We start from the raw sequence: 56,725 nt of genomic DNA on the forward strand, positions 1-56,725 counted from the left end.
CCACCAGCGCTGCTACCGGAATCATCTGGCCCTCACTGCTGTTCCCTGACGACGATCCGGCCACCGCCAAACCGGTGCCCTCCACCGGCGCCGAACTGACGACCGCCCTGAGTCCGGCTTTCCCCGACCAACAGCAGGACCTGACCACGATAGGCGCCTTGCTGGATCAAAAGCCGCAGGATCCGGTCAAGCTGAGCCAGTTCCACACGCTGGCTGGCGGTTTGGTGACGACCGAGTCGGACGCGGTCGAGGATCACGGCGAAACCGCTTTCCTCAAGGATTCCACGGCCACCGTGTTGTCATACGCCGGCGCAATGGCACCCAAGGCCGCCAGCGGCGCCATGGGCGGCGCCAATCTCTTCACGACGATGTGGTCGGGTGCCCGGGAGGTGTTGCGCACGCTGAGTTACTACGAGATGAAAAACCGGGCCGGAGTGGTGGGCCAGCAGGGGCTGGGCCCGCTGCTGGCTGACCTGGCACAGCGCGACGCCGCGCTGCGGATTCATTTGATGGGACACAGTTTTGGCGCACGGCTGGTGTCGTACGCGCTGGCCGGCCTCGGCGACGGGCATACCGGCGAAAATAGCCCGGTCAAGTCACTGACCCTGATCCAAGGCGCGTTCTCCCACTTCACTTTCGCCGACAGCCTGCCGTTCAACCCCGGTCGCTCCGGTGCCCTGTCCGGCTATGGTGACCGGGTCGACGGGCCGTTGCTGTCGACGTTCACCGCGGCCGACCGTGCCGTCGGATGGTGGTATCCGACGGCGAGCATGCTCAGCCGCCAAGACAGTGAGAACGCCGCCGACTTGACCTACCGGTGGGGAGCGATGGGCCATGACGGATATCAGCGCGACCCTGCCCCGGCGGTCGTGCCGTTGGCCCCGGTGGGCTCTCGCTACGAGTTTGCGTCCGGCCAGTTCTATGCGCTGGACAGCAACCGGATCATCTGTGCTAACCAGTCGGCATTCAGCGGTGCGCACAGTGACATCCGCCATCCCGAGGTGCTGTGGGCAGTCCTCGATGCAGCCGGTCTGGCCGGCTGAGACCCTTCGCCGGCGAAGTGAGTAGCGCACTACGCTATCGGCCGTAGGGCGGCTGCGGACAGCATCGAAGACGACCAGCATGGAAACGCTGGCGAATTGGAAGCCCGAAAGGCAGCAGCCGTGTCCGCAACCATCGTTTTCGACCAGCAGGTCACCTTTGTCACTGATCCGGTAAACCCCTGCGCTGGTGGCGATTTCACCGTTGTCTGGCAGGAGAAGAATATCGGTGCGGACGCCTCCACCGACTACCAGGACATCTTCGACCTCGATGATCGGGGCAGCGGGGACAGCCAATCACTTTCGTGTGATCCGCTGTTGCCCGGGCAGAGCGCGATGCGCTCGTTGACGTTCAACCTGCCCGCCGGCGACTATCGGATGAGCCTGGTTATCAATGGATCCGGCCCTATCGATCTGGGCAACGTGATCGTCGGCGAATGCTCCGCCGCCGCGCAGCAGTAGCTCGTCATGACGACATCCGACGAATCGAACCCAGCCGGCCGACCCAACCGGCCGCGGCCCCCATTCATTCATTTCAGCCGCCTGCAGGAGTACTCATGACCAGTTCTGAAACCACCGCCCCCGCAACACCGATCGACCAGATCCGGACGCTGGCATTCCACGACGAGTCGATCGGCATGGGATTCAATAGCCACACCGGCCAGGCCGTGGGTACCGCCCTGCAAGGTTTCACCGTCGGCGTCGATCCCGCCGCCTCCGGCCAGGAAGTGATCGCTGAGATCACCGTTGTCAATTCCCACGAAGAACTCATGGACAAGATGTCGATGTCCTTCTCGCTGCAGGGCCGCTATGAGTTCTTTTCGGGCTCAACCAAAGCCAGCTTCTCCGAGCAAACCAATATCAACTCGACGTCGACGTTTCTGCTGGCTCGATGCGTGGTGAAGAATCCGTTGACCCGCGGCCAGAACTTCGCCGTCAAACCGGATGCTTCAGAATTGCTGAAAACCAGTGACGGCGAAGATACTTTCACCCGCGCGTTCGGGGACAGCTGCGTGCGCGGCCTGCAGACCGGGGGCGAGTTCTACGCGGTCATCCGCATCACCTCCCAGTCGACTGTGACCCAGAAGGACCTGGCAACCTCGCTGAACGCCGCGGCCGACATGTTGGTCGCCTCGGCTGACTTCAAAGCACAGTTCAACACCGCCAACACCAGCTCGGCCACGCGGTCGGAATACACCGCGACGATGTATCAGCGTGCCGGCAGCGGCGAGACGATCTCCCCGACGGTCACCATCGACGACATCGCCGCTCGCTACCACCAATTCCCGCAGATCGCCAGGGACAACCCGGTCGCGTTCGAAACCGAGGTGGCCACCTACGACACGTTGCCGCTGCCCCTTCCCACCCCCGAGGAACGCGAGGACTTCCGGGCCGCGCTCGCCGATGCCCGCGACCGCAAGATGCGTTACATCCAATCCCGCAACGACGCCGACTTCGCCCGCGCGAACCCCCAATTTTTCACCGGTCTTCCTCCCGATGCCGTGCTGGGCGCCACGTCGGCGAGCTACACCGCGTTGATCAACGCCGTGATCGATCACGCGGTGCGCCTGTCGAAGGGCCAATTCGACTCACCCCAGTTTTTCGACCCGCAGAAATGCACGCCGCCGCTGACCGAGCCGCAGCCGATCATCTTCACACGTGCGCCGGCACCGCCCGCGCCGGTGACCCCGCCGGGACCCGGCTGGAAGACGACCACGATCGACACCCACGGTGCAATGTTCCCCGTCGACGCCTATGTCAGCCCCAACGGTGTCGTCGTGGACAACCTGGGCCGGATGACGGTGCTGCCGGGTGACGGTCGGGGCTTGTCGACGATCCCCGGGGCCAGCTTCCGGGCGGGCGGATTCGCCAACCAGATCACCGAACTCACCACCTCCGAGGACGGGTTGTTGGCCGTCGACGTGAACGGCGGGCTCACCGTCGTGTGGGCGCCACGCGGGCAGTCACCAAGCCAGATCGCCCAGATCGGCGGGGGCGGGTTCGCTCCCGGCGGTCACGTCACGCGCCCGTTCGTATCGGTGTGCCTGACCGTGGGCGCCGACGGCGTGCTCAAGGTGATCTGGTTGCCGGCTGCCCAGCCGTTCGGCCAGGCCGACATCCAGCAGGCCGGCGGGGCGAAATTCGTCGCCGGTCAGCCGCTGACCATGCCGATGGAGGTCGCGGCCGGCACCCTGTCAGCACTGGCCATCGACGCAAACGGCACTCTGATGGAGATTGTGGTCGGCGAAAGCCCGGCGCCCCCCGCTGTCCGCCCCGTTGCGGGCGCGCCGGCGTTCCCAGCGGGTGCCCGAATCAGCGACCCGACCGTCTTCGGTGTGCCGACCGCCTTCTGTGTAGACACTCAGGGACGATTGACCGGGATCTTCCGGGCGCCCAACCAGGGCTGGCAGACCCAGGCGGTGACCCCGCCGGGCGCCTATGCTCAGGGCACCTCCATCAGCCGCCTGTCGGGGGTGACGTTCCGGCCGCCCGGTGCCCCGCAGCCGGTCGCCGCGCCGCTGAGGAGCGCGTTCGCCGTCAATGCCGCCGGTGCGCTCACAGTGATCTCGATGCGGGCCAAGACGGAGTTCGACTCCCCGCGATTCGACGTTCTCGCTGGAGCGAGCTTCCCGACCACCGCTCGGCCCGTGCCCGGGCTGGCCAGCAACAACAGTGAGGTGGTCGGGTTCGCGGTCGACAACGATGGCCGCGTCATGCAGTACGCCTTCAGCGGTCAGACCCAATCCTGGGAACTGTCACCCATTTCGGAAGCCCTGTACCCGCCCGGCGCCGCCGTCAGCGACCACGCCAGCACCCCCAATCATTGCTTCCTCATCGACAAGGTCGGCCTAGCACACACCATCGCCTTCCAATGAACGGCCAAACCTGTCTTCGTGAAAGGTCCTCCAAGCCGGCATTGCCGGTCAAGGCCGAAAGCTCAGCCGCCTCGGCCCTGCCTGCCCGAAGTTTCGGGGTGCGACGAGCGGCCGGCCGAGCATTGCAGTTGGAACGCGATTCTGCGACAGCCTCATTCGCGTGGTAAGCCCGCAAAACACGAATGCGCGGTAGCCGTCGGACGGCTACTCGCGCTTTATTGGGGCGACGAGAATTCGCTACAGAATTCGGTGGTGTGCCCTGTCAACCTGGTACCCGGCCGGGAACGACTTCTCGATGACCTGCAGGTGGTGGTCCACCCTGGACTCCAGCTCGAGAACCACACAGCTATCGCCGAGCGCTTTTGATTCGAGAACTATGTACCGCTGACCACAATCGGTGATCGGGTCGCCCGAGTGCAATTTCTCGACCGGCACCGACTCCGGAGTTCCATCTGCCTCCATCCATGACACGTTAGGTCAATTCGATGGGGGAGGGAATAGTCAGCCGGCGGGCCGCTGCTTGAAGAACACGCTGACGTGAGAGATCAATCCGTCATCGTCTTGCTCGAACAGAATGCATTCGGGCCACGTGGTCGCGACGCCGTCGATCTCGAAGGTCTCGGACAGCTCGGCGTAGGACACCCGGCTGTCCACGTGCGAGACCCGCCGCACCTGCAACCGATGGCCCTCCAGCTCGGTGCACACCTTGCGCAGGAAGGCGACATAGCGCGCCTTGCCCTCGACCACGTCGCAGAACGGGCCCTCCCGGGTCAGGCCGTCCTCGGCGATGGTGTCGGCCAGTCCGTCCCAGTCGTGAGCGGCCAGGCATTCCAGGTAACGCTCGACCACTTGACCTTGCGTGCCCATGTCTTCTCCCTCGGTCGTGGGTCCACGGTAAGCGCGGCGCCCCCGTCGGGCTAGGTTCTTTCTCATGAGCTGGTGGACCGTCCACGCCGATCGGACGCTGAGCGAGCACGTGCCCGCGCCGCCCGACGCCGTCCGCGACTTCTACGTGGACCTGAACAACATCAGGCTCGTGCACCCGCTGATCGTGTCGGTGAAAACGGTGTCCCGCAGCGAAACCCCGGACGGCTACCAGCAGACGTACCGCGTGGTCGACCGAATTCCACTGGGGCCGTTGACTATACGCACCAGCTATCAGGCGCTGCTGCGGGTGCCCGCCCACGGTGACGTGCTGACCGAGGCCGATCAATCGCCCGGGGTGCGGTTGCGCGGCACGGTGAGTTTCGATCCGGTCGACGGCGGCACCCTTGTCACCGAGCGGATTTCGATCACCGCCCCGCGATTACTGGCCGGAGTGACCATCCGCGAAGGGGTCAAGGCGCACGTCAAGATGCTGGCCGGCATCCGGAGTCACTTCGAGTCCGGTTGACACCAATGCGCGGGCTGCGCCCCTGATCACACGGCGGCGAAATCGATCACGCCGCGAATGTTGCGGCCCTCCCGCAGGTCTGTCATCGCCTCGTTGATCTGGTCGAGTCGATAGTGGCGGGTGACCAACTCGTCGAGTTTCACCGCGCCGGCCTGGTACATCGACAACAGCATCGGCACGCTGGTACGCGGATTCATCCCGCCGTACAGCGCTCCCCGCAGTTGTTTGGCCGACAGCGTCATCTCCTGCAGCACCAGCGGAACCGGGGGCTCGGTGAACGGGGTGATGCCGGTGAGCACACAGACGCCGCCCTTGCGAAGCAGCGCCATCGCCAACGGCAGCAAGTCGACGTGCACCACGCCGGGGCAGATCACTACGCGGTCCGCCATCAGGCCGGCGGTGATCTCATTGACCAGCGGCGTCGCTTCCTGCGCGGAGGCGGCGGTGTGCGTGGCGCCGAAGACCTTGGCCGAATCCCGCTTGGACTCAACCGGATCCACCGCGACGACATACTTCGCACCGACGGCGCGCGCCCCTTGCAGGGCGTTCATCCCGACGCCACCGGCGCCGATGACGACGACGGTGTCACCGGGTTCGGTGCCCGCCGATATCGTCGCGGAACCCCACCCGGTGCTGACCCCGCACGAGACGAGCGAAGCGGCATGGAACGGGATCGCGTCATCGATCTTGATCACCGACCTCTCCGACAGCACCGCATATTCGGCGAATGTGCCGAGTTGCCCATAGGCCAGCAGGTCTTCGTCGCCCAGGTGCCGGCGGCACGTTCCGTCGGTGGGCATCTCCCGGACGAACAGGCTCGCGCCGATGTCGCAGATGTAGCTCTGCCCGTTCACGCAGAAGCGGCAACTGCCGCACGCCGGAATGAACGACAGCGCCACGTGGTCCCCGGGCTGTACCGATGTCACGCCTGGCCCGACCTCCTCGACGACACCGGCACCTTCGTGCCCGCCGAGCAGCGGGAACCAGTCCGGTGCCGGCTGGCCGCTGGCGGCGACCGCCTCGGCCGTCGGGACCACGTCGCCGGTGAACAGGTGGTCGTCGGAGTGGCAGATTCCGGCGACGGCCATCCGCACCATGACTTCGCCCGCGTGGGGCGGGTCCAGCTCGATCTCACGGATCTCCCACTCCTGGCCCACCCCGCGGATGACAGCGGCACGACATTTCATTTGCGACCTCCCTTGATTTCTTGTGGCATTGCGGCGCCGTCCCTGCGGGATTCAGTGCGCCAGGCTGGCACGCAGTTCGCGCTTGAGCACCTTGCCGTAGCTGTTTTTCGGTAGCTCATCGACGAATTCGTAACGCTTGGGCCGTTTGAACCGGGCGATGCGCTCCAGCAGATGCGCGTCCAGCGCTGCGGGCTCGACGGGATCGTCTGTGCCGACGATGAACGCGACCACGATCTCACCCCACTCGGCGTCAGGGGTGCCGACCACACACGCCTCGGCGACGCCGGGATGTTCGAGCAGCACCTCCTCCACCTCGCGGGGGTAGATGTTGCTCCCGCCGCTGATGACGACGTCCTTCGACCGGTCCCGCAGCGTGAGAAAACCGCGCGCGTCGAACGAGCCCATGTCGCCGGTGTAGAGCCAGCCGTCTTTGAGTGCGGCGCGGGTGGCTTCGGGGTTCTCCCAGTACCCCGACATGACCGCGTCTCCGCGACAGACGATTTCGCCGATCTCGCCCGGCGGTGCCGGGCGGCCGTCCGGGTCCAGCACCGCGACCTCCATCCCGGATCGCGCGTAACCGACCGAACCCAGGATCGCGTCGTCGCCGGATTCGTGGTCGGCGCAACGCAACCCGGTGATGGTCATCGGCGACTCGCCCTGCCCGTAGATCTGCGCGAAGATCGGGCCGAACGTCGTGATCGCCTTGCGTAGGCTTTCGACGTACATGGGCCCGCCGCCGTAGACGATGGTCTTCAGATTGGCCGGACGGCCGCGTCGCGTGTCGACCAGCCGTTGCACCATCGTCGGGGCCAGGAATGCGCTGGCGGTCGGGTGGTGCTCGCAGAGATCCAGGAATTCGCCGGGATCGAATGCACCCGACTCCGGAAGGACCTGGCGGGCGCCGCGCAGCACATACGGAAGGATGTAGAGGCCGGAACCGTGTGACATCGGTGCCGCGTGTATCAGGCTGCAGTTCTCGTCGGGTGCGTCGATGTCGGCGAGGTGTGCGACCGTCATCGCCGTGAGGTTTCGGTGGGTCAGCATTGCGCCTTTGGACCGGCCGGTGGTGCCGCTGGTGTAGAACAGCCATGCCAGCGCCGACGGATCGGGGCGCGGGGGCGCCGACGGGCCGGTGGCGAATTGTGCTGAATAGCCTTCGGAGTCAATGATTTCCGTCGGCGTTCGGGTCATCGGCGCGAGCTCGGCGCCGATGGTCGACGAGGTGAACACCCGTGCGGCGCCCGCGTCGTCGAGTATCTGCGCCATCTCGCGTGGATGCAGCTTGTAGTTGATCGGGACGACGACGCATTCGGCGGCCCACGCCGCGAACATCAACTCGATGATCTCGGGGCGATTGTGGGTCGCGATCGCGATGCGGGCACCGGCACCGTGCTGCTGCCGGATCGACGCGGCCAGGCGTAACGCCCGGTCGCGCAACTCGATCCAGGTGCACACGCGGCGATCCCCCTGATACACCGCACCGCGATCGGGAAATCGGCTCGCGGCCTGATCGAGCAGCGCGAACAGATTCATTGTTCGATCCACCGTGCCGCCAGCGCCGACTCCGAAAGATACTTGGTCGAACTCCATCCGCCGTCGACGACGATGGTCTGGCCGTTGATGAAACTTCCGCCCGGTGAGCACAGGAACGCGACGGTGCTGGCGATGTCGTCGATGCGTCCCAGCCGCTGATGCGGCGTCATCTCGGTGTTGATTTTACGGAATCGCTCATCCTCCAAGCGCTTTTCGACCATCGGGGTCACGGTCACCCCGGGCGCTACGGCGTTGCAGCGGATGCCGGACGCCCCGTACTGGCAGGCGATGTGAGTGGTCAGCGCGGTCAGCCCGCCCTTGGCGGCAGAGTAGGCGCCGCCGCGCAGACCGCCGACCACCGCGAAGGTGGATGTCACGTTGATGATCGCCGAGCCGGGCGCCATGTGCGGCAACACGTCGCGGGCGAGCCGAAACGGAGCCCGCAGCATCAGCCCCAGGAAGTAGTCCAGGGTCTCGTCGTCGGTTTCGTGCAGCGGCTTGGGGCTGCCCACTCCGGCGTTGTTGATCAAGAAGTCGATGTGGCCCCACCGGCCAACCGCGAGGTCCACGATGCGGCGCGGCGCGTCATCGTCGGTGAGATCGACGGCAATTGTCGCGACGCGATCCGGATCGCCGACCGCACTTGCCAGTTCGGCCAGCCGAGCCTCGTCGCGTCCGGTGCCGACGACGGCCATGCCCATCTCGGCGAGTTTTGTGGCGCACCCCAGGCCGATACCGCTGCTTGCCCCCGTGACGATTGCGACCTGCATCTCACCCATCCTTAGTCTCGCGCGGCGACCCGCCGCGCCCGGCTTCGCCGCGCTCGCGATCGCCACGCATCAGCGACGCCCGGATCTGATGCTTGAGTACCTTGCCCGCGTCGTTCTTCGGCAGCGCGTCCCGGAGCACGACCTGTTCCGGGGCTTTGAATTTGGCGACGCCCTTGCTCACTAGCAGGGCAAGCAGGCTTGCGACGTCCGGGGTCGCCGCGCCCGCGGGGACGATCACCGCACAGGCCCGCTCACCGGTGCGGTCATCGGGCAGCCCGACGACCGCGATCTCGGCGATGCCGGGGTGGTCGGCGAGCAGGTCCTCGACCTCCTTGGCCGAGATGTTCTCGCCGCTGCGGATGATGACGTCCTTGGCCCGGCCGGTCACGACGAGGTACTGGCCATCGATCCAGCGGCCGAGATCGCCGGTGCGGAAAAAGCCTGCGGCATCGAAGGGGTCGTCCTCGGGATGCCGGTAACCCAGCAGCATCTGCGGTCCCCGGACACAGATCTCCCCGTCGCCGGTGGGCGCGGCCTCGTGCGCGACCAACTTGATCTCGGCAATTCCCGGCCTGCCATCGGTGTCCGCCGCGCGATCCGCTTCGTCCGGCCGGGGGGCGCCGACGGTCGCGACCGGCACCTCCGTGCAGCCGTATACCCGGGTGACCACCGCGCGATCGAAATACTCCGCGGCGCGGCGGATCAACGACGGCGACACGGACGCGCCCCCGCAGATGAACACCTTGAGGTCGGGCAGGCGGGTGCCGGCCCGCTGCGCGGCGGCTAACAGCTGTTGCAGAAACGGTGTGGCGCCAGCCATGTGGGTGCACCGATGCGAGTCCATCAGTGTGACTGCCTCGGCCGCGTCCCAGCGGTCCATCAGCACCGCCGTCGTGCCCAGCAGCAGCGGGCATTCGAAGGCGTATATCGAACCGCCGATATGGGCAACCGGCGACGGCACCAGGAACGTGTCGCCCGGGGCGATCGTCCAGTGGTCACGGATCTGACAGATGAGCGCGTGCATCGAATTATGGGTGTGCAGGACACCTTTCGGCCGGCTGGTGGTGCCGGAGGTGTACAGGATCATCCGCACGGCGTCGGGATCCAGCGCAGGCAGGGCCGCGTTTTGCGGCGGCAGGTCCAGCAGGGCCGCATACGGTGTGTGCGGCTCCGCGTCGCCGCGTAGCACCACCACCTCCGGCGGCGGGTCCATCGCGGCGGTCACGCGTTCCAGCATGGCCGCGTAGTCGTGCCCGCCGTATTGCCGCGGAACGAAAAGCATTGCGGTATCGGCATCTTGAAGGATGTAACGCAGATCGTGGTCGCGCAGCGAAGGCAGGATCGGGTTCACCACCATGCCGGCCAGCGTCGCGGCCAGGTAAATGACGGCGCTCTCGTACCAGTTCGGCAACATGAACGACACCACACTGCCCGTGGGGATGCGCATCAACAGGGCGCCGGCCAGCGCGCCGGCCTGAGCATGCAGCGTGGCGCAATCCAGCCGAACATCCTTGTCTACCAGTATTGTCCGCTGCGGCGATTCCGCCGCGGCGGTGCGCAGCGCATCGGCCAGCGTCGTGTGCACCCATAACCCGCGGCCGTAGGCCTCAGCCGCGTGCGCCGCATCCTGGGCGGTCCGGGCGATCACCGCGACCTCATCTCGGGCGCCCTATTCGTCCACGCGACGCATGGTCATCGCGTACCGGAACCTGGACGACAGGTGGGTGTTGATCGTCACCTGGGCCACCTCACCGTCGGAGGTTGTGTAGGTGCGCCGCATCTGCAGCGCGGCCGTGCCCGCTTCGACTCCGAGGCCGTCGGCCAGCTCCGGGGACAGCAGGACGGCGGCGATCTCCTGGTGCAACTGGGCGACGCTCACGCCGAAGAGGTCCTCGATCAACGGGAATATCGGGCCGGCGTGGCGTTGCAGCAGCCTGCCCACCGCCGCGAAACTCCGGTTGATGTAGTACTCCGTGCGGCACAACGGGACCGAAGCGTCGTCGGCCTGCCGGTAGCCGCGCACTGACAGCCACTGACTGCCCACCTCGAGGCCGGTCCGGGCGGCGAGGTCGTCGTCGACCGTCACCATCGCGTTGGATTCGATGGTCAGCTGCGCCCCGGCCGCGAACGCCAGGAGGTCGTCGATCGACATCGCGTCCTGGGCATAGGAACTCGACGCCGGCCGGGGAACCACCCGGGTGCCGGCGCGCGGCCGGGAGGCCACCAGGTTGTCCTCGCGCAACCGGCGCAGCGCCTCACGGATGGTGTAGCGGCTCACCGCAAAGCGCTCGCAGAGCTGGTGTTCGGTGGGCAACTGCGAGCCCACCGGGTAAACGCCGTCGACGATCTCCTTACGCAGCGTGCGCGCAATCTGAAGATAGCGGTGGTCACCCGCGATCGCCTGGGGCATCAGGGTCCGTCCGGCGTCGGGCGCAATGCCAGCACGCTGCCGTCGCCGTCGGCCGAGACGTAGAGCGTCCCGTCGGCCGCGGCGGCGATGCCGGCGAAGGGGCCCTGCGGGCCGGAGAACGGTGGCATGCCGCGCAGCGGCTTGGGCGTCACACCGGGCGGCGGGCTGACCGGCAGCCCTGCGGCGATCGTCTGCCGCGCGTCGGTGCCCAGATCGACCGCGATCAGCTCCTTGGCTCCGGCGTCGACGACGTAGAGCACACCGCCCCGCACCAGAATGCCTTGCGGGCGTTGCAGGTCGGCGGCAACGGTGTCGATCCCCGAACCGCTCACCCTGATCACCCGGCCTGCTCCGGCATCGGCGACCAGACACGCCCCGTCCGCGTCGACGGCGACACCCACCGGCTCACGTAGCCCGGTCGCCAGCACCTGGACATCACCCGATTGCAGCGACAGCAACCGCCCCGTGCCCAGCTCCGCGAACACCACACCGCTCGCGCTCACCGCGACGCCGTAGAGCTGGTCGAAACCGTCTGCCAGCACCTCGGTTTCGCTCGCTTCCGGCCGGTAACGGGCGACCTGGCCGCCGGACGTGGTGACGACGAATTCCCCGGGCCCGCTCGCCGCGACACCGCGCAGGAATCCGGGATAGCCGGGGCTGAACAACATTCCCGCGGTGTGCAGGGACCCATCGGGCAGGGCGACGTAGAAGTACGTGCCGTCGGCGATGTAGAGCTGCCCGTCGTGGCCCACCGCCAGGTCCATCGGCCAGTTGAGGCCGCCCGCCAGCACGGATCGCGCTGTGCCGTCGGGGGATATCTCGGTGATTTCGCCGGTGAAATTGGATACGAACAGCCGGTCGCCGACGAAGGTGCAGTTGTCCAGGCCCGGGGTCAGTTGGGCGAGCACGCGTTGTTCGCCGCTGCGGGGATCGATGCGCAGCACCTGCCCGCTGGCCACCTGCGTCGAGACGATGTGACCCTGCGCGTCGAACTTGACCGAGTCGGGCACACCGAGATTGCCCGCCACGCGCTGCGGTTCGCCGCCGTTGGGGTCGATGCGCCAGATCTCGTTGGCGCCCATCACGGGGAAATACAACAGGCCGTCCGGGCCGACCTCCATCGCGTTCGGCGAGGGCACGTTCTCCAAGAGCACCCGCGGCGGTCCGCCCGCCAGGTCGAATTCCAGCAGCCGCCCACCCTCGCGGCATTCACCGATGAACAACCGGCCCTGGTGGAAGGTGATGCCGTTGGCGGACGGCACGTCGTCGCGCAGCACCCGCGTCCGGCCGCTGGTGTCGCGGACGCTCACCCGGCCGTCCATCACCTCGGTCGCGTACAGGTTGCCGTCGGCGTCGAAGGCGACGTCGTCGGGCGCGACGATGTCGCCGCCCTTGGGGCTGGCGGTCACCAGTTCGCCGGTGCGGTGATCCAGCGCGCTGATCTGACTGCCGGTCACCTGGGCGATGTAGATGCGGCCGTCCGGGCCGGTACGCAGACCGTTGGCGCCGAACAGCCGACTGGGCGCGGTGACCCGCTCCAACTCCCAGCCCTCGGCGACGCCGATCGGGTGCGACAGCGCATACCGCGAGGGCAGCGTTGAGGTGGCCCTTGAGGTGGACATGCTCGCCGAGGTCCTTCCGTCAGCCGTTTGGGCTGGACGCTATCAACTCCTCCTAGTCCAGACAATAGCCGCCGAAGGGTACCGAACCGACCTTGACAGCCAAGTCGACAGATCGGAATAGTGTTCTCCAATGGACAGAATGCGATATTTTGTCCGGACAAAATGAGTAGAGATCCCGCTGCGGACGCGTGACGCGAATGGCGGCAGGGGAAAGCAGGTCATGGCCGATCACGAGGAACTTCTAGGGCTCGGCGGCCGCGTCGTGGTGGTTTCCGGCGCGGGCGGGGGCGGCATCGGCACGACCGTCACCGCCATGACCGCGCGGGCCGGCGCCACCGTGATAGCGGTGAGCCGGTCGAAGGAAAACCTCGACGAACACGTCGCCCCGCTGGCCAAGCAGGGGCTGCCCGTGGTGCCTGTCGCGGCCGACGCGGCCACCGACGAGGGCATCGCAACGGTGATCGACCACGCGCGCCGCGCCGACGGCGACTTGTACGGATTGGTCAATGTGGCCGGCGGCGCGGAGCCGTCGACGTGGATGCCGTCGACCCGGGTGGCGCGCGACGACTGGCGCAAGATCTTCGCCGATAATCTCGAAACGGCATTCTTCATGAGCCAGGCCGTCGCCAGGGAACTCCTCGCGCAGCAACGACCGGGGTCGATCGTGTCGATCTCCTCGATCAGCGGCATGAACACCGCACCGTTTCACATCGCCTACGGGACGGCCAAGGCCGCGATCGCGGCGATGACCCGCACGATGGCCGTCGAGTTGGCGCAGGCGGGAATTCGGGTCAACGCCGTGGCGCCCGGGGTCACCGAGACCGCGGCTTCGCGCACCTATGTCGACGAGGACCCCGAGCGGGATCGGCAGGCGATCGCGATGGGTCGGCGTGGGCGGCCCGAGGAGCAGGCCGGCGCGATCCTTTTCCTGCTTTCGGAGCTGTCGAGCTACGTCACCGGCCAGACGCTGCTCGTCGACGGCGGCCTGGACCTCAAGTGGACCCACCTCGGCGCCGACAACACCTCGCTGTTCTTGCATGACGAATCCTTCCGTGCCGCGATTAGGAGAATGTGATGACCGATCTGGCCAAGGGCGCGAATCCCGAAGCGGCCGAGGAACTCTCGATGCCGATGACAATAGGGGTCGAGGCGTACATCTCCGAGGACTATGCCCGCGCCGAGCGCGACAAGCTGTGGCGCAAGGTCTGGCAGCAGGTCGGCCGCGTCGAGGAGTTGCCCGAGGTGGGCAGTTACCTGACCTACGACATTCTCGACGACTCGATCATCGTGGTGCGCACCGGCGACAACGAGTTTCACGCCCACCACAACGTCTGCATGCATCGCGGCCGCCGGCTGATCGACACCCCCGAGGGCGCCAAGAACGCCTGCGCGCGAACCCGAAAGTCGTTTGTCTGCGGCTTTCACGGCTGGACCTACGGCCTCGACGGCGCGTGCACCCACATCCGCGAGCAGCGGGACTGGCAGGACGCGCTCACGCCCGACAACACCCACCTGCGTCCGGTACGGGTCGACAGCTGGGGTGGCTGGTTGTGGATCAACATGGATCCCGACTGCGAGCCGCTGGCCGACTTCCTGTTTCCCGCCGCGAAGATCCTCGACCCGTTCGGCCTGGAGAACATGCGCTACAAATGGCGCAAGTGGCTGTCCTTCGACTGCAACTGGAAGGTCGCGCTGGAGGCCTTCAACGAGACCTACCACGTCTATACCACCCATCCGGAATTCAACAAGTTCGGCGAGTTCAAGGGCTGGGCGAAAGCGCAAGGCAAGCACAGCCATATCGGCTACGACGCGCCCGAGGACATGGAGGCCACCAAGTCCAAGATCCGCCTGGGCATCGGCGACGATCCTCGTGTCTCGACCGCGGAGATGCAGGTGTACACGATGGAGGAAACCAACGCCACCACCACCCAGACGCTGGTGAACGCCGCCAAGCGGCTGGTGGACGAGTTGCCCGAGGGGACACCGGCGGACAAGGTGCTCGAGCACTGGCTGGCGTCGGCGCGCCGCGACGACGAAGCCCGCGGGGTGATCTGGCCGACGATCCCCGCCGACATCCTCGGGCAGGCCGGCACCGCATGGCAGATCTTCCCGAACTTCCAGATCGGCCAGGGGCTGACCAGCGCGTTGTGCTACGGCGCGCGGCCGCACCCCAGCTACAACCCGGACAAGTGCCTCTTCGAGGTGTCCGTCTTCGAGCTGTATCCGAAAGGCCAAGAGCCGCAGACGGAGTGGGAGTACACACCGGTCGGCAACCCCGGGTGGCGCTCGGTGCTGCCGCAGGACTTCTCCAATATGGCCGCCGTGCAGCAGGGGATGAAGTCCCTGGGCTTCCCGGGCACCAAGCCCAATCCGTACCGCGAGCGCAGCACGGTCAACCTGCACTACCAATTGTCGAGGTATATGGGAGCCGGTGAGCCCCAGGAACTGTCAGGTAAGGAGCACCCCCGGGCATGACGATGTATCAAGACGGTTGCGGGCCCACGCAGACGCCCGACGACTTCGACATCGCCGCGCTGCGCGAGAAATACGCCCACGAACGCGAAAAGCGGCTGCGTAAAGAGGGTTCCAAGCAGTACATCGAGCTGGAGGACGATTTCGCCGGCTACTACGAAGTCGACCCGTACACGCCCGCGGCACCGCGTGAGCCGATACGCGAAGACATCGACGTCGCGGTCCTGGGCGGCGGCTTCGGTGGCCTGCTGTCGGCGGCCTACCTGAAGAAGGCCGGCGTCGACGACGTCCGCGTCATCGAACTGGGCGGCGACTTCGGCGGCGTCTGGTACTGGAACCGGTACCCCGGCATCCAATGCGACAACGAATCCTACTGTTACATACCGCTTCTCGAAGAGCTCGATTTCATGCCCTCGAAGAAGTTCGCCGACGGTGCCGAGATCTACCAGCACTGCCGCAACATCGGCAAGCATTTCGGCCTCTACGATTCGGCGATCTTCTCCACCCAGGTGCACGACCTGAGGTGGGACGAGGCGATCAAGCGGTGGCGGATCAGCACCAACCGCGGCGACGACATCCGCGCGCGGTTCGTCGTCCTGGCGTCCGGCCCGTTCCACCGCCCGAAACTCCCCGGCATTCCGGGGATCAAGGACTTCAAGGGCCACGCGTTCCACTCGTCCCGGTGGGATTACGACTACACCGGCGGCGACGTCAGCGGCAATCTGGACAAGCTGGCCGACAAGCGCGTCGCGGTGGTCGGCACCGGCGCCACCGGCATCCAGATCGTGCCCTTCCTCGCCCGCGACGCCGAGCATCTCTACGTCTTCCAGCGGACGCCGTCGACCGTCGACGCGCGCAACAACACCGCGACCGACCCGGAATGGGTCAAGACGCTGCGGCCCGGCTGGCAACGGGAGCGGCAGCGCAACTTCCACTCGTGGACGTTCGAGGGGATGGCGCTGGGCCAGCCGGATCTGGTGTGCGACTTCTGGACCGAGCTCGGGCGCAACACCGCCGCCCGGGTACTCGCACTGGACGATCCCGCGTCGCTGACCCCCGAGCAGTTCATGGCGATCCGGGAAGAAGAGGACTACAAGATCATGGAGCGGCTGCGGCGCCGCATCGACAGCCTGATCGACGACGGCGCGACCGCCGAAGCCCTCAAGCCCTATTACCGCTTCCTGTGTAAGCGCCCCTGCTCCAACGACGACTACCTGGCCAGCTTCAACCGGCCGAATGTGACGCTGGTCGACGTGTCGTCGAGCAAGGGCGTCGAACGCGCGACCGAAAAGGGTTTGGTCGCCAATGGTGTCGAGTACAAGGTCGACTGCATCATCTACGCCAGCGGCTTCGAAATCACCACCGAGATCAGCCGCCGCTACTCGATCGAAACGATCGAGGGACGCGACGGTCTGTCGCTGTTCGATTACTGGGGCGACGGCTACAAGACGCTGCACGGGATGACCAGCCGTGGCTTCCCAAATCAGTTCTATACCGGCTTCACCCAGGTCGGCATCTCCGCCAACATCGCCGCCAACTACGAGCTGCAGGGCGAGCACATCGCCTACGTCATCGCCGAGGCGCTGAAACGGGGCGCGACCACCGTGGAGCCCAGCCAAGCGGCGCAGGAGCAGTGGTGCGCGACCATCCGGGAAACCGCGGTCGACAACTCGGCCTTCGACGCCCAATGCACGCCTGGCTACTACAACAACGAAGGCGGCGGCGGGGGAGAAGGAATCCGGTCACACCTGGGCGAGCCGTACGGCCCCGGGTTCTACGCCTTCGAGGACCTGCTGCGGGTGTGGCGGGACAAGGGCGACCTGGACGGGTTGGTGCTCGGGACTTGAGCGAAACCCAGGGCCCGCAACTGCGATTCGACGACCGCGTCGCCGTGGTGACCGGAGCTGGTCGCGGGCTGGGCCGCGCCTACGCACACCTGCTCGCCTCGCGCGGGGCGAAGGTGATCGTGAACGACGCCGGCGGCAACATCGACGGCGATGGGGCCGATGACGGGCCGGCCGATCAGGTGGTCGCCGAGATCACCGCGGCCGGGGGAGAGGCCGTCGCATGCAGCGCGTCGGTGGCCACCAGCGACGGCGGGCAGGAAATCATCCAGACGGCGGTCGACACCTACGGCGGCATCGACATTCTGGTGCACAACGCCGGCAACGTCCGTCGTGGCTCGCTCAAGGAGATGAGCTACGAGGACTTCGACGCCGTGCTCGACGTGCACCTGCGCGGCGCCTTTCACGTGGTGCGGCCGGCCTTTCCGCTGATGTGCGAGGCGGGCTACGGCCGCGTCGTGCTGACGTCGTCGATCGGCGGTTTGTACGGAAACCACAACGTGGCGAACTACGCGGCCGCCAAGGCGGGCGTGATCGGGCTGTCCAATGTCGTCGCGCTCGAAGGCGCCGCCGAGGGCGTGCGGTGCAACACGATCGTGCCGGCCGCGGTGACGCGGATGGCCGAAGGCATCGACACCTCGGCGTATCCGCCGATGGGCGCGGAGCTCGTTGCGCCGGTGGTGGGCTGGCTCGCGCATGAATCGTGTTCGGTGACAGGCGAATTGTTCATCGCGCTGGCGGGTCGGGTGGCGCGGGCCGTCGTCGTGGAGAGCCCGGGCGTGAGCCGGCCGTCGTGGACCGTCGAGGACGTCGGCAGCCACCTGGATGCGATCAGGTACGTCGAGGCGCCGCTCATCTTTCCGGTCGTCCCGGACGGACACAACGAGCACATCCGCTACAGCTTCGAACTGGCTCAGAGGTCAAACGAACTACATGACTCAACCGACCAAGGAGCGCTCAATGGCTAGCCCGACGGGCCCGATGGCCGGTGTGCGCGTGATCGACCTCACCGCGATGGTGATGGGCCCGTACTGCACCCAGATCATGGCCGACATGGGCGCCGACGTGATCAAAGTCGAACCACCGCAAGGGGATAACACCCGCTACATCTCGGTGGGACCGGCGCCCGGCATGAGCGGGGTGTTCGTCAACGTCAACCGCGGCAAACGCAGCATCGTGCTGGACCTGCAGACCGACGCCGGAACGCGCGCGCTGCGCGCCCTGATTGAGACCGCCGACGTGTTCATTCACTCGATGCGCGCCAAGGCGATCGCCAAACTCGGCTTCGGCTACGACGACGTCGCCGCGATCAATCCCGCTGTCATCTACACCAATTGCTACGGATACGGGCGACGCGGGCCCGACCACGACCGTCCCGCCTACGACGACACGATCCAGGCCGAATGCGGCCTGCCTGCGGTGCAACAGCAACTGACCGGCGAGGCCGATTACGTCGGAACCATCATGGCCGACAAGATCGCCGGGCTGACGGCGCTGTACGCGACGACGATGGCGCTGTTCCACCGCGAGCGCACCGGCCAGGGGCAGGAAGTCGAGGTCGCCATGTTCGAGACCATGGCCTCGTTCATGCTCGTCGAACATGCCAACGGTGCTATGTTCGACCCCCCGCTGGGACCGGCGGTGTATCCACGCACCGTGGCACCCAACCGCCGCCCGTACCGCACCAGCGACGGCCACATCGCCGCGCTGATCTACAACGACAAGCACTGGAACGCCTTCATGAAAGCCGTTCAGCCCGCGTGGGCCAGCGATCTGTATTCGACGCTGGAACAGCGCGCCCGCGAGATCGACACCATCTACGGGCTGGTCGCCGAGACGATGAAAGAGCGGACCACCGCCGAGTGGCTGGCGCTGCTGCGTGAACTCGAGATACCGGCCGCACCGCTGAACACGCCCGGCGCGCTCTTCGACGATCGGCACCTCAACGCCGTCGGCATGTTCGAGACGGTGGACACCCCGCACGGGCCGGTGCGCTTCCCGGGTGTCCCCACCTGGTTCTCGCAAACACCGGGACGCGTCGCGGGACCGGCGCCCGAGCTCGGCGCCGATACCGCGGCGGTTCTCGACGAGCTGGGCCTGGCCGTCGACGCCAACCCTGGATAACACTTGCTCAACGAAACAGATTGTCAGTGAAGGAGTTTCCCACGATGGCCGTGCCCGTCTACAAACGCATCCTCGACCTGTTCGAGGCCGAGGGCGTCAATACCCTGTTCGGCATTCCTGACCCGAACTTCGTGCACATGTTCGCCGAGGCGGACGCGCGCGGCTGGTCGGTGGTCGCGCCGCATCACGAATTGAGCGCGGGATTCATGGCCGAGGCGGCGTCGCGGATGACGGGCAATCCCGGCCTGTGCATCGGCACGCTCGGCCCGGGCATGGCCAACATGGCCGGAGCGATCCAGTGCGCGCTGGTGGAGAACTCGCCGGTGATCTTCCTGGGCGGCCAGCGGGCCCGCGTCACCGAGCGCCGGGTGCGCCGTGGCCGCATTCAATTCGTCCAGCAGGAGCCCCTTTTCGCCGCCTCGGTGAAGTACAGCTCGTCCATCGAGTACGCCGACCAGACCGACGAGATCATCCACGAGGCGATCCGGAAGGCCATGTCCGGCACCCCTGGTCCGTCCTACGTCGAGTTCCCGTCGCACGTGATCCTCGAGGAGCTCGACGTCGACGCCGCGCCGCCACCGTCGGCCTATCGCCTGGTGAACCAGGGCGCGGGCACCCGCGAGGTGGCCGAGGCCGTCAAGCTGATCCGCGAGGCGAAGAGTCCGGTGCTGCTGGTCGGCCACGGCGTGCACACCTCCCGCACCCAACAGCAGGTCAAGGAGCTGGCCGAGCTGATGGCCTGCCCGGTGATCCAGACCTCCGGCGGCACCTCGTTCATCCCGGGACTGCAGGACCGGACGTTCCCGTACTTGTTCTCCCCGGCCGCCAACGAGGCCGTCGAGGAATCCGACCTGTGCCTCGCGCTGGGTACCGAACTCGGTGAGCCGATGCACTACGGCCGGACCCAGCATTGGGCCGGAAACAATGCGAACCGCAAGTGGGTGCTGGTCGAGCAGGATCCGACCGCCATCGGCGTCAACCGCCCCGTCGACGTGGCACTGGTCGGCGATCTGCGCGGCGTGGTACCGCAGCTGGTCTCCGCGCTCAAGGATTCCCCACGCAAACCCGCACCCGCGCTGGGGGTCCTGATCGAAAAGGACACGAAAGAGCTTGCGGATATGGCGGAGTCGGCGCCGTCTGGATGTTCGCCGATCCATCCGGCGCGCTACGTCGTCGAGGCCACCAAGGCGTTCAACGAACTCGAGGACGGCATTCTCGTGCGCGACGGCGGCGCGACCGTGATCTTCCAGTGGACCTACTCGCAGTCCAAACCGCGCGACGTGATCTGGAACCAGAACTTCGGCCACCTCGGCACTGGCTTGCCGTACGCGGTCGGGGCGTCGGTCGCCGAGGGTGGAAAGCGCCCGGTGATGCTGCTGACCAGCGATTCGGCGTTCCTCTTCCACATCGCCGAGTTGGAAACCGCTGCGCGGCAAAACCTTCCGCTTGTGTGCGTGGTGGGCGTCGACCACCAATGGGGCCTGGAAGTGGGCGTGTACAAGCGCACCTTCTCCCAGCCGTCGCCGCAGCCCGGTGTGCACTGGAGCAAGGACGTCCGGATGGACAAGGTTGCCGAGGGCTTCGGTTGCCACGGCGAGTACGTCGAGAAGGAAGAGGAGATCGGCCCGGCGATCGCTCGTGCCTACGCCAGTGGCAAAGTCGGTGTAGTGCACGTGTGCATCGATCCGAAGGCCAACTCCGAGGAGATGCCCAAGTACGACCGATTCCGGACCTGGTATGCCGAAGGCACTCAGTAAGGCCCCACAGTAAGAAAGAGGATCGATGTCATGCGCGAATACCTGAAATTCTACATCGACGGACAGTGGGTCGACCCGGTGCGCCCCAACTCCTTCGACGTCGAAAACCCGGCAACCGAGCGGGTTTCCGGAAAGATCTCGCTGGGATCGGCGGCCGATGTCGACGTGGCGGTCAACGCCGCCCGGCGAGCCTTCGCCGGCTGGTCGCAGAGCACCCGCGAGCAGCGCCTAGACCTGTTGCAGGCCATCCTCGCCGAATACCAGAAGCGCGCGGACGATCTCGCCGAGGCGGTCACCGAGGAGATCGGCGCGCCGCCCTCGCTGGCCGCGGGGCCGCAGGTGTTTCTCGGGATCGGTCACCTCACCACCGCGATCGATGCGCTGAAGAACTTTTCGTTCGAGGAACACAAGGGGGCGACGCTGATCGCCAAGGAGCCGATCGGCGTCTGCGGTTTGATCACGCCCTGGAACTGGCCGATCAACCAGGTCGCGGTCAAGGTCTACCCGGCGCTGGCGACCGGCTGCACCGTCATTCTGAAACCCTCTGAGGTGGCGCCGTATTCGCCCTACATCTTCGCCGAGATCCTGGATGCCGCAGGCGTGCCGGCCGGGGTGTTCAACCTGATCAACGGCGACGGCGCGGGCGTCGGCGCGGCCCTGGCGAGCCATCCCGACATCGACATGGTGTCGTTCACCGGGTCCACTCGCGCCGGTGTGGAGGTGGCCGCCAACGCCGCCGCGACCGTGAAACGAGTGACCCAGGAACTCGGCGGCAAGAGCCCCAACATCGTCCTCGACGACAGTGGCTTCGCCGCGGGCGTCAGCGCCGGCGTGGCCAACATGATGCCCAATTCCGGCCAGAGCTGTAACGCGCCATCGCGCATGCTGGTCCCCAATTCCCGGATGGACGAGGCCATTGCGATCGCGCGGGAGGTCGCCCAGAAAATCCAGGTGGGAAGCGACGACGCGACGGCCATCGGACCGGTGGCGTCCAGGACGCAGTTCGAGAAGGTGCAGCGCCTGATCCAGCAGGGCGTCGACGAGGGCGCGACCGTCGTCGCGGGAGGCCCGGGCCGGCCGCCCGGGATGGACAAGGGTTACTACGTCAAGCCGACCGTCTTCGCGCACGTCACCAACGACATGACGATCGCCCGCGAGGAGATCTTCGGGCCGGTGCTGTGCATTCTCGGCTACGACGACCTCGACCACGCCGTCGAGATCGCCAACGACACCCAATACGGCCTCGCCGGCTTCGTTTCGGGGGCCGATCTCGACACGGCGCGCGACGTCGCCCGCAAGATCCGCGCGGGATGGGTGACCATCAATCATGCATTCGACATGAACGCACCGTTCGGCGGATACAAACGCAGCGGCAACGGTCGCGAATGGAGCGAATTCGGTTTCCACGAGTACCTGGAAGTCAAGAGCACCCTGGGCTACGCGCCTGACAAGGCCTGACGCGCCGGGCCGAAATCCGAACGCAGCACGGCAAAAACCCCTCGCGTGTCCTCCACCTGATCCTGCGCGCCCGCCTCTAGGCTGGCTTGCTGAACTCAACAGGAGGAGCAGCGACGTATCGGCATCAACTATGGCGCCGGGCGAGATGGTAACTACGGCGCGCTGACAGCAAGCACCGAGCCGGGCGGGTCTCAACCCGCACCGGCTCGTCGTACTCGGCCCCGATGGGTCGCTCCCATGCGCCGCGTCGGCAGGCTGGCGATCTGGGACCAGCCGGAGCGGGCCAGCGGAATTCCGGCACTCGACGGACTGCGCGCGATCGCGGTTGCGCTGGTGCTCATCGGGCACGGCGGCATCCCCGGCGTCAGCGGCGGATTCATCGGCGTCGACGTGTTTTTCGTCCTCAGCGGATTCCTGATCACCTCGCTGCTGCTGGATGAACTGGGACGCACCGGCCGTATCGAGCTGACCGGCTTCTGGATCCGGCGCGCCCGGCGACTGCTGCCCGCGCTGGTGTTGATGGTGCTCACCGTGGCCGCGGCTCGCCAGCTGCTGCCCGACCGGTCGCTGACCGGGCTGCGCGATGACGCCATCGCGGCCTTCGTGTGGATGGCGAACTGGCGGTTCGTCGCCCAGAAGACCGACTACTTCACCCAGGGCGCGCCGCCCTCGCCGCTGCAGCACACCTGGTCGCTCGGGGTGGAGGAGCAGTACTACTTCATCTGGCCGGTACTGCTCATCGCGGTCACCCTGCTGCTGGCCGCCCGCGCCAGGCGCCGCTCGACCCGGGCCACCGTCGGCGGTGTGCGATTCGCCACCTTCCTCATCGCCACTGTGGGCGCACTGGCCTCCGCGGCGCTCGCCATCGTCATGACATCGGATGGCACCCGCGACCGGATCTACTTCGGCACCGACACCCGCGCGCAGGCGTTGTTGGTCGGCGCCGCGTCGGCCGCCCTGCTGGTGCGGGATTGGCCGTCGATGAACCGCGGCTGGTGCATGATCCGCACCCGATGGGGGCGCCGGGTCGCCCGCGTTCTGCCGCTGCTCGGGTTGGCGGGGCTGGCGGCGGCGACGCACTACGCCACCGGCGCCGGCAGCGAATTCCGGCACGGCCTACTGATCGGGGTCGCGATCGCGGCGGTGATCGTGATCGCACCCGTCGCGCTGGAGCAGCGCGGCCTCGTCGCCCGCGCGCTCGCGTTGCGGCCGCTGGTGTGGCTGGGCACCATCTCCTACGGCGTCTACCTGTGGCATTGGCCAATCTTCTTGGCGCTCAACGGCGAACGCACCGGGTGGTCGGGGCTGCCGTTGTTCGCCGCGCGTTGCGGTGCCACGCTCGTGGTGGCCGGGGCATCGTATTGGCTGCTCGAACAACCCATCCGGCGCTGGCGACCGGCGCGGGTGGCACTGCTGCCGCTGGCGGCGGCGGCCGTGGCCAGCGCGGCCGCGGTGACGTTGTTCATGATTCCGGTGGGCACCGGGCCCGGTGTGCGCGAGGCCGGACTACCGCCCGGCGTCTCGGCGGTCGCGGCCGTCTCGCCGTCGCTGCCCGGGGGAAGCCGGCCGGGGCCGCGAGATGGCAACCGGCCGTTCACCGTTTCGGTGTTCGGTGACTCGATCGGGTGGACCTGGATGCACTACCTGCCCCCGACGCCGGGGTTTGCGTTCCTCGACCACACCGTCATCGGCTGCAGCCTGGTGCGTGGCACGCCGTACCGCTACATCGGCCAAACCCTGGAGCAACGATCCGAATGCGACGGCTGGCCGATTCGCTGGTCGAGGCAGGTCGGCCAGGACCAGCCGGACGTCGCGCTGCTGGTCATCGGCCGCTGGGAAACGGTGGACCGGGTCAACGAGGGCCAGTGGACCCACATCGGCGACCCGACCTTCGACGCCTACCTCAACGGTGAGCTGGAACGGGCGCTGACCATCGTGGGTTCCACCGGTGTCCACGTGGTGGTCGCCACCGTGCCCTACAGCCGGGGCGGTGAAAAGCCGGACGGCCGGCTCTATCCGGAGGACCAGCCGGATCGGGTCAACCTGTGGAACACCATGTTGCGCAAGACCGTTAGCCACCACCCGAATGTTGCGATCCTCGACCTGAACAAGAAGTTGTGCCCCGACGGTGTCTACACCGCCAAGGTCGACGGCATCAAGGTGCGCAGCGACGGCGTCCACCTCACCCCCGAAGGGGTCAAGTGGCTGACGCCGTGGCTCGAGGAATCGCTGAGGTAGTTCTAACCGCTTGTGCGGCAGCTGATCTCCATGCTGTCGCTGTCGCGAACCTGGAAGTTGAAGCTCACGTAGCCGTTCTCGAGGTTGCGCACCCGGTCCAGATACGGCGCCATGTCGGCCGAGCTGGCGTTGTCGGCGATGACCAGCACACCGGGTGACAGGCGGGGTTCCAGCAGCTCCAGCACGGGTAGGTACAGGTCCTTCCAGCCGTCGAGCAACACGAACTCGACCGGCCCCGTCAGGTCCGAAAGCGTGGACAGCGCGTCGCCTTCGAGGATGGTGATGACATCGTCGAGGCCGGTCTCGGCGAAGGTCTGCTTGGCCGCGGTGATCTTGGTCTCGCTGAGTTCGGTGGTCACCACCCGGCCGGCGCCGTTGTCGCGCACCGCGGCGGCCAGGTGCACGGCGGAAATGCCGAAAGACATGCCGAATTCGACGATGGTCGCCGGGCGGGTGGCGCGGACCAGTGAATAGAGCAGCCGGCCCGCCTCCGGTGTCACCGGGATGTAGAACTCGCTCATCGCTTCGGCCCGCTCCTGGGCGGTCATCGGGCGATCGAACGTGCCGCGCCGCTCGCGCAACAGCGGCATCTGGTTTTTCGACTCGGCGTACATGCGGTCGAGCGTCGAAGCGACCCGGGCATCCTGCAACGTTGTGGTCATGGGACCGAGCCTAGGCGCGCAGGCTGGGCGGGCGCTGGGAGAGCGGCGCAGGGTGTCAGGGATCCGTTAAGCGTTTGACGAGGCCGCGACCGCGGTGTCACTATGGACCCCGCAAGCACCTCGGTAGGTGAGGCGTCTGCATGGATACAGGCCACTGACCCCGAACGTCGAGAGACGCCCCGGGTCAGGACAGCTCTTCCCGGACCCAAGGGTTGAGCCCAAGTGGCTTCTGGAATGTTCCGGATACGCCGTGCAGTGCCGAAGCTCCGACGAGAGGGGTGCGACCCGCGGCATGTGCCGTGCGTCATTCCTGCCTCTTTCGTTCAGGTGATGTGGTGACACCCGCGTGTGTCTTGGCCGTGAGGAGGTGAGGGCGAGATGAGTCCCGGCGATAGTCCCTATCCGAAATCCGTCTTGTCCCGATCCGGTTCCGGCATTTCTTTCACCGCCTGACCTCTCCTGGTGCTGCGCGGCTGACACGCCGTGCCGACGCCGATCGGGCCTCCGTCAGGAGAAGAAGATCATGGCTTTTGTTATCACGCACCGTTTTTCCGCTGCTTCCCGGATGCGCGGCCGCTCGATGCTGCGTGCAGGCCGGTTGGTGGCCAACAGGTTTCACCTGCCGGCCAGCCTGACCCCGCAGGAGCGGGCCAACATGTACGTGTCGAGGATGCCGATCGCGATGATCACCGCGTCGCTGGGTGGCCACGCCTCGGGTTCGGACAGCAACCACCGTTGAAACACTGCCTCGCCGACGGGTGACCCAGCGCGCCCGTCGCCGAGGGCGCGTTGAGTGCCGCGACCACGACTGCCTCACCGCGAGGTGAGAACTGTTCGAGATAGCGAGGATTCGATGACTTCGATCGACACCGGCGGCGGCCGCCGCGACGCCGCGTTCGGCCGGACCGATGCCGCGCCGGAAGACGCACGTCGCGAGGCACAAAGCCCGACCGTGCTGGATTCCGCGCACGTCGGCGACATCGTCGGCGCGTTCGGGCGCATTCGGCGCGATGGGGACGGCGGCTACGGGGCGTTCAGTGGACGGTGGCGCCGCCTGCGCACACTGGCCGTCATCACCGGTCCCGGGCTGATCGTGATGGTGGGCGACAACGACGCCGGTGGCGTCGCGACCTACGCGCAGGCCGGCCAGGACTACGGCATGGGCCTGTTGTGGACGCTGGCCCTGCTGATTCCGGTGCTGTACGTGAACCAGGAGATGGTGCTGCGGCTCGGTGCGGTGGCCCGGGTTGGGCACGCGCGCTTGATTTTCGAGCGGTTCGGCAAGTTCTGGGGCGCCTTCAGCGTCGGTGATCTGTTGGTCCTGAACGCGTTGACGATCGTGACCGAATTCATCGGCGTCTCACTGGCTCTCGGGTTCCTGGGCTGCCCGAGGATCGTCGCCGTCCCCGCCGCGGCCGTGCTGCTGTTCGCGGTGGTGGCCGGCGGGTCGTTCCGCCGCTGGGAGCGGCTGATGTTCCTGCTGATCGCGGTGAACGTGTTGATCTTTCCGATGGTGTGGCTGGTGCATCCGACCCCGAAAGCGGCCGTCGCGGGTCTGATCCCGCAGTTCCCGGGTGGGCTCAACTCGACGGTGCTGCTGCTGGTGGTCGCCATCGTGGGCACCACGGTCGCGCCGTGGCAGTTGTTTTTCCAGCAGTCCAACGTGGTGGACAAGCGCATCACGGCCCGCTGGATCCCTTACGGGCGAGCGGATTTGGCCATCGGAATCTTCGTGGTCATGGTCGGCGCGACGGCGTTGATGGCGGTGGCGGCGTTCGGATTGACCGGCACCACCGATGCGGGCCACTTCACCGATGCGGGCGCGGTCGCCTCGGGACTGTCGAAGCATTCGGGCGGCACGCTGGGGGTGCTGTTCGCGATCATCCTGCTGGACGCGTCGCTGATCGGCGCCAACGCCGTGGGCCTGGCGACCACCTATGCGGTCGGTGATGCCGTGGGCAAGCGGCACTCGTTGCATTGGAAGATCAGCGAGGCCCCGCTGTTCTACGGTGGCTACGCGATGCTGCTCGGGGTCTCGGCGGCGGTGTCCTTCAGCCCCGACCACATCCTTGGCCTGGTGACGCAGGGGGTCCAGGCGCTCGCCGGTGTCCTGCTGCCCTCGGCCACCGTCTTTCTGGTGCTGCTGTGCAACGACCGGGCGGTGCTGGGTCCGTGGGTGAACACGGTGCGCCAGAACATCATTGCGTGGACAATCGTGTGGTGCCTGGTGCTGCTGTCGCTGGCGTTGACGGCCGCCACATTCTTCCCGGACCTGTCCACCGCCACGCTCGAGGAGGGCCTGGCGGGTGGAGCGGTGCTGGGCGTCGTCGGCGGCGCGGTGATGATCCTCGCCGGCCGGCGACACCGCAACCTGACCGACGCCGAAGCCATCGTGCGCACACTCGGCGGCGGCCTGGACCCGGAGGAGGTCGACGAACTCGACGAGGCCTCGTCGCTGACGCCTGCCGAGCGGCGGGCCTTACGTCGCCAGGACCGGGCCGGCTGGCAGACTCCCAACCTTGCGTTGCTCGATCGGCCGGCAATGTCACCGATGCGCCGGGCCGGGCTGTTCACCCTGCGGGGCTACCTGGTGGTGGCGGTCGCCTTCGTCATCATCAAAATCGTGCAGGCCGGTGTGGTCGGGCCGGCCGCCTCGCTGTGAGTTAGTCGGCAGCAGAACGATTTTACCGTGGGTGTGCCGCTGCTCCAGCTCGGCGTACGCGTCCGCTACCCGGTCCAGCGGGTAGGTCGCGGCAACGTCGAACTCGATGGCGCCGGAAACGATCAGGTCGGCAATTTCGGTGAGCACCTCGGGCGTCGAGGCCTCCATGCTGCCCTCGGTCTTGGCGCCCACTTCGCCCGCTTTCTGGAACGAGATGATGGTGTCGATCCGCTCGGGCGCCACGCCGAGATCGACGGCGAGCTGGACGTAGTCCGGCCCGAACAGGTCGATGAATGCGTCGATGCCATCGGGCGCCGCCTCGCGCAGCCGCCCGGCGAGCCCGTCACCGTAGGCGACCGGGATGACGCCATGCGCGCGCAGCCAGTCGGCGTTGCCTGGCCCGGCGATGCCGAGCACCCGCGCCTCGCGCAGCACCAGGAGCTGCACCACCAGGCTGCCCACCCCGCCTGCGGCGGCCGACACGGCGATCGTCTCACCCGGTTGAGGCGCCACCGCGCGGACGGCCGCGTAGGCGGTCGCCCCGACCACGTAGAGCGAACCCGCTGCCTCCCAACTGAGTTGGGCCGGCTTGCGGATCAATTGGCTCACCGGGACCGCGGCGTGGGTGGCGTGGCTGGACCGGCGCAGGCTGAATCCCAGCACTTCGTCGCCGACGGAAAATTCGGTGACGCCGGGTCCCACGGCAGTGACGACGCCGGCCAGGTCGCTGCCCTGTCCGGAGGGGAAGGTGGCCGGGAACATCGCGTGCATCGCCCCGACCCGGATGCCGGCCTCGCCGGGGTTTATCCCGGCGGCTCGAACCTCGACGATCACCTCACCCGGCCCGGGCGAGGGCATCTCGATGTCGGCGACGTACAACACCTCGCGTCCCCCGTAACGGTCGAACCGTACTGCGCGCGCAGCTGCAGCCGTCATGCCGATCTCCTTCCGCGCGACGATGCTCTCACCCACGCCAGCATAGGCACCCGAAGTGCTACCCACCGGGCGCCGAGTGGGCATATGTTCGGTTTACATCAGCATTCGCCGGCGGCGTCGGGAGCCGCGGTGAAAGCCGGATACCGATGACACGTGGAAGGAACATGCGTGGAAGTTGATCGGATCGGCATCGCCGGCTGGGCCGTTGCCATCGTCGTGGTCGGCGCCGCCAGCACCGGGTGCGGCGGCGCCGACAAGGCCTCGCCCCCATCGGCGTCGAGCACCACCGCATCGACCAGTTCGAGCGCGGTGACCGGCCCGCCCTCGGGCCAACCCTCGGATTACGGGTTCTTGCTGATCAAGCCGAACGACGTCGGCGGCGGTCTCACCGCGCCGCAGTCGCCCATGCTCAACCCCAACAACGCACCGGGGGTCGCCCAGCTGTTCGCCAACGCCGATAGCAGCCGCCGGATGTGGGACACCATCACGGTCGCCGCGGATCCGTCGGCGGCCGCCGCCGAATTGGCTTCCACCCAAAGCGGTTACAACGGCAAGGTGAACGGGAGTTGGCAACCGCTGGCCGTGGGCGCCAACGGCGGGACGATCTCGGGCATGTCGCCGGACAACTCCCAGGCGATGACGGTCTTGGCCTTCACCGAAGGCAAGGCGTTGGTCACCCTGGAATTCGACAGCTCGCCGACCGACCCGATCGATCCGGCCATCGCCCTCGACATCGCTCGCAAGCAGGATGCCGCGGTGAAGGCCGGACTGCCCAGCTAGCCCCGGCGGCGGTTACACCAACCCCAGCAAGCGCAGATCGGCGACGTACTTGTCGATCAATGTCGCCGATAGATGCGGAATGTCTTCGTCTGCGCCAATTTTCGCCGTCCGTACGGCGTTGCGGAACACGTCGGTGGGGGCCGGGGCGCCGCGCAGCGGCGTCTCCGGTTTCCGGTAGGCGTCCAGCAACGGCAGCACCGAATGCTGGCGCTGCTTGTCGGGCAGGGCGCGAAGGGCAGTCGTGAACCGGCCCAGCCACTCGTCGTAGTCGTCGATGCGCCGGATGTCGTGCCCGGCGGCGATCAGCCAGTCGACGAACACATCCAGCGAGATGCCGTCGTCGTGCGGGTTCATCACGTCGAAGGACCGATAGGCACCGGAATCCTGGGCGGCCGTGGCGATCTGTTCGCCGAGCGTGGTCACCGCCTCGGCCACGAAGTCGGCCGGCAGTCCGTCGTAGTGGGCGACCGCCCGGTTTCCCCGCGGATCGGTCTGGTAGAAGGAAGCCGGTGCGATACCGGTGGTCAGCAAGCTGAATATCAAGCGGGTGAACGCATCCGGAACATTGAGCTGTCCGGCATATCGGCTGTGCGCCAGGATCATGTCGGACCGGAAGACCGCGACCGGCAAGGCGCACAGGTCGTGTGCCTCGCGCAGCAACACCTCGCCGGCCCACTTGCTGTTCGCGTACCCGTTCGCATAGCTGTCATCGACCGGCCGCAGCGCGCTGACGGTGCGGATGTCGCCGTCCTCGGCGAACGCGGCCGGATCGACCGACAGGGCCACCGCGACGGTCGACATGTACGTGACGGGCTTGATTCGCGTCGTTATCGCCAGGCGGATCAGCTCCGCGGTGCCCACCACGTTGGGGCCGAACAGTTGGTCGTAGGGCAACACGTGGTTGACCAGTGCGGCCGGATGCACGATCAGATCCACACTCTGCGCGAGGCGTTCCCAGGTGCCTTGCTCCAGGCCGAGTTTCGGGTCACCGATATCCCCGACAATGACCTCGAGATGATCGGCGGCCAGCGTGCGGAACCGCTCCAGCAACCGCGGATCACCGCTGTCGAAGACGGCCTCCAGTCGTTGGGCAGCCGCCGCGGCATCTGCGGCGCGGATGATGGAGATGAGCGTTCCGCCGGTCTCGGCCAGCCGTTCGAGCCACTCCAAGATCAGGAAGCGGCCGAGGTAGCCGTTGGCGCCGGTGAGCAGGACGGTCTGCGGCGTGCCGCTCGCGCGCGGCAGCGCCGGGGCCTCGGCCAGGGTGGTCGCGTCGATGAACTTGTCCAAGGTGAGGTCCGCGGCACGGACCTGCGTCGCGCCTCGGCCGTGCACGGTTGCGAAGGTCGGCCGCCGTGACCCCGATTCACGTTCGGATTCAACGTATTCCGCGAGCTGACCCAGGTCGGTCGCCGGGCCGGTGATCATTCCGACGGGCACCTCGACGCCGAAGATGTCACGCAGCAGGTTGGAGAACGTCAGCGCCGACAGGGAGTCGCCGCCGAGCTCGATGAACAGCGCGTCGGGGGCCGGCGGCCCGCCGGCCAGGCCGAGCAGCGCCTCGGCGGCGCGGGTGAGGGTGAAGATCACCGGCCGGTCGGCCGAGCCTTCACGCAAGGCACGCAATTCTGTCACCCGATTTTCGGCCAGCTCCGCGTACAGCTGTTCGAGCCGGGCACCGTAGTGCTCTTTGAGTTTGGGCCGCAGCAGCTTTCCCACTCCCGAGAGCAGACCGTTGTCCTCGCTGAACGGCTCAGTCTCGACCACGAAGTCGACGGGCACCTCGTAGGACTGCAGCTCGGCCAGTTTGGCCGTCTGGCGCAGGGATTCGCCCAGGGCGGCCTTCAGGCCGTCGGCGTCGCCGGCGAACTTCTCCGCGGCATCGGAGGTCGGGACGACAACGGCCAACAGGTAGGGGCGTTCGCTGTTGCCGTAGACGAAGATCTGCCGCACCAGGGCGGCGCTGGAGAACACCGCCTCCAGGCGCGCCACGGCGACGAACTCGCCCTGGGCCAATTTCAGCACGTTGTTGCGGCGGTCGACGTAGGCGAGCCGGCCGGGCTCCAGCTCGGCCATCACGTCACCGGTGCGGTAGTAGCCCTCGGGATCGAAGGCCTTGGCGGTGACATCCGGTCGTTTGAAGTACCCGGGTGTGGCGGTCAGCGACTTGACCAGCAATTCGCCTCGCGGATAAGGCTTGTCGGTGCGGAAGTAGCCCAACTCGGGAACATCGATGAGCTTGTAGTCCAGCACCGGTGGCCGGTTGATCCGGCCGTCCTTGGTCACCATGCCAACCTCGGTCAGGCCGTAGCCGTCGAGAACGTGTACGTCCAAACAGGTTTCGATAAAATCGCGCATCTCGGCCGCCAGCGGCGCCGTGCCGCAGAAGGCGGTCACAACGCGTCCACCGAGGACCTGCTCACGCAGCTCGGCCTGAGCCCGCGCCTGTGCCGCGGCGGTGTCGGCGCCCGCAACTTCGAATCGATCGACCGCACTCTGGTAGCGCTGGTACAGCATCTCCGCCACCCGCGGCACCAGCCCCATCTCGGTGGGTCGCACCAGGTTCCAGTCGTCGAACAGGGTGGACAGGTCGCTCTCGGGGACGAAGTAACTGGTGCCGCCCGCCTGGAACGCCGTCGACAGCGGTATCCGGCCGCCCAGGTGATTGAGAGGCATGAAATTCACGTTGATCACCGGCGTGTCGGGAAAGTCGGGCATCAGTTCGTTGGTCCACAGCCGGCACAGCATCCGCTCGGTGTACATGGCGCCCTTGGGCAATCCGGTGCTGCCGGACGTGTACATGATCATGGCCAGCCGCTCGTCGGTGTCGCCGGTGAATATCGGCTCCGGCGGCAGGGCCCGCCCGCGTCCGGTCACGTCGTCGAGGGTCTCGATGGTGACCGCGATGCCGGCGCGCGCCAGCTTCGCCTGCGCGCGATCGACGGCCTCGCGTTGTTCGTCGACCTCGGGCCGGTAGTCGAAGACCACGACCCGCCGCAACGACGAGCTACCCAGTGCCGCTTCGACGGCGAGGTCGAGATAACCGACACCGGCGGCCAATGTGGAGGGCTCGACCTCCTCGACGATCGGCCGCAGCCGCGAGGCCGTCGTGTTGTGCTGCAGCGGCACGGCCACCAGCCCGAGGTAGGCACAGACAAGATCGATGGTGAGGTACTCGGCGCTCGCGAAACCGACGGTGGCGACGACGTCGCCGGGCGCGACGGGATTGCTGGCGTCCTGTCGCCATGCGCCGGCGATGGCGCGGACGTTGGCCCACAGTTCGCGATAGGTCATGGTGTCGAACCGGGGCAGCACTTGCGCGCTGGTTCGGCCGGTGGCGGGGTCGGTGGTCAACGAGCGTGCGCGCCAGCCCAGTGCGGGGCGGTCGGCGTAGCCCTCGGCGAAGATCTCCAGGATCTGCGGCAGCCTAAGGCCGGGTTCGCGTGCCGCGAGCTGCAGGGCGGCATCGGGTTTGGTGGTGCGGAACTCCTCGTCGCGGGCGTCCAGGTCGCGGATGCGGTCGGCTACCTGTCGGCGCGCCGCGCTGATCGGGCCTGTAGAGCTAACTTTCGCGCGCTTCGCGTCATCGGTCATGGCCCGCCTCTCGTTGACGATCACTCGTCTACCTGAACGAGCCCCCGGGGGCCAGGCTTCCATTCAATGCTTGTGACGGTTGTCACACCGCGGCGGAGGCGCGCTTCCAAGCCGCGCGAAACGCCGCGGAGAGGTCGTTGGCGCTCAGGCCACGACCTCAATGGGATCGCCCACGTTCACCTCGTTGAAGTACCAGGCGGCGTTGTCCGGGCTGAGGTTGATGCAGCCATGGCTGACGTTGGCGTTGCCCTGGGAATCAACCGACCATGGGGCGGAGTGCACGTAGACGCCGCTCCAGGTGACGCGAACGGCGTATGAGGCGGTGATCTTGTATCCCTCGGGGGAACTGAGCGGGATGCCGATGGTCCGCGAGTCCATCACCACGGTGCGCTGCTTTTCCAGCGCGGTGAAGCTACCCATCGGGGTGGGCCGGCTGGGCTTGCCCATCGACGCGGGCATGGTGCGCAGCACCTCTCCGTTCCTGCTCACTGTGAAGGTGTGCTTGGAGATGCTGGCTACACCGAGGAGTGCATCGCCGGTGTCAAAGCCCGTCGACAGGGCCTGCACGCCCACCGACACGTGGGTGTGGGCAGGCCAATACTGGTTCGGCACCCACTGGACGACGTTGTTCTGGACCCACTGGAAGTGCCCGGGGGTGCCGCTAGGCGACGTCACGTGGATTGACCGTTCGACCGCGCCCCGATCGGCGACCGGGGCGGTGAACGTCACCACGACCGGTTGGGCCACGCCCACCACGTCGCCGTCAGCGGGCAAAATCGAGGCGACTTCGGGGCCCGGTTGCGGTAGCGGCACCGCGGCGGTGCTGCGGCCGACCGGTGCCACCAGGCCCACAGCCGTGATCGCGACCATAACAAATAGATAACGAACACCTCGACGCATAGCGTCCACCCTTCGAGATGGTGCGACCAACACACCGATATCCTACTGGTTACCCGCTAACCACCGGTTTCAGCAAACAATGACAGCTCGGCCCGGTTGCCACGGTCACGATTCGATCACCGATTAAGTTCAACAGGACCGGAGCGCGGCGGATTGGGTAGCGCCGCGCGGCATCGCCATCCCTGACCTTCGCTGGAGCCCGCGCCACAGTTGCGTGAAAGCGGCACCGAGGCTTCGGCTTTCATGGCCGCGACTCGCCGGTCAGCCCGCTTGGCCGAATTTGTAGGAATAGCCGCAGAAGTCGTGGGTCAAACGTTCGGCTTGGCCCGCCCACCGGCGACGCGTTAGCCTCAGCGGGATCGGCGCGTTACGCCGAGCCCGAGCCCGAGCCCGAGGAGTGCGGGTGCTCTTCCGTCAACTGGAGTATTTCGTCGCCGTCGCTTCGGAGCGGCACTTCGCCCGGGCGGCCGAGAAATGCTTTGTCTCCCAGCCGGCGCTGTCGGCCGCGATCGCCAAGCTGGAGCGAGAACTGAATGTCACGCTGATCAACCGCGGGCACAGCTTCGAGGGCCTCACACCGGAAGGCGAGCGGTTGGTGGTGTGGGCCAGGCGGATTCTCGCCGAGCACGACGCGTTCAAATCCGAGGTGGACGCCGTGCGCTCGGGCATCACCGGAACCTTGCGGCTGGGCACCGTTCCCACCGCGTCCACCACCGCGTCACTGGTGCTCTCGGCGTTCTGTTCGGCGCACCCGTTGGTGAAGGTGCACATCCTGTCCCGGCTGGCGGCCACCGAACTGTACCGGCGCCTGCGCGAGTTCGAGATCGATGCCGCCATCGTGCATGCGGCGCCCGACGAGGCCCACGATGTGAACCTGGTTCCGCTGTACCAGGAGCGCTACGTGCTGTTGGCGCCCGCGGACATGGTGGGATCCGGTACGGCGACGATGACCTGGGTCCAGGCCGCACAGCTCCCGCTGGCGTTGCTCACCCCCGACATGCGCGATCGCCAGATCATCGACAAAGCGTTCGCCGACCAGTCGATCACCGTCACCCCGCAGGTCGAAACAGATTCCGTCGCATCGTTATTCGCGCAGGCGTCGGCGGGCAACTGGGCGTCCATCGTGCCGCACACGTGGCTGTGGACGTCGCCGCTGGGGCCCGACATCCGGGCCGTGGAAATGGTCGATCCGGTGCTCAAAGCCGATGTCGCCCTGGCCACCAACTCGAGCGGACCCGGATCGCCGATCGCCCGCGCGCTGGCCACGTCCGCCGGGCAGCTTTCGCTCGACGAGTTTTTCGACGCGCAGCTGTTGGGGCTTACCCGCCGGCGCTGACCGCGGCCGCCGGGCGGGTGGCCGCGCTGGCCGGGTTCAAGTTCGACAGGTGCCCGCTCTCCACCCCCGCCGCCGGGTCGAGTTCGCAGTCGATGAGCGCCGGCGCACCCGAGCCGATCGCCTCCGTCAGCGCCGCGCGCAGCTCCGACGGGGTGGCGGCGTGATATCCCTTGCCGCCGAACGCCTCCGCGAGCAGCTCATGGCGCGCCCGGCCGCTCAGCACGGTCGGGGCCGGATCGGATCCCGTTGCCGCCGCGCCGGCCGTGGACTCGTCGCCGCGGTATACGCCGCCGTTGTTGAGGATGACGACGGTCACCGGCAGCCGGTAGCGGCAGATGGTCTCGATCTCCATGCCGCTGAAGCCGAATGCGCTGTCGCCCTCGATCGCGACCACCGGCTTGCCTGTCTCGACGGCGGCTCCGATGGCATAGCCCATGCCGATACCCATCACGCCCCAGGTTCCGGTGTCCAGCCGGTGCCGCGGCAACTCCATGCCGATGACGTTGCGGGCCAGATCGAGCGCGTTGGCTCCTTCGTTGACGACATACACGTCGCGGTTATCCTGCAGCACAGAGCGAATCGCGCCGAGGGCGTTGTAAAACCGCATGGGGCGCGGATCCTCGTTCAGGCGCTCGCTCATCTTGGCGTCGTTTCGCGCGGTGCGCTCGGCCAGTTCGCCGATCCAGTCCGGCGGCGCGGTGATCGCCTGAGCTGCTGCGCCGTCACACAGCGCGGACATCACCGAGCCGATGTCGCCGGCCAGCGGCGCAGCGATCTGCTGGTTGCTGTCGAACTCGGACGCGGCGATGTCCACCTGCACAAACTTGGCTTTCGGGCTCCATTGCGGTGACTCCCCATGGCCCAGAAGCCAATTCAGCCGGGCACCGACCAACAGCACCGCGTCGGCGCGCGAGATCGCCAGCGAGCGGGCTGCCGCGGCCGACTGTGGGTGTGAATCCGGCAGCAGGCCCTTGGCCATCGACATCGGCAGGAACGGAATCCCGGTGGTCTCGACGAAATTTCGAATCTCGTTGTCGGCCTGGGCATACGCCGCACCTTTGCCGAGCACGATCAACGGCCGCTGCGCTTGGGCCAGCACGCCCAGCGCACGGTCGATCGCGTCCGGCGCCGGCAGCTGCCGCGGTGCGGGATCGATCACCCGCCAGACCGTGCCCGCCGCGGCGGCGGCGTCCATCGCCTGGCCCAGGATCTCACCGGGGATGTCCAGGTAGACGCCGCCGGGCCGGCCGGAGACCGCGGTGCGAATGGCGCGCGCGACGCCGCGCCCGATGTCCTCGATCCGGCCGATCCGGTAGGCCGCCTTGGCGAACGGCTTTGCGGCACTTAGCTGATCGATGTCCTGGTAATCGCCGCGCTGCAGATCCACCAGCGCCCGATTGCTGGAGCCGGAAATCTGGATCATCGGAAAGCAATTCGTCGTGGCGTTCGCCAGCGCGGGCAGAGCATTGAGGAAGCCGGGCCCGGACGTGGTGAGGCAGATGCCGGGACGCCGGGTGAGGAATCCTGCCGCGGCCGCGGCGTTACCGGCCGAGGCCTCCTGCCGAAAACCGATGTAGCGGATTCCCGACGCCTGCGCGACGCGCGCGAGGTCGGTGATCGGGATACCGACGATGCCGTAGATGGTTTCGACCTCGTTGGCCTTGAGCGCGTCCACCACGAGGTGAACGCCGTCGATCAGGCCCGTCGGGTTCGGAGATTCCGAAGCGGTGGACATGTGGCGACTCCTCGGTGCTGTGCGGTATTGCCTCGGCCAACACTGTGACCCCAGCGCACCCCACGTGTCCAAGACGAGGGCACTATCCGGCGATTTACGCCGTCTATCGTGGCAGCTCAGCGCGATATTACCGCGTCTCAATAGCCAACGGTTATCGATCGTGAGCGAATCGATATTGGACGCACCCGAACGCCGCCCGGCAGGGTGGCATCGGTAGCAAGACGGGAAGGAGAGCGGCGATGACGACTGACGCGATCACCACCGGCGAGGGGTCGACGGAATCCGCGAGCCCCGGCATTGCCGATCTGGTCGAGGCGGTGGCACGCCGGGCGCCGGAGGCACGCGCCCTGGTCGTCACCGCCGACCGGATACCGGTCGATTACCGCGAGGTGATCCGGTTGGTCGACGATCTGGCCGCCCGGCTGAAGGCCGGCGGTCTGCTCCCGGGCGACCGGGTCGCGCTGCGCGCCGGCAGCAACGCCGAATTCGTGATCGGGCTGCTGGCCGGTTCGCGCGCGGGTCTCGTTGTGGTGCCGCTGGATCCGGCCCTGCCCGTCGCCGAGCAACGCGCCCGCAGCGCGGCGGTGGGCGCCCGTGCGGTGCTCGTCGACCAGGCCGTCGACGCCGAGAGCGACACGGCTGCACCGGATGGCTTGCCCTGGTGGCCGATCGCGGTGACCGTCGGGTCCGACGGCGGCGCCGCGGCGGTCAGCCTGGATGTCACCGCGGCACCCGCGCGTGACGTGTCCACGCCGGCGGGGCTGCGCGACGACGACGCCATGATCATGTTCACCGGCGGCACCACCGGTGTGCCCAAGATGGTGCCCTGGACGCGGCACAACGTCGCCCGCTCGGTGGCGGCGATCATCGCCGGCTACGGGCTGGGACCGCGGGACGCGACGGTGGCGGTGATGCCGCTCTACCACGGGCACGGCCTGCTCGCCGCGCTGCTGGGCACACTGGTGTCCGGGGGAGCGGTGTTGTTGCCCGCGCGCGGAAAGTTCTCGGCGCACACGTTCTGGGACGACATCGACGCCGTCGGGGCCACCTGGTACACCGCCGTCCCGACGATCCATCAGATCTTGCTGGAGCGCGCCCGAACCGAGCAGCCGGGCGGCGGGAAGCACGCCCTGCGGTTCATCCGCAGTTGCAGCGCGCCGCTGACCGCCGAGACCGCGCAGGAGCTGCACCAGACGTTTTCGGCTCCGGTGGTGTGCGCGTTCGGGATGACCGAGTCGACCCACCAGGTGGCGACGACCGCCATCGTCGGCGCCGGTAGCAGCGAAAACCCTGGTGCCACACCCGGTCTCGTCGGTCGCTCGACCGGGCCGGAAATCCGGATCGTCGGTCCCGACGGCCAGACACTGCCCGCGGAGACCGTCGGCGAGGTGTGGCTGCACGGCCCGACCGTGGTGCGCGGCTACCTCGGCGACCCGTCCATCACCGACGCCAACTTCACCCAGGGGTGGCTGCACACCGGCGACCTGGGCACCCTGTCGCCGGCCGGCGACCTGGTCATCCGCGGCCGCATCAAGGAGCTCATCAACCGGGGCGGGGAAAAGATCTCGCCGGAGCGCGTCGAGGGAGTCCTGGCCACCCACCCCGACGTGCTCGAGGTCGGGGTGTTCGGCATGCCGGACAAGCTGTACGGCGAGACCGTGGCCGCGGTCATCGTCGCCCGCGGATCGGCCGCGCCGACGGCCGACGAACTGACCGCGTTCTGCCGTGACCGCTTGGCGCCCTTCGAGGTGCCGGCCGAGTTCCAGCAGGCCGACGAGTTACCGCATACCGCGAAGGGCTCGCTGGACCGCCGCGCGGTGGCTGAGCGGTTCGGCCGCAAGGCCTGAACGACGGGGGTTCTAGACGGTGGCGTTCAGCCGGGCGGCCGCGGATTCCGGCATGGGTTCGTAGCGGGCGAAGGAGCGGGTGAAAGAGGCGGCGCCGTGCGCCAGGGATCGCAGGTCGATCGCGTAGCGGGTCAGCTCCACCTGCGGCACCTCGGCCTTGACCACGGTGCGCTCGTTGCCCGCGGTATCGGAGCCGAGCACCCGCCCGCGCCGGCTGGACAGATCACCCATCACGGCACCGACGAAATCGTCGGGCACCAGCACCGAGATCTCGTCGATGGGCTCGAGTAGCGCCACCTTGGTCGCCGCAGCGGCCTCGCGCAACGCCAGCGAGCCCGCCATCTGGAACGCGAAGTCCGACGAGTCGACGCTGTGCGCCTTGCCGTCGAGCAGGGTGACGCGGATATCGACCACCGGATAACCCGCGTGTACGCCCTTTTCCATCTGCGCCCGCACGCCCTTCTCCACGCTCGGAATGAACTGCCGCGGCACCGCTCCGCCGACCACCTTGTCGACGAATTCGAACCCGGAGCCTTCCGGCAGCGGCTCGACCTCGATGTCACACACCGCGTATTGGCCGTGCCCGCCGGATTGCTTGACGTGTCGGCCGTGGCCTTTTGCCTTGCCTCCGAACGTTTCTCGCAGCGGGACCCGCAGCTCCACGGTGTCGACGGTGACGCCGTACCGGTTGGCCAGCGCGTCGAGCACGACACCCGCGTGCGCCTCGCCCATGCACCACAACACGATCTGGTGGGTTTCGGAGTTCTGCTCGATTCGCAGCGTCGGGTCCTCGGCGGCCAACCGCCCCAGTCCCACCGACAGCTTGTCCTCGTCGGTCTTGGCGTGCGCCGCGATCGCAACCGGCAACAGGGGCTCGGGCATGGTCCAGGGCTTCAACACCAACGGCTCCGACTTGTCTGAAAGTGTGTCGCCGGTTTCGGCGCGGCTCAGTTTGCCGATCGCGCAGATGTCACCCGCCACCGCGGCCGTCGCCGGGCGCTGCAGCTTGCCCAGCGGGAAGGACAGCACCCCGATGCGCTCGTCCTCATCGTGGTCGGGATGCGCGTGGCCACTGCCGTTGGGCATGCCGAAGAACGACGCAAAATGGCCCGACACGTGAACCGTCGCGTCGGGCCTGATGGTGCCGGAGAACACCCGGACGAGGCTGACCCTGCCCACGTACGGATCCGACGTCGTCTTCACCACCTCCGCGAGTAACGGCGCGTCCGCGGCACACTTCAGGCTGGCGTGGGGCGCACCGACCTGTGTGAAGACCTCGGGCAGCGGGTGTTCCATCGGTGACGGGAAGCCGCGCGTGGCGACCTCCAGCAATTCCAGGGTGCCGACGCCGCTGCTGCTGCAGACCGGGATCACCGGAAAGAACGACCCGCGGGCGATGGCGCGCTCCAGGTCCTGAATGAGCACGGACTCGTCGATGGCCTCGCCCCCGAGATAGCGCTCCATCAGCGACTCGTCCTCGGATTCCTCGATGATTCCCTCGATCAGGGCGCCGCGCGCCTCCTCGATCTGCTCGGCGTCGGAGGGATTCGGCGGCTGCACGGTGCGGTTGCCGTCCGTGTATTCGTAGCGGGTCTGAGACAGCAGCCCGATCAGGCCGTGGCAGGACGGCAGGTCGGTGGGCAGGTAGAGCGGTAACACTTTGTCGCCGAACGCATTCTGCGCGGCGGCCAGCGCATCGGAGTAATTCGCCCGGGTGTGGTCGAGCTTGGTGATCACGACGGCGCGGGGCATACCGACCTGGTTGCATTCCTGCCACAGCGATTTGGTGGGCTCGTCGACGCCTTCGTTGGCCGCGATGACGAACAGCGCGCAATCCGCGGCGCGCAGCCCGGCGCGCAACTCGCCGACGAAGTCGGCGTATCCGGGTGTGTCGACCAGGTTCACCTTGACCCCGTCGTGCGACAACGACGCCACGGCGACACCCACGGAGCGTTGTTGGCGGATCTCGGCGTCGTCGTAGTCGCAGACCGTGCTGCCGTCGGCGACCGAGCCGCTCCGGGTCAGCACACCGGCGGCGACCAACAGAGCTTCTACGAGTGTCGTCTTGCCGCCACCCGACGGCCCCACCAGAACGACGTTGCGAATTTCGTCCGGACCGTTGGCGGTAGGAGCGCTCCCCGCTCCTTGGGAACTAGTTGTCCTGTCGGCCATGACTTTCCTCCAGGTTGCCCAGGGCGCACCGCTGCTGACCTAGCAAGCACCTATCTAGCTACCATTCACCCAACTTCGGTCGACCACAAGACCGTCGGGCCAGATCAGGTACCCGGGGGCGCGCCGCGGCTTTCGAGGCGCCGCCTCAGTAATGCCAGCTGGACCAACGCCGCACCGCGACCTCGATCACCGGGCCGTCCAGCGAAACCGATTGGTATTGCGGGTATTTCGCGCGCAGCAGGCGGCGGCCGAGATCAACGGCGTACCCGTCGGTGTGCACGGTGGCGAGACCGTCGGCGCGCACCCACCACAACTGGGTCCAATCGTCGGCGTAGTGATCGACGAGCAGGCTCACGCGGGGGTTGCCGTCGATGTTGGCCAGACGGCGCAGCCGCCGTGTCGTTTTCGGTTTCGCGTCGACGGCCGTGTAGACCACGTCGCCGGTGTCGGCGGCGACCGCGAAGACCACCGGCACCAGGTGCGGCAGGCCCCCGGGCGCGACCGTGGCCAGCCGGGCTACCGGGGACCGGGTGAAGCAGTTCTTGGGGTCGAATTCGCCCACCGGGCCAGCTTAGGACGAGCGCGAAATATGCACACGAAGCGGGACGAGGCTCGTCAGACCTGCCACATGCCGTGCATAGCTACCTGCATTACGGTTATATACACACAAATGTGCCGCCAAGATCCTGAGGCCGGGACAGTTTGTTCTTTACCGCGAAGCAGGAGGGTGACACCGATGAGCAAATCGCAGCACCGCCCGGTCTTGTGGTCATGGTTGGTCAGCGTGCTGACCGTCGTTGGACTGGGCCTCGGCTTGGGGTCCGGTGTGGGCGTCGCGCCGGCGTCCGCGGCACCGTCGAATCTGGCGCTGGACCGGTTCACCGACCGTCCCCAGGCGCCGCTCGACCCGTCGGCGATGGTCGGTCAGGTTGGGCCGCAGGTGGTCAACATCAACACGAAATTCGGCTACAACAACGCGGTGGGCGCCGGAACCGGCATCGTGATCGATCCCAACGGCGTCGTGTTGACCAATAACCACGTGATCTCCGGCGCCACCGACATCAGCGCATTCGACGTCGGCAACGGGCAGACCTACGCCGTCGACGTGGTCGGCTACGACCGCACGCAAGACATCGCGGTGCTGCAATTGCGCGGCGCGAGCGGCCTTCCGACCGCCGCGATCGGCGGCGAGGCCACGGTGGGGGAGCCCATCGTCGCGCTCGGCAACGTCAACGGCCAGGGCGGCACGCCCAACGCGGTGACCGGCAAGGTCGTCGCGCTCAACCAGAGCGTCTCGGCAACCGACACGCTGACCGGCGCCCAGGAAAGCCTGGGCGGTCTGATCCAGGCGGACGCCCCGATCAAGCCGGGCGATTCCGGCGGGCCGATGGTGAACAACGCCGGCCAGGTGATCGGCGTGGACACCGCCGCCACCGACAGCTACAAGATGTCGGGCGGGCAGGGCTTCGCCATCCCGATCGGGCGCGCGATGGGGGTTGCCGGACAGATCCGCTCGGGTGCCGCCTCGAACACGGTGCACGTCGGTCCCACGGCCTTCCTCGGCCTGGGTGTGATGGACAACAACGGCACGGGCGCGCGGGTGCAACGAGTGGTCAACGCCGGTCCCGCCGGCGCCGCCGGGATTGCCCCCGGCGACCTCATCACCGGCGTCGACAACGTCGCGATCACCGGCGCGACGTCGATGACCGAGGTGCTCGTCCCGCATCATCCCGGGGACAACATCGCAGTGCATTACCGGTCCAACGACGGTGGCGATCGCACCGTGAACATCACCCTGGCGGAGGGACCGCCGGCCTGACATCCGCGCCGACGGGACGCGACCGGTGGCGAATTCGTTTGCCGGCGGGCGTGTTTCGTTGTAAGCGTGGGGGTGTGATTCCGAAAGTCGCACCCAGGGTACCCGTGGCATCGTGGATTTGATGAACGACGCAAGAGAAGCTGTCGAGCACCATCCCGAAGGTGGCAGTCACGTCCAGGACGGCGTGGTCGAGCACCCCGACGCTGAGGACTTCAACAACGCCGCCGCACTGCCCACCGACCCCACCTGGTTCAAGCACGCCGTGTTCTACGAAGTGCTTGTGCGGGCCTTCCTGGACGGCAATGCGGACGGGTCCGGTGACCTGCGCGGGCTGCTGCAACGATTGGACTACCTGCAGTGGCTGGGCATCGACTGCATCTGGCTGCCGCCCTTCTACGACTCGCCCCTGCGCGATGGTGGGTACGACATCCGGGACTTCTACAAGGTGCTGCCCGAATTCGGGACGGTCGAGGATTTCGTCGCGTTGCTCAACGCCGCGCACGAGCGGGGGATCCGGGTCATCACCGATTTGGTGATGAACCACACATCTGATTCACACCCCTGGTTCCAGGAGTCGCGGCACGACCCCGACGGTCCGTACGGCGATTTCTACGTGTGGAGCGACACCAGCGAGCGCTACGCCGACGCCCGGATCATCTTCATCGACACCGAAGAGTCGAACTGGACGTTCGACCCGGTGCGCAAGCAGTTCTACTGGCACCGCTTCTTCTCTCACCAGCCCGACTTGAACTACGACAACCCGGCCGTGCAGGAAGCCATGATCGACGTGCTGCGCTTCTGGCTCGAGCTGGGTATCGACGGGTTCCGGCTGGACGCGGTGCCCTACCTGTTCGAGCGGGAGGGCACCAACTGTGAGAACCTGCCCGAGACGCATGCCTTCCTCAAGCGCGTGCGCAAGGTGATCGACGACGAATTCCCTGGCCGGGTGTTGCTGGCCGAGGCCAACCAGTGGCCGGCCGACGTCGTCGAGTACTTCGGCGAGGCCACCACCGGCGGCGACGAATGCCACATGGCGTTTCACTTCCCGCTGATGCCGCGCATTTTCATGGCGGTGCGCCGGGAATCGCGGTTTCCGATTTCGGAGATCCTGGCCCAGACGCCCGAGATCCCCGATATGGCCCAGTGGGGGATCTTCCTGCGTAACCACGACGAGCTGACGCTCGAGATGGTCACCGACGAAGAGCGTGACTACATGTACTCCGAGTACGCCAAGGATCCGCGGATGAAGGCCAACGTCGGCATCCGCCGCCGGCTGGCGCCGCTGCTGGACAACGACCGCAACCAGATCGAGCTGTTCACCGCGCTGCTGCTGTCGCTGCCCGGCTCGCCGGTGCTGTACTACGGCGACGAGATCGGCATGGGCGACGTGATCTGGCTCGGTGACCGCGATGGGGTGCGCACCCCGATGCAGTGGACACCGGACCGCAACGCGGGCTTTTCCAAGGCGAACCCGGGACGGCTCTATCTGCCGCCCAGCCAGGACTCCGTCTATGGCTATCAGGCGGTCAACGTCGAGGCCCAACGTGACACGTCGACGTCGCTGCTCAACTTCACCCGGACGATGCTGGCGGTGCGGCGCCGCCACGAGGCCTTCGCAATCGGAAAGTTCGAGGAGCTGGGCGGCTCGAACCCGTCGGTGTTGGCGTTCGTGCGGCAGGTCTCCGAGGGCGGGGACACCGTGCTGTGCGTCAACAACCTGTCGCGTTTCCCCCAGCCGATCGAATTGGGTCTGCAGCATTGGAGCGGGTGCACACCGGTCGAGCTGACCGGACAAGTGGAGTTCCCCCGCATCGGTCACCTGCCCTACCTGCTGACCCTGCCGGGACACGGGTTCTACTGGTTCCAGCTGACCGGATGCGAGGACGACGCATGACGACCGGGCGCGCCGCGACGAGGCAGACTGAATCCCATCAGGAGGAGTGGCGCAAATGACTCAGCCAGCCAAGCTGCCTTGGTCGGAGTGGCTTCCACAGCAACGTTGGTACGCCGGACGTAACCGGCTACTGTCCAGCGCCGAGGCCAGCGTTGTCGTCCCGCTCGACCACGACCTCGACCTGGTCCTCGTCGACGTCGACTACGCCGACGGGTCCCGGCACCGGTACCAGGTGATCGTGCGCTGGGATGCCGCGCCGTTCTCCGAGTACAGCAGCGTCGCCACCATCGGCTCCGCCGACGACCGAACCGCGTTCGACGCGATGTATGACGCCGACGCGCCGCGGTTCCTGCTCTCCTTGATCGATTCGTCGGCGGAGCGCAGCGCGTCGGGAACCGAGGTCTCTTTCGCCAAAGAGCCGGACGCGGACCTGCCGCTGGAGGCGATGGCGCACGTTTCCGATGCCGAGCAGTCCAACACCAGCGTCATCTTCGACCGGGACGCCATCTTCAAGGTCTTCCGCCGGGTCAGCAGCGGCATCAACCCCGACATCGAGCTGAACCGCGTGCTCGGCCGGGCCGGCAACCCACACGTCGCGCGGCTGCTGGGGACCTACGAGATGGCCGGTTCGGACGGCTCCGCCGACGCGGCGTGGCCGCTGGGCATGGTGACCGAATTCGCCGCCAACTCCGCCGAGGGCTGGGCGATGGCCACCGCCAGCGTCCGTGACCTGTTCGCCGAGGGGGACCTGTACGCGTACGAGGTCGGCGGCGACTTCGCCGGCGAGTCCTACCGGCTCGGCGAAGCGGTGGCGTCGGTGCACGCCACCCTGGCCGAAACCCTGGGAACCTCGCAGGCCGTGTTCCCGGTGGACAACGTGCTGGCGCGGTTGTCGGCGACCGCGGCGCTGGTTCCCGAACTCGAGGAGCACGCGGCGACGATCGAGGAGCGATTCCAGAAGTTGGTCACCGAGACCATCACCGTGCAGCGCATCCACGGCGATCTGCACCTGGGCCAGGTGCTGCGCACGCCGGAGCGGTGGCTGCTGATCGATTTCGAGGGCGAACCGGGACAACCGCTCGAGGAGCGCCGCGCGCCAGATTCCGCGCTGCGTGACGTGGCCGGCGTGCTGCGGTCGTTCGAGTACGCCGCGTACGGGCCGCTGGTGGACCAAGCGGATGACAAGCAATTGGCGGCGCGCGCCCGCGAGTGGGTCGAGCGCAACCGCACGGCGTTCTGCGACGGTTATGCGGCCGCCTCCGGGATCGATCCGCGCGATTCGGCGCAGCTGCTGGCCGCCTACGAGCTGGACAAGGCCGTGTACGAAGCCGGATACGAGGCACGGCACCGGCCGGGCTGGCTGCCGATTCCGTTGCGCTCCATCGCCCGTCTCGCCGCCGCTTAGCGGCGCCGGCTTCGCGTCCGCTGCGCGTGCCGCGGCGGTCTGGAAGCATATGCGTGTGCCGACTGACATAAACAACAGCGAGTCGCGGTTGTCGTGGGTGCTGGCGGCGCTCGCGGGCGTGCTGGGGGCCACCGCCTTCACCCATTCCGCCGGCTACTTCGTGACCTTCATGACCGGCAATGCCCAGCGCGCGGTGCTCGGTTATTTCCGCGGCGACGTGCTGCTGTCGGCCACGGCGGGGGTATTGATCGTCTGCTTCGTCGCGGGCGTGGTGGTTGCATCGGTCTGCCGGCGGCACTTCTGGGTGGCGCACCCGCACGGCCCGACGGTGCTGACGACGTTCAGCCTGGCGGCGGCCACCGTGGCCGACGTCGTCGACGAGGGCTGGGAAGAGAATCTGCTCGACTTCGCACCGATCATGTTGGTGGCCTTCGGGATTGGTGCGTTGAACACATCGTTCGTCAAGGACGGCGAGGTCTCGGTCCCGCTGAGCTATGTGACCGGCACGCTGGTGAAGATGGGCCAGGGGATCGAGCGCCACATCGCCGGCGGATCCGCGGCGGACTGGCTGGGCTACTTCCTGCTGTTCGCCAGCTTCGCGGTGGGCGCGACGGTGGGCGGTTTCATCAGCACGCTGGTCAACGGGACGTGGATGCTGGTGGTCGCCACCGTCGGGTGCGCGTTGACCACCGGCTACACGTATTTCCACTCCGACCGCCGGGCCCTGCTCGACGAGGCGGAAAAAGAGCATCGGCAGTAGCGCTGACCGGTGCGCTACTGCCGATGCTGGCTTTGGCCTCAGGCCGCGGGAGGACTAGCGGTGGGGGCGCTAACCGGGGCGGCGTTGACCGTGTTGAGGGTTTGCAGGATGTCGGGCTTCATCGCGACCAACTGCTGGTTCCAGTAGGGCCAGGAGTGCGTCCCGTTGGCCGGGAAGTTGAACACCCCGTTGCGTCCGCCGGCGGCCGCGTAAGTGTTCTGGAACTGCTCGTTGGTGCGCAGCGTCATGCCTTCCAGGAATTTCGCCGGCATGTTGTCGCCGCCGAGGTCGCTGGGCGTGCCGTTACCGCAGTAGACCCAGATGCGGGTGTTGTTGGCGACCAGTCGCGGAATCTGGACCATCGGGTCGTTGCGCTTCCACGCCGGGTCGTTGGACGGCCCCCACATGCTGTTGGCGTTGTAGCCGCCCGCGTCGTTCATCGCCAGCCCGATCAGGGTGGGCCACCAGCCCTCGGACGGGTTGAGGAAGCCGGACAGCGCGGCGGCATACGGGAACTGCTGCGGGTAGTAGGCCGCCAGGATCAGCGCGGAGCCGCCCGACATCGACAGGCCCACGGCCGCGTTGCCGGCCGGCGAGACCTGCTTGTTGGACTGCATCCACAGCGGCATTTCCTGGGTCAGGAACGTCTCCCACTTGTAGGTGTAGTTCTGCCCGTTACCCGAGGACGGCTGGTACCAGTTGCTGTAGAAGCTGGACTGGCCACCGACCGGCATGATCACCGACAGGCCGGACTGGTAGAACTCCTCGAAGGCGGGGGTGTTGATGTCCCAGCCGTTGTAATCGTCCTGCGCGCGCAGGCCGTCGAGCAGGTATACGGCGTGCGATCCGCCGCCCTGGAACTGGACCTTGATGTTGCGGCCCATCGACGGCGACGGCACCTCGAGATACTCCACGGGAAGCCCCGGCTTGGAGAAGGCCCCGGCGACGGGTGAGCCACCGGAGGCTACGGCGAGACCGGACAGCAGGGAGGCCCCCATGGCCGCGATCGCCAGTCGGCGCGGCATCGTAGCCGCTGCGCCACGCAACTTTTCGAAGAACGACATAGCTCTCTACCCATCCCAACTTTCATCTGCCGCAACGTGCGGTCGAATCTGTTCTTGGGGGAGTGAAACACAGTGGGAGGGCCGAATTCGGTTGTCACGGCCGGGATGCCGGATCGCGGTTAGCTAACGATTGGGCCTCGCCCAGAAATCGTCACGGTCGGGTCACGATCGGCTCTCGGAACCATGCGACCGTCTTGCGATGCGCTGGCGCATGCGCTACCTGGAACGTATCAGGCGACCAGGCGGCGCAAAAGTGTTGATGCCGTGATGATTCCGAGCACGGCGGCCACCAACAGCACCGCGATGTCCGCGGGGTTGAAGGGCGTGCCGATCAGCAGTGCCCGCAGCGCGTTCACCTCGTAGCTCAGTGGGTTGACCTTGCTCAGCACGTGCAGCCACGCCGGCATCACGTCGACCGGATACAGCGCGTTGGACGCGAAAAACAGCGGCATGGTGATCGCCTGGCCGATGCCCATCAGGCGGTCGCGGCTGCGCACCAGGCCGGCCAGCGTCATCGACAGGCAGGCGAAGAACGCGGCGCCGAGCATGACGATGGCCATCGCCGCGACGATCCGCAGCGGGTTGACCGTCAAGACGACACCCATCACGTATGCCAGCGCCAGCACGCCGACCACTTGGGCCACCGACCGGACCCCGGCGGCAAACGCCTTGCCGGTGATCAACGCCGACGCCGGAGCGGGCGTCACCATAAGTTTGGCCAGCACGCCGGCGTCCCGGTCCCAAATGATCTGTATCCCATAGAAAATCGAGATGAACAGCGCCGACTGGGCGATGATCCCCGGCGCCAGAAACGCCAGATACGACACCGATCCGGTGGGGATGACGTGGAGGTGGCTGAACGTGGTCCCGAAGATCAACAGCCACAGCGCGGGCTGCACCATCCGGGTGACCAGCTCGGTGCGGTCGTGTTGCAACTTCTGCAGTTCGACGATCGCGAACGCTCCGATGCGGCTGGACAGTGCGCCGATTCGTTGCCAGCCGCGCGGGGCGCGAATCAGGGTGCCCGCCGCGGCGCTATCAACTGACACGACGCGCCACCTTTCTGCTGGAACGGATTTCGCGAATGGACCCGTTGGCTTCCGATGAATCGTCTTCCTCGTCCAGGCCAGATGCCGCGTAGTGGCGGAACACATCCTCGAGGGTGGCATTCGCAGACACCTTGGATACCTTGGCCTTCAACTTGTCGGGGGTGCCGACGGCCCGCAGCTGACCGCGGTGCATCAGGGCGACCCGGTCACACAGCGTGTCGGCTTCCTCCATGTAGTGGGTGGTCAGCAGCACCGTCATGCCGAACTGCGCCTGCATCTTTTGCACCTGGGCCCACACGCCGTCGCGTGCGATGGGATCCAGGCCGACGGTTGGTTCGTCGAGAACCAGCAGCGACGGGCGGTTGACCAGCGCCTGCGCCACCTCGAGGCGGCGCACCATGCCGCCGGAGTAGGACGACGCCAGCCGGTCGGCCACGTCGATGAGATCCATCGCGACCAACGCATGATCGACGCGGTCGACGCGCTCGTTGCGGGGCACCCCGTACAGGCGCGCGAACCACTGCACGTTCTGCCGTCCGGTCAGAGCGGGCTCGATCGAAAGCTGTTGCGGCACATAGCCGATATTGCTCCTGATGTCGGTGGTCCGGCGGCGCGCGTCCATTCCGAAAATGCGCAGTTCGCCGTGCTGCACCGGGGTCAGCGTGGTCAGCATCCGGACCATGGTCGTCTTACCGGCGCCGTTGGGCCCCAGCAGGCCCATGGTCTCGCCGGGCCGTACCTGAAGTGTCACGTCGTCGACGGCGGTGAACCGACCATAGCGATAGGTCAGGTTGCGGCCGTCGACCGCCATCGGCAGCGATCCGCTCATGATCGCCGCTCTCGCAGTATTCGGGTCATCGTGTCGAGGACCTCCAATCCCTTTGTCAAAGACTCGATTTGGTCGTCGTCGAGCTCGTCGATCACCTCGGAGAGCAGCGCCCGCCGGGTGGCGCGGGATGCGTCGACGATCTGCTGGGCGGGCTCGGCGAGCCGGAGTTGGCACACCCGGCGGTCGGTATTGCCAGCAGTACGCAGCAGCAGGTTGCCGGACACCAGCTTGGTGACCAGGGTCGAGGCGGTGTTGGGCACCAGCCCGAGCTCGGTGGCGGCGGCGCTGACCGAAATCCCCGGGCGACGCCCGACCAGCCACAACAGCTCCGACTGCGATTCGGAGAGCCGCGACGAATCGAACCCACGGCCGGCCGACCTGCGGAGTTGTCGGCGGAACCTGCCGACCACACCGAACAGCTCGCCTGCCACATCAGTGCGTGATTTCATATGCACCCATAATACCTCTGTAGCCGAGCTATCTATGTGTGGAAGCTATGTAGCAGGTATGTACCCGTTACCTGGGCAGGCGATGCAGCTCGACGTCGGTCAACGCGCCGTCGTGGACGCGTGCGGTCATGTAGGTGCAGAACGGTTGGCGGCGACGATCCGTCGGTGACCCGGGATTGAGCAGTCGCAACCCCGTTCCGGTGGTGCTGTCCCACGGGATGTGACTGTGCCCGAACACCAGCACCTGGCTGTCGGGGTAGAGCCGTGACATCCGCGCGTCGCGTCCCGTCGCGGCGCCGGTCTCGTGCACGACGGTGAACCGCACCCCCGCCAGCGTCACGTCCGCGCGTTCAGGCAGCCGCGCCCGTAAGGCCGGGCCGTCGTTGTTTCCCCAGCAGCCGACCAGCCGGGCCGCCCTGGCTTCGAGCCCGTCGAAGAATTCCGGCGCGATCCAGTCGCCGGCGTGGACGACGACGTCGGCCTCGGCCACCTCGTCCCAGACCGCCGCGGGCAGGTCGTGGGCCCGTTTTGGGATGTGGGTGTCGGCAATCAGCAGCAGCCTCACACCCACATCTTGCGCTAATCGGGCTCCTGCGTTGACCGCCGTCTGGCGGCGACCGTATACCCTACGGGGTATGGTATAACAGGAGTATGGCTATCGAAGGCAACGGCACCGCATCACGCAACGCAGACGTCGTCGGGCACAGCCCCGGCGACATCGATGCCGTCCTCAGCCGGTTACGGCGGGCACACGGTCAGCTCGGGGGCGTCATCTCGATGATCGAGCAGGGTCGCAGCTGCAAGGACGTAGTCACCCAGTTGGCCGCGGTGTCGAAGGCCCTGGACCGCGCCGGGTTCAAGATCATCGCCTCGGGTCTGCGTGACTGCATCACGCGATCGGAGGATCAGCCGGCCGTCTCCACCGATGAGCTGGAGAAACTGTTTTTGAGCTTGGCCTGAAGTTCCGGGCCGATGAGAAAGGGGAGAGGATCGATGCCCCCCACCGAAAGTGATTCCACCGCACCGAAGGTGACGCTGTGGCTGGACCCGGTATGTCCGTTCTCGTGGAACACCGCACGGTGGCTGCGCGCCGTCGCTGAGCGGACGGGATTGACCCTCGAGTGGCAACTGATGAGCCTGGCGATCCTCAACGAGGGACGCGAACTATCGCCTCCACAGCAGGCCCGGATGCGCGATTCGCAACAGATCGGTCGGCTGATGGCCGCCGTCGCGCGCGAGCACGGCGTCGCGGGATTGGCCGCCGCGTATTTCGCCTTTGGCGAGCGGTACTTCGATCGCTCCGAACCCGTCGATGCCGACCTCGTCGCGCAGGTCTTGATGGCGGCCGGGGCCCGTGGCGCCACGGCGGAGGCGGTATCGGACGAATCGTTGGACGAGTCCGTCCGGCAGCAACATCGGGCGGGACAAGGCGCGCTGGGTGAAACCGGGGGCAGCCCGATACTGCGGATCGGCGAATACACATTTTTCGGGCCGGTCCTGACCGCGCTGCCGGATGCGCAAGCCGCGACCGCTGTGTTCGATGCGGTTGCCACTTTGGCCAAAACCCCGCAATTCGCCCAGCTGCAACGGCCGCGTACCGCGGCCTAGCCCGCCGCCGGGGCGATACCCCGGTAGTTCTCACCCGAAATGAGAAACAGATGACATCGTCATTGAGCACCACGCTGCACACCTCGTTCGAGGATGCGGTGGATCGGACCACGAAAGCGTTGGCGGACCAGGGTTTTGGCGTGCTGACCACGATCGACGTAAAAGCCACGCTGAAGCAGAAACTCGGCGAAGACATGGAGAACTACGTCATCCTGGGTGCCTGCAACCCGACGCTCGCGCATCGCGCACTGGGCATCCACCGCCAGATCGGCCAGTTGTTGCCGTGCAACGTGGTGGTGCGCTCCGACCCCGCCGGCGATGCCGATGCGGTTCTGGTCGAAGCGATGGATCCCCAACTCATGGTCAAGGTGACGGGCGATCAGACGGCTCTGCAGGAGGTGGCCGACCAGGCCACCGCCAAGCTGCAAGCCGCTATTGGCGCGCTCGGATAAGCGCGCCCCGCGCACGGCAGCCGCTAGCCCTCTTGGCTGCGGGCCTCGGCTCCCGACTCACCGGCATCAAACGAGTCATCCGAACCGGCAGCCCCCACATACGAGCCGTCTTCCTCACCCGCGGCGGCGCGGGACTGAGTCTGATGCGTCTCAGCGTCCACATCTTCCTCGGCTTTGTGGCCCTGGTGATCTGGCATGATGGCTTCCTTATCTGTAGTGGCAGCGTCCCCGGGGGATTCCCCTAACAGCCCGCGCGAAACGGGCGCACCTGCTGCGCATCGGCCGGATGGCTGGGGCGCGGATGCCCGGCGCTATTGTTAGCAGCCGAACCAAGGAGAACACGCCAATGCGCACCTTCGAATCAGTCACCGAACTCGCCGCCGCTGCGGGCGAAGCCCTCGGGCACAGCGACTGGGTCACCATCACCCAGCAAGACGTCAACCTGTTCGCCGATGCGACCGGCGATCACCAGTGGATCCACGTCGACCCGGAGCGGGCCGCGTCAGGTCCGTTCGGCAAGACCATCGCCCACGGTTTCATGACCTTGGCGTTGCTGCCGCAGCTGCAGCACCAGATCTACACCGTCAACGGCATCAAGCTCGCAATCAACTACGGCCTCAACAAGGTTCGCTTCCCCGCGCCGGTCCCGGTCGGCTCCCGGGTGCGTGCGCAGAGTTCGTTGGTCAGCGTCGACGATGTGGGCAACGGCGCCGTGCAGGCGACGATTACAACCACCGTCGAGATCGACGGTTCGGCCAAGCCGGCGTGTGTGGCCGAAAGCGTGGTTCGTTTCGTCGCCTGACGCCTAGTCCCTAGAACTCGGCGACCGCGTGTTCCAGCCGCTCGGCCAGTCGCGCCTGCGCTTCGGCACGCCGGGTCGGGATATGGGCGGACGGGAAAGGCGTTGTCACCGGCTCGTATTCACGCAGGGTCCGGCGGGCGACCGTCATCTTGTGCAGCTCGGTAGCGCCGTCGGCGATGCCAAGCGACTCCGCGGCCACCAGCATCTTGACGAACGGCATCTCGTCGGAGACGCCGAGCGCGCCGTGCAGGTGCAGGGCGCGCTGCGCGACGTCGTGCAGCACCTGGGGCATCGCCACTTTCACAGCCGCGATGTCGCGGCGCACCTTCTGATAGTCGTGGTGCTTGTCGATCAGCCAGGCGGTACGCAGCACCAGCAGCCGGAACTGCTCGATCTGAATCCAGCTGTCGGCGATCTTCTCCTGCGTCATCTGGAAGTCGGCGAGGTGGCCATGCCTGGTCTTGCGTGACACGGCGCGTTCGCACATCATGTCAAACGCCTTGCGCGCCAGCGCGATCGTGCGCATCGCGTGGTGGATGCGGCCGCCGCCGAGGCGGGTCTGGGCGATCATGAACGCCGCGCCCTCGCCGCCGAGCACGTGATCGGCCGGCACCCGGACGTCGTCGTAACGGACGTATCCATGCGAACCGTGCTTCGACTCGCCTCCCACCCCGACATTGCGGATGATCTCGATCCCCGGCGTCTCGCCCGGAACGATAAAGAGCGACATCTTCTCGTACGTGCGGGCGTCGGGCTTGGTCACCGCCATGACGATGAAGAACGACGCGTGCCTGGCGTTGCTGGAGAACCACTTCTCCCCGTTGATGACCCAGTCGTCACCGTCGCGGGTCGCGCTCGTCACGAACATGCCAGGGTCCGAACCACCCTGCGGTTCGGTCATCGAGTAGCACGAGGTGATCTCGCCATCGAGCAACGGCTGCAGGTAGCGGGCCTTCTGTTCGTCGGTGCCGAATAGCGCGAGGATCTCGGCGTTGCCCGAGTCCGGTGCCTGGCAGCCGAACACCGAAGGCGCCCAACGGGAACGCCCGAGGATCTCGTTGAGCAGTGCGAGCTTGACCTGGCCGAAACCCTGGCCGCCGAGCTCCGGGCGCAGGTGCGCGGCCCAAAGCCCTTGGTCCTTCACCTGTTGCTGTAGCGGCCGCAGGATGGCCATCATCTCGGGGTTCTGCTTGTCATAGGGATCGAGGGCGACCAGGTCGAGCGGTTCCAGCTCTTCGGTCATGAATTTTTCGACCCAGTCCAGCTTTGCCTGGTATTCGGGGTCCGTTTCGAAGTCCCACACGGTGGCCGACCAATCCCCGGCGCAACGCCGCGCCGGACTCGTTGATGAAGCCATCCCATCCTAGAGCGGGGCGATCACCCCGGTTCCGGCAAGGACCTATTCGTGCTCGCCGCGGGTGTCGATGATCCGTTGGGCGATGTCGACCAGTTTCATCTGGTTCTCCTGCGAGAGCATCCGGAGCAAGTCGAAGGCCCGCACATCGTCCACGCCGAAGCGTTCCATGATGATGCCTTTGGCCTGACCTATACGGTCCCGAGTCGAGACCGCCGAATACAGTTGCTCGGCATGACTTCCGGCCAGGATCGCCGCGGCTGCGTGCGCCGCGAACACCGATCCGATGGTCTCGGCTTCGGCATCCCACACGTTGGCTTGGCGGCTGAATAAGTTCAGGGCGCCGGCGGTACGTTCCGCGGTGTACAGCTTGAACGACATGCTGCTGAGCACACCGAGCTCTACGGCCGCGGGCGCGTACTTGGGCCAGCGCGGCTCGCTACGCAGGTCGTCGCTGCGCACAATGGTCTCCTGCAGGGCGGCCTCGGCGCATGGGCCCTCGCCGAAGTCGTGCTGCAACTTGTCGAGCTGCGCGGCCAGGCCGTCGGTGTCGCCCAGCGATTCGAACTCGCCGCCCTTTTTCACCAGCAGCACGCCCGCGATGTGGGCTCCCGGAATCACCTCGACGGCCATAGTGGTCACCTCGGCCAACACCTGCTCCAGGCGGCGCGGCGCGGCGATCCCGCGGGCGAGCTCGGCCATCCGCACGGCCAGCTCGTGCTGGGAACCCGGGTCTAAAACGTCCATAGCACCCCGATTCTGCATGATCTGCCTGTTACTCGTAACCCGCACGGCCCAGATCGGCGTATAAGTCGCACGTTTAAAAAACTCCCCGCCTCGCGAGTTTGGTGCAAAAGGCCCCGGGTATCCGCCGTCGACAGCCCGATCTCGATCCCCAGGGAGGCCCCAGTGTTCGTGCACAACAAAGATCTTCAATTCGAGGTGCGGGTTGATCGCCCCGATCCGCGCTTCGCGTCGCTGCTGATGGAACAGTTCGGTGGCGCCAACGGCGAGCTGACCGCCGCGCTGCAGTACTTTACGCAGGCTTTCGTGCTGCGGCAAAAGAATCCGAAGATGTACGACCTGTTCATGGATATCGCGACCGAGGAGCTGAGCCACCTCGAGATGGTTGGGTCGATGATCACGATGTTGCTCGACGGGCTCAACGACAACCTCAAGATCGCCAACGAGAAATGTGACTGGATGCCGGCGGTGGCGTCCAACGGCGGCGGTCGGGACGGCCTCATCCACTCGGTGTCGGTCAACCCGCTGTTCCTGGTGCTCAGTGGCGGTGGGCCGGACGTGAAGGACTCCGGCGGAAACAACTGGACCGGCGCCTACATCGACGCCAACGGTGACCCGACCGTGGACCTGCGCAACAACGTCGCGGCGGAATCGCGCGCCAAGGTCGTCTATGAATACCTCAAGCAGTTCACCGACGACCCCGGCGTGCAGGACACCCTGACGTTCCTGATGACGCGCGAGGTGGCGCACTATCAGCAATTCAGCGCCGCGCTCAACGAGCTGCCGGTGAACTTCCCGCCCGGACAGTTGCCGGGTGACCCGCGCTTCCAGAACGTGGCATTCAACATGTCCAACGGTGGCGGCGAGTCGATCCGCGGCCCGTGGAACCAAGGCCAGGGGCCCTGGCCAGAGGGCATGGAATGGGAGTACGTCGAAAAGCCCGAAGAACAATGGCTGGGCGGCGCCACCCGCAAGAACACCGGCGCCAAGGAGAACCCGCAGGGCTCACCGGCCGTCAACGCCGAGAAGCCGTTCACCCACGAACAGCACGTTCCCACAGGGTAACTGGAGCCGGAATAGGCCGGGCGCCGAAATAGCCGGCGCCCGGCCTCCAACCGGCGTCAGTGCATCTGGGGATCCGGCGGGTT

The 56,725-nt window shown here is 66.9% G+C and carries 49 protein-coding genes, 1 pseudogene and 1 riboswitch (2 of these 51 cut by a window edge); of the genes and pseudogenes, 26 read left to right on the top strand and 24 right to left on the bottom strand.

Annotation, left to right across the window (positions count from 1 at the left end; genetic code table 11):
- The 3 genes from ACZYVJ_RS15595 to ACZYVJ_RS15605 form a co-directional block, all read left to right on the top strand.
- On the top strand, nt 1-1,043 hold the 3' portion of the coding sequence (locus tag ACZYVJ_RS15595) for a serine/threonine protein kinase (protein ID WP_463831844.1). It extends 229 nt beyond the left edge of the window; the window shows 1,043 of its 1,272 coding nt (coding positions 230-1,272); its start codon lies beyond the left edge, outside the window; its stop codon occupies nt 1,041-1,043.
- Nucleotides 1,044-1,163: 120 nt separating this feature from the next.
- Nucleotides 1,164-1,502, top strand: a complete 339-nt coding sequence (locus tag ACZYVJ_RS15600; RefSeq protein WP_463831845.1) for a hypothetical protein — start codon at nt 1,164-1,166, stop codon at nt 1,500-1,502.
- A 95-nt stretch (nt 1,503-1,597) separates the two neighbouring features.
- A complete protein-coding gene (locus tag ACZYVJ_RS15605; protein ID WP_463831846.1) occupies nt 1,598-3,916 on the top strand; it encodes a hypothetical protein in 2,319 nt (772 codons plus the stop codon).
- Nucleotides 3,917-4,153: 237 nt separating this feature from the next.
- Here ACZYVJ_RS15605 and ACZYVJ_RS15610 read toward each other — a convergent pair whose 3' ends face one another.
- Together ACZYVJ_RS15610 and ACZYVJ_RS15615 are read right to left on the bottom strand one after the other, a co-directional pair.
- Entirely contained in the window at nt 4,154-4,378 is a 225-nt protein-coding gene (locus ACZYVJ_RS15610; RefSeq protein ID WP_463831847.1) for a hypothetical protein, read from the bottom strand.
- A gap of 39 nt (nt 4,379-4,417) precedes the next feature.
- Nucleotides 4,418-4,783, bottom strand: coding sequence for a nuclear transport factor 2 family protein (locus ACZYVJ_RS15615; protein WP_463831848.1), 366 nt, complete (start codon nt 4,781-4,783; stop codon nt 4,418-4,420).
- A 64-nt stretch (nt 4,784-4,847) separates the two neighbouring features.
- Between ACZYVJ_RS15615 and ACZYVJ_RS15620 the strand changes: the two genes are divergently transcribed.
- Nucleotides 4,848-5,309 carry an SRPBCC family protein gene (locus ACZYVJ_RS15620; protein ID WP_463831849.1) on the top strand — a complete coding sequence of 154 codons (462 nt, stop codon included), beginning with the start codon at nt 4,848-4,850 and terminating at the stop codon, nt 5,307-5,309.
- A 26-nt stretch (nt 5,310-5,335) separates the two neighbouring features.
- Here ACZYVJ_RS15620 and ACZYVJ_RS15625 read toward each other — a convergent pair whose 3' ends face one another.
- The 6 genes from ACZYVJ_RS15625 to ACZYVJ_RS15650 are packed head-to-tail and all read right to left on the bottom strand — an operon-like array spanning nt 5,336 to nt 12,831.
- Nucleotides 5,336-6,496, bottom strand: coding sequence for an NDMA-dependent alcohol dehydrogenase (locus ACZYVJ_RS15625; protein ID WP_463831850.1), 1,161 nt, complete (start codon nt 6,494-6,496; stop codon nt 5,336-5,338).
- Nucleotides 6,497-6,547: 51 nt separating this feature from the next.
- Nucleotides 6,548-8,029 (bottom strand): acyl-CoA synthetase, encoded by a 1,482-nt coding sequence (locus tag ACZYVJ_RS15630; protein ID WP_463831851.1) that lies wholly within the window; start codon nt 8,027-8,029, stop codon nt 6,548-6,550.
- Nucleotides 8,026-8,808 (bottom strand): SDR family NAD(P)-dependent oxidoreductase, encoded by a 783-nt coding sequence (locus tag ACZYVJ_RS15635; RefSeq protein WP_463831852.1) that lies wholly within the window; start codon nt 8,806-8,808, stop codon nt 8,026-8,028. The genes ACZYVJ_RS15630 and ACZYVJ_RS15635 overlap by 4 nt, the downstream gene beginning before the upstream one ends.
- Nucleotides 8,801-10,447 (bottom strand): AMP-binding protein, encoded by a 1,647-nt coding sequence (locus ACZYVJ_RS15640; RefSeq protein WP_463831853.1) that lies wholly within the window; start codon nt 10,445-10,447, stop codon nt 8,801-8,803. Before ACZYVJ_RS15640 ends, ACZYVJ_RS15635 begins: the two co-directional genes overlap by 8 nt.
- A 21-nt stretch (nt 10,448-10,468) precedes the next feature.
- The gene (locus ACZYVJ_RS15645; protein ID WP_463831854.1) at nt 10,469-11,209 is read right to left on the bottom strand and encodes a GntR family transcriptional regulator; all 741 of its coding nucleotides are present in this window, start codon (nt 11,207-11,209) and stop codon (nt 10,469-10,471) included.
- Nucleotides 11,209-12,831, bottom strand: coding sequence for an SMP-30/gluconolactonase/LRE family protein (locus ACZYVJ_RS15650; RefSeq protein WP_463831855.1), 1,623 nt, complete (start codon nt 12,829-12,831; stop codon nt 11,209-11,211). The genes ACZYVJ_RS15645 and ACZYVJ_RS15650 overlap by 1 nt, the downstream gene beginning before the upstream one ends.
- Nucleotides 12,832-13,051: 220 nt before the next feature.
- Between ACZYVJ_RS15650 and ACZYVJ_RS15655 the strand changes: the two genes are divergently transcribed.
- From ACZYVJ_RS15655 to ACZYVJ_RS15690, 8 genes are all read left to right on the top strand, one after another.
- Complete coding sequence (locus tag ACZYVJ_RS15655) at nt 13,052-13,906, top strand: SDR family NAD(P)-dependent oxidoreductase (protein WP_463831856.1); 855 nt, start codon at nt 13,052-13,054, stop codon at nt 13,904-13,906.
- Nucleotides 13,906-15,306: an aromatic ring-hydroxylating oxygenase subunit alpha gene (locus ACZYVJ_RS15660; RefSeq protein ID WP_463831857.1), complete on the top strand. Its 1,401-nt coding sequence runs from the start codon at nt 13,906-13,908 to the stop codon at nt 15,304-15,306. The genes ACZYVJ_RS15655 and ACZYVJ_RS15660 overlap by 1 nt, the downstream gene beginning before the upstream one ends.
- Nucleotides 15,303-17,150, top strand: coding sequence for a flavin-containing monooxygenase (locus ACZYVJ_RS15665; RefSeq protein WP_463831858.1), 1,848 nt, complete (start codon nt 15,303-15,305; stop codon nt 17,148-17,150). Before ACZYVJ_RS15660 ends, ACZYVJ_RS15665 begins: the two co-directional genes overlap by 4 nt.
- Entirely contained in the window at nt 17,147-18,115 is a 969-nt protein-coding gene (locus ACZYVJ_RS15670; protein WP_463831859.1) for an SDR family NAD(P)-dependent oxidoreductase, read from the top strand. The genes ACZYVJ_RS15665 and ACZYVJ_RS15670 overlap by 4 nt, the downstream gene beginning before the upstream one ends.
- A 13-nt stretch (nt 18,116-18,128) precedes the next feature.
- Nucleotides 18,129-19,271 (top strand): CaiB/BaiF CoA transferase family protein, encoded by a 1,143-nt coding sequence (locus tag ACZYVJ_RS15675; protein ID WP_463833012.1) that lies wholly within the window; start codon nt 18,129-18,131, stop codon nt 19,269-19,271.
- 44 nt (nt 19,272-19,315) lie between these two features.
- On the top strand, nt 19,316-21,028 hold the full coding sequence (locus ACZYVJ_RS15680; RefSeq protein WP_463831860.1) for a thiamine pyrophosphate-binding protein: 1,713 nt from the start codon (nt 19,316-19,318) through the stop codon (nt 21,026-21,028).
- A gap of 30 nt (nt 21,029-21,058) precedes the next feature.
- On the top strand, nt 21,059-22,486 hold the full coding sequence (locus tag ACZYVJ_RS15685; RefSeq protein ID WP_463831861.1) for an aldehyde dehydrogenase family protein: 1,428 nt from the start codon (nt 21,059-21,061) through the stop codon (nt 22,484-22,486).
- A 237-nt stretch (nt 22,487-22,723) separates the two neighbouring features.
- Entirely contained in the window at nt 22,724-24,724 is a 2,001-nt protein-coding gene (locus tag ACZYVJ_RS15690) for an acyltransferase family protein (protein ID WP_463831862.1), read from the top strand.
- Nucleotides 24,725-24,726: 2 nt separating this feature from the next.
- Here ACZYVJ_RS15690 and ACZYVJ_RS15695 read toward each other — a convergent pair whose 3' ends face one another.
- Nucleotides 24,727-25,386 (bottom strand): O-methyltransferase, encoded by a 660-nt coding sequence (locus ACZYVJ_RS15695; protein ID WP_463831863.1) that lies wholly within the window; start codon nt 25,384-25,386, stop codon nt 24,727-24,729.
- 112 nt (nt 25,387-25,498) lie between these two features.
- Nucleotides 25,499-25,671, top strand: a riboswitch (M-box (ykoK) riboswitch).
- 238 nt (nt 25,672-25,909) lie between these two features.
- On the opposite strand from ACZYVJ_RS15695, the gene ACZYVJ_RS15700 reads away from it, so the two are divergent.
- Together ACZYVJ_RS15700 and ACZYVJ_RS15705 are read left to right on the top strand one after the other, a co-directional pair.
- Nucleotides 25,910-26,125: a hypothetical protein gene (locus tag ACZYVJ_RS15700; protein WP_463831864.1), complete on the top strand. Its 216-nt coding sequence runs from the start codon at nt 25,910-25,912 to the stop codon at nt 26,123-26,125.
- 114 nt (nt 26,126-26,239) lie between these two features.
- Nucleotides 26,240-28,048, top strand: a complete 1,809-nt coding sequence (locus ACZYVJ_RS15705; RefSeq protein WP_463831865.1) for an NRAMP family divalent metal transporter — start codon at nt 26,240-26,242, stop codon at nt 28,046-28,048.
- Here ACZYVJ_RS15705 and ACZYVJ_RS15710 read toward each other — a convergent pair.
- Nucleotides 28,043-28,984 (bottom strand): annotated as a pseudogene (locus ACZYVJ_RS15710) (NADP-dependent oxidoreductase); the annotation flags it as partial. The gene ACZYVJ_RS15705 and the pseudogene ACZYVJ_RS15710 sit on opposite strands and share 6 nt — an antisense overlap.
- Before the next feature lie 168 nt (nt 28,985-29,152).
- On the opposite strand from ACZYVJ_RS15710, the gene ACZYVJ_RS15715 reads away from it, so the two are divergent.
- Entirely contained in the window at nt 29,153-29,764 is a 612-nt protein-coding gene (locus tag ACZYVJ_RS15715; protein ID WP_463831866.1) for a hypothetical protein, read from the top strand.
- 12 nt (nt 29,765-29,776) lie between these two features.
- Here ACZYVJ_RS15715 and car read toward each other — a convergent pair whose 3' ends face one another.
- Both car and ACZYVJ_RS15725 read right to left on the bottom strand, forming a co-directional pair.
- Nucleotides 29,777-33,358: a carboxylic acid reductase gene (car, locus tag ACZYVJ_RS15720; protein ID WP_463831867.1), complete on the bottom strand. Its 3,582-nt coding sequence runs from the start codon at nt 33,356-33,358 to the stop codon at nt 29,777-29,779.
- 144 nt (nt 33,359-33,502) lie between these two features.
- Nucleotides 33,503-34,258 (bottom strand): L,D-transpeptidase, encoded by a 756-nt coding sequence (locus ACZYVJ_RS15725; RefSeq protein WP_463831868.1) that lies wholly within the window; start codon nt 34,256-34,258, stop codon nt 33,503-33,505.
- Between the two features lie 403 nt (nt 34,259-34,661).
- Between ACZYVJ_RS15725 and ACZYVJ_RS15730 the strand changes: the two genes are divergently transcribed.
- The gene (locus ACZYVJ_RS15730) at nt 34,662-35,594 is read left to right on the top strand and encodes a LysR family transcriptional regulator (RefSeq protein WP_463831869.1); all 933 of its coding nucleotides are present in this window, start codon (nt 34,662-34,664) and stop codon (nt 35,592-35,594) included.
- Here the strand turns inward: ACZYVJ_RS15730 and oxc are convergent.
- A complete protein-coding gene (oxc, locus tag ACZYVJ_RS15735; RefSeq protein ID WP_463831870.1) occupies nt 35,578-37,329 on the bottom strand; it encodes an oxalyl-CoA decarboxylase in 1,752 nt (583 codons plus the stop codon). The two genes, ACZYVJ_RS15730 and oxc, sit on opposite strands and share 17 nt — an antisense overlap.
- A 239-nt stretch (nt 37,330-37,568) precedes the next feature.
- Between oxc and ACZYVJ_RS15740 the strand changes: the two genes are divergently transcribed.
- Complete coding sequence (locus tag ACZYVJ_RS15740; protein WP_463831871.1) at nt 37,569-39,176, top strand: FadD7 family fatty acid--CoA ligase; 1,608 nt, start codon at nt 37,569-37,571, stop codon at nt 39,174-39,176.
- A gap of 12 nt (nt 39,177-39,188) precedes the next feature.
- On the opposite strand, the gene ACZYVJ_RS15745 is transcribed toward ACZYVJ_RS15740, so the two are convergent.
- Together ACZYVJ_RS15745 and ACZYVJ_RS15750 are read right to left on the bottom strand one after the other, a co-directional pair.
- Nucleotides 39,189-41,348 (bottom strand): elongation factor G-like protein EF-G2, encoded by a 2,160-nt coding sequence (locus ACZYVJ_RS15745; RefSeq protein WP_463831872.1) that lies wholly within the window; start codon nt 41,346-41,348, stop codon nt 39,189-39,191.
- 145 nt (nt 41,349-41,493) lie between these two features.
- Nucleotides 41,494-41,910 (bottom strand): TIGR03668 family PPOX class F420-dependent oxidoreductase, encoded by a 417-nt coding sequence (locus tag ACZYVJ_RS15750; RefSeq protein ID WP_463831873.1) that lies wholly within the window; start codon nt 41,908-41,910, stop codon nt 41,494-41,496.
- A gap of 174 nt (nt 41,911-42,084) precedes the next feature.
- Here ACZYVJ_RS15750 and ACZYVJ_RS15755 point away from each other — a divergent pair, with 174 nt between their 5' ends.
- The 4 genes from ACZYVJ_RS15755 (at nt 42,085) to ACZYVJ_RS15770 (ending at nt 47,226) form a co-directional block, all read left to right on the top strand.
- Nucleotides 42,085-43,167: a S1C family serine protease gene (locus ACZYVJ_RS15755; protein ID WP_463831874.1), complete on the top strand. Its 1,083-nt coding sequence runs from the start codon at nt 42,085-42,087 to the stop codon at nt 43,165-43,167.
- 121 nt (nt 43,168-43,288) lie between these two features.
- Nucleotides 43,289-45,061 carry a maltose alpha-D-glucosyltransferase gene (treS, locus tag ACZYVJ_RS15760; RefSeq protein WP_463831875.1) on the top strand — a complete coding sequence of 591 codons (1,773 nt, stop codon included), beginning with the start codon at nt 43,289-43,291 and terminating at the stop codon, nt 45,059-45,061.
- Between the two features lie 55 nt (nt 45,062-45,116).
- On the top strand, nt 45,117-46,466 hold the full coding sequence (locus ACZYVJ_RS15765; RefSeq protein ID WP_463831876.1) for a maltokinase N-terminal cap-like domain-containing protein: 1,350 nt from the start codon (nt 45,117-45,119) through the stop codon (nt 46,464-46,466).
- A gap of 55 nt (nt 46,467-46,521) precedes the next feature.
- Complete coding sequence (locus ACZYVJ_RS15770) at nt 46,522-47,226, top strand: YoaK family protein (RefSeq protein WP_463831877.1); 705 nt, start codon at nt 46,522-46,524, stop codon at nt 47,224-47,226.
- A gap of 38 nt (nt 47,227-47,264) precedes the next feature.
- Here ACZYVJ_RS15770 and ag85C read toward each other — a convergent pair whose 3' ends face one another.
- The 5 genes from ag85C to ACZYVJ_RS15795 all read right to left on the bottom strand — a co-directional run bounded on the left by ag85C (nt 47,265) and on the right by ACZYVJ_RS15795 (nt 51,182).
- Complete coding sequence (gene ag85C, locus ACZYVJ_RS15775) at nt 47,265-48,290, bottom strand: diacylglycerol acyltransferase/mycolyltransferase Ag85C (RefSeq protein WP_463831878.1); 1,026 nt, start codon at nt 48,288-48,290, stop codon at nt 47,265-47,267.
- A 230-nt stretch (nt 48,291-48,520) separates the two neighbouring features.
- A complete protein-coding gene (locus tag ACZYVJ_RS15780; RefSeq protein ID WP_463831879.1) occupies nt 48,521-49,339 on the bottom strand; it encodes an ABC transporter permease in 819 nt (272 codons plus the stop codon).
- Nucleotides 49,329-50,168, bottom strand: coding sequence for an ATP-binding cassette domain-containing protein (locus ACZYVJ_RS15785; RefSeq protein WP_463831880.1), 840 nt, complete (start codon nt 50,166-50,168; stop codon nt 49,329-49,331). Before ACZYVJ_RS15785 ends, ACZYVJ_RS15780 begins: the two co-directional genes overlap by 11 nt.
- Nucleotides 50,165-50,617 carry a MarR family winged helix-turn-helix transcriptional regulator gene (locus tag ACZYVJ_RS15790; RefSeq protein WP_463831881.1) on the bottom strand — a complete coding sequence of 151 codons (453 nt, stop codon included), beginning with the start codon at nt 50,615-50,617 and terminating at the stop codon, nt 50,165-50,167. The genes ACZYVJ_RS15785 and ACZYVJ_RS15790 overlap by 4 nt, the downstream gene beginning before the upstream one ends.
- 67 nt (nt 50,618-50,684) lie before the next feature.
- Complete coding sequence (locus tag ACZYVJ_RS15795; RefSeq protein ID WP_463831882.1) at nt 50,685-51,182, bottom strand: metallophosphoesterase family protein; 498 nt, start codon at nt 51,180-51,182, stop codon at nt 50,685-50,687.
- 86 nt (nt 51,183-51,268) lie between these two features.
- On the opposite strand from ACZYVJ_RS15795, the gene ACZYVJ_RS15800 reads away from it, so the two are divergent.
- From ACZYVJ_RS15800 to ACZYVJ_RS15810, 3 genes are read left to right on the top strand one after another with little or no spacing between them, the layout of a single operon-like run.
- Nucleotides 51,269-51,577: a metal-sensitive transcriptional regulator gene (locus ACZYVJ_RS15800; protein WP_463831883.1), complete on the top strand. Its 309-nt coding sequence runs from the start codon at nt 51,269-51,271 to the stop codon at nt 51,575-51,577.
- 33 nt (nt 51,578-51,610) lie between these two features.
- The gene (locus ACZYVJ_RS15805) at nt 51,611-52,225 is read left to right on the top strand and encodes a mycothiol-dependent nitroreductase Rv2466c family protein (RefSeq protein ID WP_463831884.1); all 615 of its coding nucleotides are present in this window, start codon (nt 51,611-51,613) and stop codon (nt 52,223-52,225) included.
- Between the two features lie 50 nt (nt 52,226-52,275).
- Entirely contained in the window at nt 52,276-52,677 is a 402-nt protein-coding gene (locus tag ACZYVJ_RS15810) for a DUF302 domain-containing protein (protein ID WP_463831885.1), read from the top strand.
- A gap of 23 nt (nt 52,678-52,700) precedes the next feature.
- Here ACZYVJ_RS15810 and ACZYVJ_RS15815 read toward each other — a convergent pair whose 3' ends face one another.
- Nucleotides 52,701-52,874 carry a hypothetical protein gene (locus ACZYVJ_RS15815; RefSeq protein WP_463831886.1) on the bottom strand — a complete coding sequence of 58 codons (174 nt, stop codon included), beginning with the start codon at nt 52,872-52,874 and terminating at the stop codon, nt 52,701-52,703.
- A 149-nt stretch (nt 52,875-53,023) separates the two neighbouring features.
- Between ACZYVJ_RS15815 and ACZYVJ_RS15820 the strand changes: the two genes are divergently transcribed.
- Nucleotides 53,024-53,479: a MaoC family dehydratase gene (locus ACZYVJ_RS15820; protein WP_463831887.1), complete on the top strand. Its 456-nt coding sequence runs from the start codon at nt 53,024-53,026 to the stop codon at nt 53,477-53,479.
- A gap of 10 nt (nt 53,480-53,489) precedes the next feature.
- On the opposite strand, the gene ACZYVJ_RS15825 is transcribed toward ACZYVJ_RS15820, so the two are convergent.
- Both ACZYVJ_RS15825 and ACZYVJ_RS15830 read right to left on the bottom strand, forming a co-directional pair.
- Entirely contained in the window at nt 53,490-54,782 is a 1,293-nt protein-coding gene (locus ACZYVJ_RS15825) for an acyl-CoA dehydrogenase family protein (protein ID WP_463833013.1), read from the bottom strand.
- Between the two features lie 96 nt (nt 54,783-54,878).
- Nucleotides 54,879-55,580, bottom strand: coding sequence for an ANTAR domain-containing protein (locus tag ACZYVJ_RS15830; protein WP_463831888.1), 702 nt, complete (start codon nt 55,578-55,580; stop codon nt 54,879-54,881).
- Nucleotides 55,581-55,742: 162 nt separating this feature from the next.
- Between ACZYVJ_RS15830 and ACZYVJ_RS15835 the strand changes: the two genes are divergently transcribed.
- Nucleotides 55,743-56,642: a manganese catalase family protein gene (locus tag ACZYVJ_RS15835; RefSeq protein WP_463831889.1), complete on the top strand. Its 900-nt coding sequence runs from the start codon at nt 55,743-55,745 to the stop codon at nt 56,640-56,642.
- Nucleotides 56,643-56,698: 56 nt separating this feature from the next.
- Here ACZYVJ_RS15835 and ACZYVJ_RS15840 read toward each other — a convergent pair whose 3' ends face one another.
- A protein-coding gene (locus ACZYVJ_RS15840; RefSeq protein ID WP_463831890.1) for a hemerythrin domain-containing protein crosses the window boundary here: on the bottom strand, nt 56,699-56,725 show its 3' end. Its footprint extends 552 nt past the window's final position; 27 of the gene's 579 nt are visible here — the last part of the coding sequence; the start codon falls outside the window, past its right edge; it ends in the stop codon at nt 56,699-56,701.

The organism is Mycobacterium sp. IDUB_3, assembly GCF_055419585.1.

What these genes read in the sequence shown, in the direction of transcription:
- ACZYVJ_RS15605 (WP_463831846.1), top strand. Translation starts at nt 1,598, where the DNA reads ATGACCAGTTCTGAAACCACCGCCCCCGCAACACCGATCGACCAGATC.
- ACZYVJ_RS15610 (WP_463831847.1), bottom strand. Translation starts at nt 4,378, where the DNA reads ATGGAGGCAGATGGAACTCCGGAGTCGGTGCCGGTCGAGAAATTGCAC.
- ACZYVJ_RS15615 (WP_463831848.1), bottom strand. Translation starts at nt 4,783, where the DNA reads ATGGGCACGCAAGGTCAAGTGGTCGAGCGTTACCTGGAATGCCTGGCC.
- ACZYVJ_RS15620 (WP_463831849.1), top strand. Translation starts at nt 4,848, where the DNA reads ATGAGCTGGTGGACCGTCCACGCCGATCGGACGCTGAGCGAGCACGTG.
- ACZYVJ_RS15625 (WP_463831850.1), bottom strand. Translation starts at nt 6,496, where the DNA reads ATGAAATGTCGTGCCGCTGTCATCCGCGGGGTGGGCCAGGAGTGGGAG.
- ACZYVJ_RS15630 (WP_463831851.1), bottom strand. Translation starts at nt 8,029, where the DNA reads ATGAATCTGTTCGCGCTGCTCGATCAGGCCGCGAGCCGATTTCCCGAT.
- ACZYVJ_RS15635 (WP_463831852.1), bottom strand. Translation starts at nt 8,808, where the DNA reads ATGGGTGAGATGCAGGTCGCAATCGTCACGGGGGCAAGCAGCGGTATC.
- ACZYVJ_RS15645 (WP_463831854.1), bottom strand. Translation starts at nt 11,209, where the DNA reads ATGCCCCAGGCGATCGCGGGTGACCACCGCTATCTTCAGATTGCGCGC.
- ACZYVJ_RS15650 (WP_463831855.1), bottom strand. Translation starts at nt 12,831, where the DNA reads ATGTCCACCTCAAGGGCCACCTCAACGCTGCCCTCGCGGTATGCGCTG.
- ACZYVJ_RS15655 (WP_463831856.1), top strand. Translation starts at nt 13,052, where the DNA reads ATGGCCGATCACGAGGAACTTCTAGGGCTCGGCGGCCGCGTCGTGGTG.
- ACZYVJ_RS15660 (WP_463831857.1), top strand. Translation starts at nt 13,906, where the DNA reads ATGACCGATCTGGCCAAGGGCGCGAATCCCGAAGCGGCCGAGGAACTC.
- ACZYVJ_RS15665 (WP_463831858.1), top strand. Translation starts at nt 15,303, where the DNA reads ATGACGATGTATCAAGACGGTTGCGGGCCCACGCAGACGCCCGACGAC.
- ACZYVJ_RS15675 (WP_463833012.1), top strand. Translation starts at nt 18,129, where the DNA reads ATGGCCGGTGTGCGCGTGATCGACCTCACCGCGATGGTGATGGGCCCG.
- ACZYVJ_RS15680 (WP_463831860.1), top strand. Translation starts at nt 19,316, where the DNA reads ATGGCCGTGCCCGTCTACAAACGCATCCTCGACCTGTTCGAGGCCGAG.
- ACZYVJ_RS15685 (WP_463831861.1), top strand. Translation starts at nt 21,059, where the DNA reads ATGCGCGAATACCTGAAATTCTACATCGACGGACAGTGGGTCGACCCG.
- ACZYVJ_RS15690 (WP_463831862.1), top strand. Translation starts at nt 22,724, where the DNA reads ATGCGCCGCGTCGGCAGGCTGGCGATCTGGGACCAGCCGGAGCGGGCC.
- ACZYVJ_RS15695 (WP_463831863.1), bottom strand. Translation starts at nt 25,386, where the DNA reads ATGACCACAACGTTGCAGGATGCCCGGGTCGCTTCGACGCTCGACCGC.
- ACZYVJ_RS15700 (WP_463831864.1), top strand. Translation starts at nt 25,910, where the DNA reads ATGGCTTTTGTTATCACGCACCGTTTTTCCGCTGCTTCCCGGATGCGC.
- ACZYVJ_RS15705 (WP_463831865.1), top strand. Translation starts at nt 26,240, where the DNA reads ATGACTTCGATCGACACCGGCGGCGGCCGCCGCGACGCCGCGTTCGGC.
- car (WP_463831867.1), bottom strand. Translation starts at nt 33,358, where the DNA reads ATGACCGATGACGCGAAGCGCGCGAAAGTTAGCTCTACAGGCCCGATC.
- ACZYVJ_RS15725 (WP_463831868.1), bottom strand. Translation starts at nt 34,258, where the DNA reads ATGCGTCGAGGTGTTCGTTATCTATTTGTTATGGTCGCGATCACGGCT.
- oxc (WP_463831870.1), bottom strand. Translation starts at nt 37,329, where the DNA reads ATGTCCACCGCTTCGGAATCTCCGAACCCGACGGGCCTGATCGACGGC.
- ACZYVJ_RS15740 (WP_463831871.1), top strand. Translation starts at nt 37,569, where the DNA reads ATGACGACTGACGCGATCACCACCGGCGAGGGGTCGACGGAATCCGCG.
- ACZYVJ_RS15745 (WP_463831872.1), bottom strand. Translation starts at nt 41,348, where the DNA reads ATGGCCGACAGGACAACTAGTTCCCAAGGAGCGGGGAGCGCTCCTACC.
- ACZYVJ_RS15755 (WP_463831874.1), top strand. Translation starts at nt 42,085, where the DNA reads ATGAGCAAATCGCAGCACCGCCCGGTCTTGTGGTCATGGTTGGTCAGC.
- treS (WP_463831875.1), top strand. Translation starts at nt 43,289, where the DNA reads ATGAACGACGCAAGAGAAGCTGTCGAGCACCATCCCGAAGGTGGCAGT.
- ACZYVJ_RS15765 (WP_463831876.1), top strand. Translation starts at nt 45,117, where the DNA reads ATGACTCAGCCAGCCAAGCTGCCTTGGTCGGAGTGGCTTCCACAGCAA.
- ag85C (WP_463831878.1), bottom strand. Translation starts at nt 48,290, where the DNA reads ATGTCGTTCTTCGAAAAGTTGCGTGGCGCAGCGGCTACGATGCCGCGC.
- ACZYVJ_RS15785 (WP_463831880.1), bottom strand. Translation starts at nt 50,168, where the DNA reads ATGAGCGGATCGCTGCCGATGGCGGTCGACGGCCGCAACCTGACCTAT.
- ACZYVJ_RS15790 (WP_463831881.1), bottom strand. Translation starts at nt 50,617, where the DNA reads ATGAAATCACGCACTGATGTGGCAGGCGAGCTGTTCGGTGTGGTCGGC.
- ACZYVJ_RS15800 (WP_463831883.1), top strand. Translation starts at nt 51,269, where the DNA reads ATGGCTATCGAAGGCAACGGCACCGCATCACGCAACGCAGACGTCGTC.
- ACZYVJ_RS15805 (WP_463831884.1), top strand. Translation starts at nt 51,611, where the DNA reads ATGCCCCCCACCGAAAGTGATTCCACCGCACCGAAGGTGACGCTGTGG.
- ACZYVJ_RS15810 (WP_463831885.1), top strand. Translation starts at nt 52,276, where the DNA reads ATGACATCGTCATTGAGCACCACGCTGCACACCTCGTTCGAGGATGCG.
- ACZYVJ_RS15815 (WP_463831886.1), bottom strand. Translation starts at nt 52,874, where the DNA reads ATGCCAGATCACCAGGGCCACAAAGCCGAGGAAGATGTGGACGCTGAG.
- ACZYVJ_RS15820 (WP_463831887.1), top strand. Translation starts at nt 53,024, where the DNA reads ATGCGCACCTTCGAATCAGTCACCGAACTCGCCGCCGCTGCGGGCGAA.
- ACZYVJ_RS15830 (WP_463831888.1), bottom strand. Translation starts at nt 55,580, where the DNA reads ATGGACGTTTTAGACCCGGGTTCCCAGCACGAGCTGGCCGTGCGGATG.